Origin of the sequence: Luteimonas sp. TWI596 (genome assembly GCF_039674105.1) — a bacterium.
In the GTDB taxonomy this organism is placed as follows: Bacteria; Pseudomonadota; Gammaproteobacteria; order Xanthomonadales; family Xanthomonadaceae; genus Luteimonas.
The window spans coordinates 1-57,671 of sequence record NZ_JBDJMU010000007.1; the positions used below are offsets into that span (position 1 = coordinate 1).

At 68.6% G+C, this 57,671-nt stretch carries 44 protein-coding genes, 1 other RNA gene and 2 pseudogenes (1 of these 47 running past the window's edge); 33 read left to right on the forward strand and 14 right to left on the reverse strand.

Translation table 11 applies throughout. The features are described from left to right. A pseudogene (locus tag ABE487_RS06910) lies at positions 1-116 on the forward strand (IS481 family transposase); the annotation flags it as partial. Here the strand turns inward: ABE487_RS06910 and ABE487_RS06915 are convergent. The 3 genes from ABE487_RS06915 to mntP form a co-directional block, all read right to left on the reverse strand. Continuing rightward, the gene (locus ABE487_RS06915; RefSeq protein WP_346452324.1) at positions 105-2,321 is read right to left on the reverse strand and encodes a DUF6531 domain-containing protein; all 2,217 of its coding nucleotides are present in this window, start codon (positions 2,319-2,321) and stop codon (positions 105-107) included. The pseudogene ABE487_RS06910 and the gene ABE487_RS06915 sit on opposite strands and share 12 nt — an antisense overlap. A gap of 637 nt (positions 2,322-2,958) precedes the next feature. Beyond that, the gene (locus ABE487_RS06920; RefSeq protein WP_346452325.1) at positions 2,959-3,456 is read right to left on the reverse strand and encodes a hypothetical protein; all 498 of its coding nucleotides are present in this window, start codon (positions 3,454-3,456) and stop codon (positions 2,959-2,961) included. Between the two features lie 109 nt (positions 3,457-3,565). Next, complete coding sequence (gene mntP / locus ABE487_RS06925) at positions 3,566-4,156, reverse strand: manganese efflux pump MntP (RefSeq protein ID WP_346452347.1); 591 nt, start codon at positions 4,154-4,156, stop codon at positions 3,566-3,568. 375 nt (positions 4,157-4,531) lie between these two features. On the opposite strand from mntP, the gene ssrA reads away from it, so the two are divergent. Beyond that, positions 4,532-4,884, forward strand: a transfer-messenger RNA (tmRNA) gene (ssrA, locus tag ABE487_RS06930). Positions 4,885-5,125: 241 nt separating this feature from the next. Here ssrA and ABE487_RS06935 read toward each other — a convergent pair. Both ABE487_RS06935 and ABE487_RS06940 read right to left on the reverse strand, forming a co-directional pair. Next, entirely contained in the window at positions 5,126-5,386 is a 261-nt protein-coding gene (locus tag ABE487_RS06935; RefSeq protein WP_346452326.1) for a hypothetical protein, read from the reverse strand. 228 nt (positions 5,387-5,614) lie between these two features. Further along, positions 5,615-5,890 carry a hypothetical protein gene (locus ABE487_RS06940; protein ID WP_346452327.1) on the reverse strand — a complete coding sequence of 92 codons (276 nt, stop codon included), beginning with the start codon at positions 5,888-5,890 and terminating at the stop codon, positions 5,615-5,617. A 335-nt stretch (positions 5,891-6,225) separates the two neighbouring features. Here ABE487_RS06940 and ABE487_RS06945 point away from each other — a divergent pair, with 335 nt between their 5' ends. Next, the gene (locus ABE487_RS06945) at positions 6,226-8,337 is read left to right on the forward strand and encodes a CHASE domain-containing protein (protein ID WP_346452882.1); all 2,112 of its coding nucleotides are present in this window, start codon (positions 6,226-6,228) and stop codon (positions 8,335-8,337) included. A gap of 12 nt (positions 8,338-8,349) precedes the next feature. Here the strand turns inward: ABE487_RS06945 and smpB are convergent, their stop codons facing one another. Next, positions 8,350-8,850 carry an SsrA-binding protein SmpB gene (smpB, locus tag ABE487_RS06950; protein WP_047135116.1) on the reverse strand — a complete coding sequence of 167 codons (501 nt, stop codon included), beginning with the start codon at positions 8,848-8,850 and terminating at the stop codon, positions 8,350-8,352. A 38-nt stretch (positions 8,851-8,888) separates the two neighbouring features. On the opposite strand from smpB, the gene ABE487_RS06955 reads away from it, so the two are divergent. Both ABE487_RS06955 and ABE487_RS06960 read left to right on the forward strand, forming a co-directional pair. Beyond that, on the forward strand, positions 8,889-9,323 hold the full coding sequence (locus ABE487_RS06955) for an SRPBCC family protein (RefSeq protein WP_346452329.1): 435 nt from the start codon (positions 8,889-8,891) through the stop codon (positions 9,321-9,323). Continuing rightward, positions 9,320-9,598 carry an RnfH family protein gene (locus tag ABE487_RS06960; RefSeq protein WP_346444927.1) on the forward strand — a complete coding sequence of 93 codons (279 nt, stop codon included), beginning with the start codon at positions 9,320-9,322 and terminating at the stop codon, positions 9,596-9,598. The genes ABE487_RS06955 and ABE487_RS06960 overlap by 4 nt, the downstream gene beginning before the upstream one ends. 8 nt (positions 9,599-9,606) lie before the next feature. On the opposite strand, the gene bamE is transcribed toward ABE487_RS06960, so the two are convergent. After that, positions 9,607-9,990 (reverse strand): outer membrane protein assembly factor BamE, encoded by a 384-nt coding sequence (gene bamE / locus ABE487_RS06965; RefSeq protein ID WP_346444912.1) that lies wholly within the window; start codon positions 9,988-9,990, stop codon positions 9,607-9,609. Positions 9,991-10,116: 126 nt separating this feature from the next. On the opposite strand from bamE, the gene fur reads away from it, so the two are divergent. After that, entirely contained in the window at positions 10,117-10,521 is a 405-nt protein-coding gene (fur, locus tag ABE487_RS06970; protein ID WP_241946076.1) for a ferric iron uptake transcriptional regulator, read from the forward strand. Between the two features lie 124 nt (positions 10,522-10,645). On the opposite strand, the gene recN is transcribed toward fur, so the two are convergent. Then, complete coding sequence (gene recN / locus ABE487_RS06975) at positions 10,646-12,313, reverse strand: DNA repair protein RecN (protein ID WP_346452330.1); 1,668 nt, start codon at positions 12,311-12,313, stop codon at positions 10,646-10,648. Positions 12,314-12,430: 117 nt separating this feature from the next. On the opposite strand from recN, the gene hrcA reads away from it, so the two are divergent. From hrcA to ABE487_RS07055, 16 genes are all read left to right on the forward strand, one after another. Beyond that, positions 12,431-13,516 (forward strand): heat-inducible transcriptional repressor HrcA, encoded by a 1,086-nt coding sequence (gene hrcA, locus ABE487_RS06980; RefSeq protein WP_346444908.1) that lies wholly within the window; start codon positions 12,431-12,433, stop codon positions 13,514-13,516. A 106-nt stretch (positions 13,517-13,622) separates the two neighbouring features. After that, a complete protein-coding gene (gene grpE / locus ABE487_RS06985; protein WP_346444906.1) occupies positions 13,623-14,153 on the forward strand; it encodes a nucleotide exchange factor GrpE in 531 nt (176 codons plus the stop codon). A gap of 122 nt (positions 14,154-14,275) precedes the next feature. Beyond that, positions 14,276-16,201: a molecular chaperone DnaK gene (dnaK, locus tag ABE487_RS06990; RefSeq protein ID WP_346444904.1), complete on the forward strand. Its 1,926-nt coding sequence runs from the start codon at positions 14,276-14,278 to the stop codon at positions 16,199-16,201. Positions 16,202-16,315: 114 nt separating this feature from the next. Continuing rightward, on the forward strand, positions 16,316-17,443 hold the full coding sequence (dnaJ, locus tag ABE487_RS06995; RefSeq protein ID WP_346444902.1) for a molecular chaperone DnaJ: 1,128 nt from the start codon (positions 16,316-16,318) through the stop codon (positions 17,441-17,443). Between the two features lie 162 nt (positions 17,444-17,605). Beyond that, positions 17,606-18,169 (forward strand): hypothetical protein, encoded by a 564-nt coding sequence (locus tag ABE487_RS07000; RefSeq protein WP_346452331.1) that lies wholly within the window; start codon positions 17,606-17,608, stop codon positions 18,167-18,169. A gap of 1,180 nt (positions 18,170-19,349) precedes the next feature. Beyond that, positions 19,350-20,084 (forward strand): 4-hydroxy-tetrahydrodipicolinate reductase, encoded by a 735-nt coding sequence (gene dapB / locus ABE487_RS07005; protein WP_346444899.1) that lies wholly within the window; start codon positions 19,350-19,352, stop codon positions 20,082-20,084. 131 nt (positions 20,085-20,215) lie between these two features. Continuing rightward, positions 20,216-21,337, forward strand: a complete 1,122-nt coding sequence (carA, locus tag ABE487_RS07010; protein WP_346452332.1) for a glutamine-hydrolyzing carbamoyl-phosphate synthase small subunit — start codon at positions 20,216-20,218, stop codon at positions 21,335-21,337. Between the two features lies 1 nt (position 21,338). After that, positions 21,339-24,623, forward strand: a complete 3,285-nt coding sequence (gene carB, locus ABE487_RS07015; protein WP_346452333.1) for a carbamoyl-phosphate synthase large subunit — start codon at positions 21,339-21,341, stop codon at positions 24,621-24,623. Then, positions 24,620-25,096, forward strand: a complete 477-nt coding sequence (greA, locus tag ABE487_RS07020) for a transcription elongation factor GreA (protein ID WP_183426838.1) — start codon at positions 24,620-24,622, stop codon at positions 25,094-25,096. The genes carB and greA overlap by 4 nt, the downstream gene beginning before the upstream one ends. Positions 25,097-25,100: 4 nt before the next feature. Continuing rightward, positions 25,101-26,060: a phosphoglycerate mutase gene (locus ABE487_RS07025; protein ID WP_346449154.1), complete on the forward strand. Its 960-nt coding sequence runs from the start codon at positions 25,101-25,103 to the stop codon at positions 26,058-26,060. Continuing rightward, a complete protein-coding gene (gene recJ / locus ABE487_RS07030; protein WP_346452334.1) occupies positions 26,057-27,784 on the forward strand; it encodes a single-stranded-DNA-specific exonuclease RecJ in 1,728 nt (575 codons plus the stop codon). The genes ABE487_RS07025 and recJ overlap by 4 nt, the downstream gene beginning before the upstream one ends. 313 nt (positions 27,785-28,097) lie before the next feature. Next, a complete protein-coding gene (locus ABE487_RS07035; RefSeq protein ID WP_346452335.1) occupies positions 28,098-29,432 on the forward strand; it encodes a hypothetical protein in 1,335 nt (444 codons plus the stop codon). A 93-nt stretch (positions 29,433-29,525) separates the two neighbouring features. After that, positions 29,526-30,654, forward strand: a protein-coding gene (gene prfB, locus ABE487_RS07040) for a peptide chain release factor 2 (RefSeq protein WP_346452336.1) whose coding sequence is annotated in 2 segments (ribosomal slippage) — positions 29,526-29,600 and positions 29,602-30,654 — 1,128 coding nt in all. Because the reading frame shifts where the segments join, the coding sequence is not laid out codon by codon here. 229 nt (positions 30,655-30,883) lie between these two features. Continuing rightward, complete coding sequence (gene lysS / locus ABE487_RS07045; RefSeq protein ID WP_346452337.1) at positions 30,884-32,404, forward strand: lysine--tRNA ligase; 1,521 nt, start codon at positions 30,884-30,886, stop codon at positions 32,402-32,404. A 96-nt stretch (positions 32,405-32,500) separates the two neighbouring features. Continuing rightward, positions 32,501-33,592, forward strand: a complete 1,092-nt coding sequence (locus ABE487_RS07050; RefSeq protein WP_346444884.1) for a two-component system response regulator — start codon at positions 32,501-32,503, stop codon at positions 33,590-33,592. 1 nt (position 33,593) lies between these two features. Next, on the forward strand, positions 33,594-35,726 hold the full coding sequence (locus tag ABE487_RS07055; protein ID WP_346452338.1) for an ATP-binding protein: 2,133 nt from the start codon (positions 33,594-33,596) through the stop codon (positions 35,724-35,726). An 18-nt stretch (positions 35,727-35,744) separates the two neighbouring features. Here ABE487_RS07055 and ABE487_RS07060 read toward each other — a convergent pair whose 3' ends face one another. The 4 genes from ABE487_RS07060 to ABE487_RS07075 form a co-directional block, all read right to left on the reverse strand. Next, positions 35,745-36,662, reverse strand: a complete 918-nt coding sequence (locus tag ABE487_RS07060) for a crotonase/enoyl-CoA hydratase family protein (protein WP_346449166.1) — start codon at positions 36,660-36,662, stop codon at positions 35,745-35,747. A 168-nt stretch (positions 36,663-36,830) separates the two neighbouring features. Then, positions 36,831-38,510 carry a long-chain fatty acid--CoA ligase gene (locus ABE487_RS07065; RefSeq protein WP_346449168.1) on the reverse strand — a complete coding sequence of 560 codons (1,680 nt, stop codon included), beginning with the start codon at positions 38,508-38,510 and terminating at the stop codon, positions 36,831-36,833. A gap of 178 nt (positions 38,511-38,688) precedes the next feature. Continuing rightward, complete coding sequence (acnA, locus tag ABE487_RS07070) at positions 38,689-41,448, reverse strand: aconitate hydratase AcnA (RefSeq protein ID WP_346452339.1); 2,760 nt, start codon at positions 41,446-41,448, stop codon at positions 38,689-38,691. Positions 41,449-41,597: 149 nt separating this feature from the next. After that, positions 41,598-42,515 (reverse strand): LysR family transcriptional regulator, encoded by a 918-nt coding sequence (locus ABE487_RS07075; RefSeq protein ID WP_346444874.1) that lies wholly within the window; start codon positions 42,513-42,515, stop codon positions 41,598-41,600. Between the two features lie 108 nt (positions 42,516-42,623). On the opposite strand from ABE487_RS07075, the gene ABE487_RS07080 reads away from it, so the two are divergent. The 7 genes from ABE487_RS07080 (at position 42,624) to ABE487_RS07110 (ending at position 48,875) form a co-directional block, all read left to right on the forward strand. Continuing rightward, on the forward strand, positions 42,624-43,733 hold the full coding sequence (locus ABE487_RS07080) for a 4-oxalomesaconate tautomerase (protein WP_346444873.1): 1,110 nt from the start codon (positions 42,624-42,626) through the stop codon (positions 43,731-43,733). 55 nt (positions 43,734-43,788) lie between these two features. Then, entirely contained in the window at positions 43,789-44,814 is a 1,026-nt protein-coding gene (locus tag ABE487_RS07085; RefSeq protein WP_346444871.1) for an ABC transporter substrate-binding protein, read from the forward strand. A gap of 56 nt (positions 44,815-44,870) precedes the next feature. Then, positions 44,871-45,662 (forward strand): ABC transporter ATP-binding protein, encoded by a 792-nt coding sequence (locus tag ABE487_RS07090; protein ID WP_346444925.1) that lies wholly within the window; start codon positions 44,871-44,873, stop codon positions 45,660-45,662. Then, on the forward strand, positions 45,646-46,422 hold the full coding sequence (locus ABE487_RS07095; protein WP_346444869.1) for an ABC transporter permease: 777 nt from the start codon (positions 45,646-45,648) through the stop codon (positions 46,420-46,422). Before ABE487_RS07090 ends, ABE487_RS07095 begins: the two co-directional genes overlap by 17 nt. Positions 46,423-46,638: 216 nt before the next feature. Next, positions 46,639-48,075, forward strand: a complete 1,437-nt coding sequence (locus ABE487_RS07100; protein ID WP_346452340.1) for a porin — start codon at positions 46,639-46,641, stop codon at positions 48,073-48,075. A gap of 147 nt (positions 48,076-48,222) precedes the next feature. Then, positions 48,223-48,477: an AbrB/MazE/SpoVT family DNA-binding domain-containing protein gene (locus tag ABE487_RS07105; RefSeq protein WP_346449180.1), complete on the forward strand. Its 255-nt coding sequence runs from the start codon at positions 48,223-48,225 to the stop codon at positions 48,475-48,477. Next, complete coding sequence (locus ABE487_RS07110; RefSeq protein ID WP_346452341.1) at positions 48,474-48,875, forward strand: type II toxin-antitoxin system VapC family toxin; 402 nt, start codon at positions 48,474-48,476, stop codon at positions 48,873-48,875. Before ABE487_RS07105 ends, ABE487_RS07110 begins: the two co-directional genes overlap by 4 nt. A gap of 328 nt (positions 48,876-49,203) precedes the next feature. On the opposite strand, the gene ABE487_RS07115 is transcribed toward ABE487_RS07110, so the two are convergent. Next, a complete protein-coding gene (locus ABE487_RS07115) occupies positions 49,204-49,590 on the reverse strand; it encodes a hypothetical protein (protein ID WP_346452874.1) in 387 nt (128 codons plus the stop codon). 11 nt (positions 49,591-49,601) lie between these two features. On the opposite strand from ABE487_RS07115, the pseudogene ABE487_RS07120 reads away from it, so the two are divergent. The 4 genes and pseudogenes from ABE487_RS07120 to ABE487_RS07135 all read left to right on the forward strand — a co-directional run. Beyond that, positions 49,602-51,635: pseudogene (locus ABE487_RS07120) on the forward strand (bifunctional aconitate hydratase 2/2-methylisocitrate dehydratase); the annotation flags it as partial. A gap of 211 nt (positions 51,636-51,846) precedes the next feature. Continuing rightward, positions 51,847-53,025, forward strand: a complete 1,179-nt coding sequence (locus tag ABE487_RS07125; protein WP_346452343.1) for an OsmC family protein — start codon at positions 51,847-51,849, stop codon at positions 53,023-53,025. A 130-nt stretch (positions 53,026-53,155) separates the two neighbouring features. After that, positions 53,156-56,149: a TonB-dependent receptor plug domain-containing protein gene (locus ABE487_RS07130; protein ID WP_346452344.1), complete on the forward strand. Its 2,994-nt coding sequence runs from the start codon at positions 53,156-53,158 to the stop codon at positions 56,147-56,149. A 5-nt stretch (positions 56,150-56,154) separates the two neighbouring features. Then, complete coding sequence (locus tag ABE487_RS07135; RefSeq protein ID WP_346452345.1) at positions 56,155-57,123, forward strand: DUF1684 domain-containing protein; 969 nt, start codon at positions 56,155-56,157, stop codon at positions 57,121-57,123. A 104-nt stretch (positions 57,124-57,227) separates the two neighbouring features. Here the strand turns inward: ABE487_RS07135 and ABE487_RS07140 are convergent, their stop codons facing one another. Further along, positions 57,228-57,671: the end of a chemotaxis response regulator protein-glutamate methylesterase gene (locus ABE487_RS07140; protein ID WP_346449189.1), read on the reverse strand. Its footprint extends 636 nt past the window's final position; the window shows 444 of its 1,080 coding nt (coding positions 637-1,080); its start codon lies off the right edge, out of view; it ends in the stop codon at positions 57,228-57,230.

Here is a 57,671-nt window from a genome sequence, read left to right on the forward strand (position 1 = left end):
TGCCCCACTGGCTGCACACCTACAACTGGCATCGACCCCATGCCAGCCTCGGCTACAACCCGCCTATCTCCAGAATTCCGATAACTGTGAACAACGTGCTGGCTTTACACAGCTAGGCTGTGCCGCAAGGCGTCGGCGGCGTCGCGTGTCTCCTCGGCGACGCGGTTGCCGGCGTCGTCCAGGGTGTAGGCGATGTAGCCGCCGTCGTTGTCGGTGATCCGCACCAGCCGCTGCGCGGCGTCGTAGGTGAATTCGAGGTAGGCGCCGTCGGGCTGCGTGATGCGTTTCACCAGCCCGTTCGGCCAATACGCCATCAGGGTGATGCGGTCGTCCGTCTCCACGCCTTCGTTGGGGCCGCGGACCTTCGCCGCCGTCAACCAGCCGCGCGGATGGTACTCGTAGTCGGTGACGACGCCATTCGCGTCCGCGGCCGACAGCGGCCGCCCGGTGGCGTCGTAGCGCAGGAACTCGGTGATCCGCCCGAGCGCGTCGGTGATCTTCCACAGGTCGCCGCGGCGGTACTGGCAAGTAGCCGGCGACGAGACGCAGCCGACGTGGTCGGTCTGGTAATAGGTGTAGGTAGTAACGTCGCTGACGTCGGTTCGCGGGCCGTCAATGCTGATCGGCAGGCCGACGATGGGGCACGTCCCCGCGCCGACGCTGGCGGATTCGCAATAGGCAGTGGTGACGGTGCGGCTCACGGAGGCGACCGGATCGGTCGTGGTTCGGGTGAGGATCTGTCCGCGCCCGTTGTAGGCGAAGGTCTCCTGCGCGATCAGGGTGTTGGCGGCGTCGTAGACGCGGCGCTCGGTCGGCTCCCGGAACGTGCCGTGCCAATCGGTCTGCACCGTGCGCTTGGCGCCGGCGGTGTCGGTGGCGGCGTCCACACGCTCGGTTTCCAGGCCGCGCGCATCGTAGGTGTACTGGGTGACGTTGCCTTTGAAGTCCGTCTCGCTGGCCGGATAGCCGTTGGCATCGTAGGTTTTCGCGGCGGCGGCGTTGGCGCAGCCGTCGCACGGCTCGTCCAGGGAAGCCAGACGCGCCACGCGATGGCTGACGTCGAAGCCGTAGTTCCTGACCGCGCCGAGGGCGTCGGTGATGGTGGCGCTGCCGTCCTCGTTGAATTGCAGTTCCACTCGGTCGACGGTGCCGGTGGCATAGGGGCCGCGCACGCTCAGCACGGCGCGCCGGTCGGCGTCGTAGCCCCAACTGGCGATGCGGTTGCTGCTCTCGTCGGTGATGCCGGTCAAGACTTGCGGCTGCGAGACGCCGTCGGTCTGGCCGGATTCGTTGTAGTAGTAGGTGCGCGTGTCGGTGCCCAACAGGTCGTTCGGATAGCTCGCGCTCACCAGATCGTTGCCGCTGTAGGCGAAGGTGGCGACGGTGCCGGCGCTGTCGGTGAGCGAGGTCAGGAAGCCGCCGGTGTAGCCGAAGGCCAGCCAGCGGCCCTGCGGATCGGTCACGCGCTGGACGTGGGCCGAGACGCCGGAGCCGGCGGCGTAGCTCAGCGTCTGCACGAACCCCTCGCGCGTGGTGATCGTGGTCAGGCGGCCGAACTGGTCGTAGCTCTCGATCGTATAGTCCGCGCGCCGGTAGGTCGCCGACACGAGCGCGCCGCCGGAGACCGTGGCCGTGAGCGTTTCCGGTACGTCCGCATCGCCGACCCAGGTGCCGCCGACCAGGGTGAAGGTCTGGATGGCGCCGTTGGGCCGGTAGGCGCGGATGCGGGTGACGGCGCTGCCGTCGAGCAGCGGCACCACCTTCGCGGCGTAGCTGTGCGTCCAGCCGACGCCGACGGGCCGGGCCTGGTTGTCGGGCACGCGATGGCTGTTGTAGGTGCGGACGAACTGCAGCGGAAACACGCCGGCGCCGCGATAGTCCTGCTCGCGCTGAACCTTGTTGCCGGTGGCGCTGGCGATGGGATTGGTCTGGTTGCCGCCGTCCGCCGGGCACTCGCTACCGCTGTTGCATTTGGGGATGCCGCACTGGCCGGTTTCCGGGTCGGCCAAGCCGGCGAGCGCGCACGGCGGCGTCGACCCGAACGGGCCGTAGACCGGTGTGTCCACGATTCCCACGGGCAGCCACAGGCCAAACTGCTGTCGCTGCAGCTGGCCGCGGCAGATGCGCTCGCCGCCGAGGTCCGGCCCGATGTAGGAGGAGAGGATGCGATGCGGAAAGGTGCTGGTTGCCTGATAGCCGTCCAGGCGGCGCTGCAACTCGCCTGTGAGGCAGGCTTCCTCACCGTTGGGATAGTGCGTCTGGCTATGGTCCAGGCGCGAGTCGAGCCAGTAGTGTTCCGCATAGGCCGGCGCGGCGGCCAACAGCAGCGAACAGGCCACCAAGCGGACCGCGCGCAGGCGGTGTTTCAGAAAGTCCCACATTGCCATTCTCCTCCATGATGTAGGCACGCGCGACAAGAAAAACGACCGTGCTGCCATGCAAGTCGAATTCACTTTCGTCACAATAACGCGCGATTGGCGACGTACTCCCCGGGCGCGCAGCACCGCCGATCCCTAATAGCTCCTTTACTCCTGGCCGATGCGCAAGTCAATCGGTTGGCGACGAATGGAGATGCAAAAGAGAAACGTATTCTCAAAACTCGGATTTTTTCGACCCGGGGCTAGGAAAACTACGATTTGCGCCCTGGAAAAATGCCGGCCAGCGAAGCGATGTACAAACCCGTTTCTCCTGCCGATGTCATGCAGCCGCATATAGGGAGCGCGCCGGCGCTCCGAATCCTTTCTCCTCGAACTAGCTGCGGTGCACGCCGCTGTCCTCGGGATTTCGCGACCAGAGGCAGTGGCGGATCGCCATCGCTACGCTCAGAATCGGTTGGCCGCTCGGCGGAGTGCGTACCGTCGCGCCGCTCCTGCGAATCGACGCCGTCTTCGGCCGAGACGCTGTCGTCCTCGGGCGTGGCCTGCACCAAGGCGATATCGGATCGCATTTCTTCCCGCATCAACTCAACGCCGACGCATCCTCATACGGCAGATGCCGCGCACCCGCGGCCTGCAGCGCGGCCTCGGCACGCGCGAGTGCATCGCCTTCGCCGTCGATGACGATCAGGATGCGGCCCGATTCGATCTCGGCCTCGAACGTGCGCCGCACCGGATCGGGCAGGGAGGCGCCGACCAGCGACGACGCCCAGGTGCCTACAGCCGCACCACCCAACGTCGTCAAGGCGACGCCGGCAAGCGTGAGACCCAGCGGGGGCACGGCGACCGCCACCAGACCCGCGATCAGTCCCGTCGCGCCACCAAGGCCGGCGCCACGCATCGCGGCGTGCTTGAAGTCGGTGGGGGCTTCCTTCTGGTGTTCCGGCACGCTTTCGAGCTCGATGTCCGACCGGGCGATCACCGAAATCGCGTCGTCTTCGATACCCGCGTCGCGTACCTCGCGGATGGCGGTCTGCGCGGCGGGCAGGGCATCGGTGCTGTAGACGCGGCGGACTTTCATCGAGGACGCTCCGGCTGGCGATCATTCGAGCTTCGGGGAGCCGTCGTGTGGCTGCCGTGAACCGGACGCCCCGGGCTCGCTGCCCGCGCGCAGGGATGACGCGGCGGGCCTATAACGCAGGCAGGCCGCCGCCACCGCCGAGGTGCTCATAGAGGATGGCCGCACCGATGCCGATCAGGATCAATCCGCCAATGATCTCGGCGCGTTTGCCGGCAAGCGCGCCCAGGACGCGTCCGAGCATGATGCCGGTGGTCACCATGATCAGGGTGCAGATGCCGATGACGGTCGCCACGACGGCGATATTGACATCGAGGAAGGCCAGGCCCACGCCGACGGCCATCGCGTCGATGCTGGTGGCGAAGCCGGTCGTGGCGAGGTTCCAGAAGCCGTGCCGGGCAGGGGCCGCGTCGGGGGCATCTTCAGGCGTCTTGCGCAGACCCGCTTGGATCATGCGCGCGCCGAGCAGGCCCAGCAGCGCGAAGGCGATCCAGTGGTCCCAGGCGGTGACATAGGCGGCCGCAGCCAGGCCCAGAGCCCAGCCGATCACGGGCGTAAGCGCCTCGATCGTGCCGAAGATTACACCGGCGCGCAGCGCCTCGAGGAAGCGGGGGCGTCGCATCGCCGCACCCTTGCCGACAGCGGCGGCGAAGGCGTCGGTCGACATGGCGAAGCCGATCAGGAGGATAGAACCCAAGGACATCGTGAGTATCGATCGGGGCCGGGCAAGCGCGACGACGGCATGCCGGCACGCCCAACCCGCGTGATGCCGGTACACCGCTGGTCTCGCCAACCTGGACTGGTTGCACGCGCCACGATCGCAATGGACCGAGTGTGTTGACGCGGGCGCTTCCGCAGTGCGGAAGCCGGCTACTCCCCAAGGGGACGCGCATGCTAACAGCACAGATCGAACGATGCGACGTTATAGCCGATGACAATTCTCATAGTTGGAACGATTGCGTTGTGCGCGAGGCGGTCGGACTGGCCGATGAACTTGCCGTCGCGTATCGGCGCAGTGCGCTTGCATCGCAACACGGCGCCCCTATACTGCGTGCATCAGCGTAAGTTCTGATTTCCCGGGGGTGCCATGGCTTCGACGGGGGTCGCGAAATTACCTGGTGCATGCCGAGGGGGCAGCTTTCCTCGTAAATCCAGCGGCAAACTTTTAGTTGCCAACGACGACAACTACGCTCTCGCCGCTTAAGGCGTAAGCCCCGAACCCACTTGTGCCTGTGCTCGTGGATGTAGGGTCATCATCACAGGAACCAGCCGCGGCGGCCGCCTGTCTGCCGTGGTTGAACTGACAGGCTGGTCCCGGGATGCGCTTTGCGCACCGTGCTGTTCCGGGGCGAGATCCAACGGTGTGCTAAGCATGTAGTACCGGGGATGGAGTGCCTTCGGACGCGGGTTCGACTCCCGCCACCTCCACCAACAGTTGGTCCGTAAGACCCAGGCAGGCCGGAGATCGTGAAGTATCGCGATCTCCGGCCTTTTTGTTGGCTCCGGCTTGGACACGTACGCGTGGTTGCCATCCGGCGAGGTCTACAAATGCGCGCGACAATCCTTTCCAATGGGCAGCGAGGCGACGGGCGGGCAGGGTTTCGGTTGCCACGTCTTGGGGTGGCTCCGGATCTGGACCTGTCAGACACGCAAGATCAGGCTGGGCTTGGTGTCACGAGACGTTGCAGAGAACGTTGACCTTGGCCAACCAGGCCTGAGAAGACTGCTGTACGGACACGAGCTGATAACCGGACACGACGCCGCTGAAGTTGATCGTGCACTGGAGTTCGCCATCCGCAAGTGCTCGGTTTACTGCGGTCTGTTCGGTGTTGCCGACGCCAATGGCGTTGATCGACACCACGCTTGCCGCAGCGGCTGCGGCAGACAGCAGCGGCAACATCGCGCCGGCACACATCAAGTTGAACTTGCGCATCGTCGTCCCTAACGGCGCAGCGTCATTGCTGCCGCTCAGTTATAGCACCGCCAGCATCGCGTTCAAGTTGGGCTTGACAACGGCCGATTTGAGTTTTCATGCAGGCACGGTGGAGCGGGGCGGGAATGCCATGCGCGCTATCGGTGCCGACGCATCACTTAGGCATCGGAACACCGGCACCAATGACGGTGTGTTCTTGAGGCGTAATCGGGATTCGGTGGCGTAGGCTTAGCGGCCGTGCCGCCCACGCGCATCGAGCACGCCACGGGCTGCGCGGTCGGAGGAGACCCGCAGGTGGAGCGATTTGCAGCGATCGATGCCGGCCAGTGTCAACGCCAATTGGCCATTGGGCGCCCGATCGACCAGGCCGCTGTCGATGAGTCGGTCGACGAGCGATGACGCGTCGGGATCCAATGGCTGCTGCAGGTCGATCCGGGTCAGGCATTCGAGCAGATCCGACTCCTGATCGCCGATGGCATCGATTTCGATGGAGAAGCGGTGCATTGAGGGCTCTTGAAGCCAGGGGCAGCGTCCAGCGCCCCTTGGGGCTACCAGGCTAGCAGCCAGCGTGCGCCCGGTCGGTGCGGTTCCGCGCTCAGCGCGGTTGGGATCGGGGGGCCATGCAGCTGGCGTGTTCGGCAGGTCGAACAGCCCCGGGACCCCGGCCCCCCGGCCCCCCGGCAGTTTCCTGTCTACGCCGGGTTGTCTGGGCTAGGGGCGCTGCCTCCGCCTCGCCAGGCCGTTATCCTGTCGCGATGGCTGGATCTTCGCCTTTTCAACGCTTTAGCCCCGCGTCCCTGCGGGCGCGTCTGCGCCGTGGGTATGGGCTCGCGGGGTTGGTGCTGCTCGGCGCGCTGCTGATGGTGGCGCTGTATGCACGCAATGCGAGCGAGCGCGAGCGGCGCTTGGCCGAGGGCAGCTTCGTGGCCGAGGCCGAACGCCTGGCCGATGCGGTCCGCCAGCGCCTGCTGCAGTACGAACTGAGTATCCGGGGCGGGGTGGCGCTGCACAGTGCGGCGGCGGACATGCCGACCACGCGGCAGTGGCGCGGCTATGTCGAGGGCCTGGACATCGCCCGGCAGTTGCCGGGCATGGTGGGGCTGGGCTACGTCGCCTATGTGGACCCGCGTGGACTGGCCGAGCTGCAGCTGCGTCGCCGGGCGCAGGGCGAGGGCCTGTTCCTGGTCACGCCGCGCGGCGCACGCGATAAGTACGGCGCGATCGTCTATTTCGAACCCGAGAATCCGGGGTCGCGCACGATGATCGGCTATGACCAGTACAGTGAGCCGTTGCGTCGGGCGGCGATGGAGGCCGCCCGCGACAGCGGACAGGTCCGCCTGAGCGCGCCGATGCTGCTGCGTCCGATGGCCGCCGACGGCGGGCCGGGCGTGTTGATGTTCGGGCCGGTGTACCGGACCGCGCGGTTCCCGGAGACGCCGGCCGCGCGCGAGAACGCGCTGATCGGCTGGGTGTTCGCCTCCTTCCGGTCTGCGGATTTCATCGACCGGTCCGGCGTGAGCAGTGGTCTCCATACGGCGTTCCGCATCGTGGATGTGACCGATGGCGCAGAGGCGCCCGTGCTGCAGACGCGCAACTTCGACGCCGATCCCTCGGGGCGGGTGCTCCATTCACTGACCCAGACGGTGTATGGCCGTACCTGGCGTTACGACTTCCAGCACCTCGGGCCGTTGACGTCGGGCGGCATGCGCGAGCTCCAGACCACGCTGGTGACCGGGGTGCTGGCCTCGTTGCTGCTGTTCGCGGTGGTGCTGACGCTGGCCAGGACGCAGTCGCGTGCGGAATTCCTGGCACGTCGGCTCAGCGATTCCTACCGTCGCAGCGAGCAGCGATTCCGCAATGCGATGCGCTATTCGGCGATCGGCATGGTGTTGCTGGACCGCAATGGCACCATTGTCGAGACGAATCCGGCGATGGCGCAGATCGCGGGTCTGGAGCAGGCGGCGATGACCGGAACGCGGCTGAGTGAGTACTTTGTCGACGCGCAGGACCAGGTCACGCGGACCCAGGAGATGCAGGCGCTGCGCGAGGGGGTGCATCGCAGTACCCGGCGCCTGCGCCGGTGCGATGGCGATATCCGCCAGGTGCACCTGGCCTCGACATTGGTGCTGGGCGAGTCCGACAGCGAAGTCACGCGGTTGGTGCAGGTCGACGACGTGACCGAGCGTTTGCGCGCCGAGGCGCAGGTGCACGCGCTCAATCGCACGCTCGAATCGCGCGTGGAGCAGCGGACCCGGGAACTCACCCAGGCCAACCACGAACTCGAGTCGTTCGCCTATATCGTCTCGCACGACCTGCGCGCGCCGCTGCGCAGCATCGATGGCTTCGGCCGGATCCTGGCCGAGCGCTACGGCGGTGCGATCGATGCGCAGGGGCAGGACTACCTGGCGCGGGTGCGCAATGCGGCCGCGCGGATGGATGCGCTGATCGATGCGTTGCTGAAGATGTCGCGCATCAGCCGCGGCGAGTTCAAGCGCAGCCCGCTGGACTTGAGCCGTCTGGCGGAGGAGGTGGTGGCCGAATTGCGCCATGCCGAGCCGTCGCGCCAGGTCGAAGTCGTCATCGCGCCGGGGCTGACCGCCGAGGGCGATGTGGCATTGGTGCGCAACCTCTTGCAGAACCTGCTCGGCAACGCGTGGAAGTTCACCGCCGATACCGCCGATGCCAGGATCGAGTTCGGCCGCGGCGCCGACGGGGCGTTCTTCGTGCACGACAACGGCGCGGGGTTCAACGCGGACTACGCCGGCAAGCTATTCCGCCCGTTCCAGCGGCTGCACCGCGAGGACGAATACAAGGGGCACGGCGTGGGCCTGGCGTCGGTCAAGCGCATCGTCGAGCGCCATGGCGGCACGATCTCGGCCGAAGGCGCGCCGGGGCAGGGCGCGACGTTCCGTTTCACGCTGGCGCGCGCGACCGAGCCGTCACCGCGCTGAGGCATCGGCTGGTCAGGCGTCCTTGTTGTGCCGGCGCAGCAGCCGCTGCTTGTCGCGGGCCCAGTCACGCTCGCGCTCGGTCTCGCGCTTGTCGTGCTTCTGCTTGCCCTTGGCCAGCGCGATCTCGGCCTTGATCTTGTTGCCCTTCCAGTACAGCGCGGTCGGCACGACGGTGTAGCCGTCGCGTTGCACGCGGCCGACGAGCACATCGATCTCGCGCCGGTGCAACAGCAGCTTGCGCGTGCGATGGGCGTCGGCGACGACGTGCGTGGACGCCTGGATCAGTGGGGTGATCTGGGCGCCGAACAGGAACAGTTCGCCGTGGCGGATGACGGCGTAGCTCTCGCCGATGTTGGCGCGCCCGGCGCGGATGGCCTTGAGCTCCCAGCCCTGCAGCGCCAGGCCGGCCTCGTAGCGGTCCTCGAGGTGGTATTCGTGGCGCGCGCGCTTGTTCAGCGCGATGGTGCCGGTGCTGTTTGCTTTATCCTTGGCCTTGCCGCTTTTCTTGCTCATTCCCGCATTGTCCTCGAAGCACGTCCTCCAGGCGAGTCATGCCCAAGATCGAACGTAGCGCCCTTGTCGGGCAACCGGCCGAGCGCATGTTCGCGCTGGTCAACGATATTGCCGCCTATCCGCGCCGCTTCGCCTGGTGCGATTCGGCGCAGGTCATTGAATCGGGTGAGGACCGCATCGTCGCCCGGCTGGATCTGGGCCTGGGTGCGTTGCGGACCTGGTTCACGACCGAGAACACGCTCTCGCCGCCCGATGCCATCGACATGCAGTTGCAGGACGGCCCGTTCAAGTCGCTGCACGGGCGCTGGACGTTCCGGGCGCTGGATTCCAGCTCGTGCAAGGTGTCGCTGTCGCTGGAGTTCGAGCCGAGCAGCCGCTTGATGCTGCCGGCGCTCACGCTGGGTTTCCGCGGGCTCGCCGATCGCATGGTCAACGACTTCATCCGGGTCGCCGAGCGCGAGCCGGCCGGCTGAGCGCGACGATGCGGATCGAGGTCGTCGACGCGCAGCCCCGTGCGCACCGCAGTTGGACGCTCACGCTACCCGACGGCGCCGATGTCGCGATGGCGCTGTCCGCGCTGCCAGATCCCGCGGTGCTGGACGGCATTGCCGGCTATGCGGTGTACGGCGTGCGCGTGGACACCCGTGCGCGTCTGGCGGACGGCGATCGGCTGGAGCTGCTGCGTGCATTGCAAGTGGATCCGAAAGAGGCACGCAGGCGCCGCGCGGCGAAGCGCGACGCAGACTGAGGCGTCCGTCAGCGGCGCTTGCCGCGCTCCTTGGGCAGGTTGCCGAACTTGCGCATCTCCGCAGCGAGCTCCTGGTCGCGGTTGGGGAAGTAGTCGCCTTCCCAGCGCGCGAGCTGGTCGTTCTCGAAGTAGACCGTGAAGTTCTTCACTTCGGTCTGACCACTGCGGCCGACCCGCTGGGTGGCGGTGTAGTCCCAGCGTTGGTGGTGGAACGGGTCTGCGATCGCGGGCGAGCCCAACAGCGCCTCGACCTGTGGCTTGCCCATGCCCACCTGCAACTGTTCGACAGCGGACTGCTCGATCAGGCTGCCCTGGTAGATCGGCTGCTTGTAGACCAGGGCGCAGCCGCTGGTGGCCAGGACGAGGGCCGAGACGAGAATGACTTTCTGCATGGCGGAGGGCACGGGCCGGGGCTGCGGAGACCGGGCCGATGATACACTGCGCCCACGCCGCCACCGCGATTCAGGCAGCCGGCGTTCAACCGCCAGTGAATGCCGGCCTGTACTCGGAGACACTTCATGGAATCGCTCGACCTGCGCAAGGCAGGACTGAAAGTCACTCACCCGCGCATGCGGATCCTGGACCTGCTGGAGCAGCGCACGCCGCGCCAGCACCTGACCGCCGAGGACATCTACCGGCAGTTGCTCGAGCAGGGCGACGAGATCGGGCTGGCGACGGTGTATCGGGTGCTCACCCAGTTCGAGGCCGCCGGCCTGGTGCTCAAGCACAATTTCGAGGGCGGGCACGCGGTGTATGAACTCGACCGCGGCGGCCACCACGACCACATGGTGGACGTGGACACCGGCAAGATCATCGAGTTCGAAAGCGCCGAGATCGAGAAGCTGCAGCACGAGATCGCCGAGCGCTACGGCTACCATCTCGAGGACCACTCGCTGGTGCTGTACGTCCGCAAGAAGCGCTGAGACGTCCGAACCCGATCACCGCGCCACCGGCGATGGTCGGTGTTGGTGCCGCATGTCGCCGGTCGATGGCATGCCAGGGATGCATGCGTTCTTGGGGCGGGACTTGGGGCGCAGGTCCGTTCCGTCAGACCATGCCCTGCAGCAGCTTGCGGGCGGCGGCGCGGGCCTCGCTGCTGACCTCGACGCCGCCGAGCATGCGCGCCAGTTCCTCGGTCCGGGCGTCGGCCTCGAGCAGGCTGACGCGGCTTTCGGTCGCGCCGCCGCTGGTGACCTTGTGGACCCGATAGTGCGCATGCCCCTTGGAGGCGACCTGGGGCAGGTGGGTCACGCACAGCACCTGGCGGCTCGCGCCCAGGGCGCGCAGCTTGTGGCCGACGATGTCGGCGACTGCGCCGCCGATGCCCGAGTCGACCTCGTCGAAGACCATCGTCGGCACCGCGTCGTGGCCCAGCGCCGCGACCTCGATCGCCAGCGAGATCCGCGACAGCTCGCCGCCCGAGGCCACCCGGCGCAGTGGCCGTGGTGGCTGGCCCGCGTTGGCCGAGACCATGAATTCGATGCGCTCGGCGCCCTGGGGGTCGGGCCGGTCGTGCTCGACCGGCTCGAATGCAATGTCGAAGGTCCCGCCGCCCATGCCGAGCTCGTGGATCAGGGCGGTCGTCGCCTTCGATAGCGCCTTGCCGGCCTTGCGGCGGGCTGCGCCCAGGCGGTCGGCGGCGGTGCGCCAGCGCGCGAGTGCGGCGTCGATCTCGTCGTCCAGGCGCGCCAGGCGTTCGCCGGCGCCGTCGAGCTGCTCGAGTTCGCTGGCCAGCCGCTGCCGGACCTCGCCCAGCTCCTCGGGTGTGACCCGGTGCTTGCGCGCCAGGTCGTGCAGCCGGCCCAGACGTTGCTCGAGCAACTCGAGCTCGGCCGGGTCGATATCGAGGTCGTCGCGGACCTGCCCGAGCAGGCGGGTGGCCTCGTCGAGCTGGATCGAGGCGGCGTCGAGCATCGCATCGACCTCGCCCAGACGGGGCTCATGGGCGCGCATGCGGCCCAGGTCGTGGCGCAGCGCGTGCAGGGCCTGCGGCAGGCCGACCGCATCCTCGCCGCTCATCCGCGCCAGCGCCGCGTCGCAGGTCTGGATCAGGCCCGCCGCGTTCGCATGGCGGCGGTGGGCAGCGTGCAGGTCGGCGATCGCCTCGGGCTCGAGCCGCTCGCCTTCCAGTTCGTCGAGCTGATGGCGCAGCCAGTCGCGGCGCTCGCCGACATCGCCGATACCGATCAGCGCCTCGCGCTCGCCCTGCAACGCGCGCCAGTCTTGGGCGGCGCCGCGGACCGCGGCCAGCAGGGTGCCATTGCCGGCCTGGGCATCGAGCAGCGCCAACTGGCTGCCGCGCGCCAGCAGCGCCTGGTGTTCATGTTGGCCGTGGATCTCGACCAGACGTCCGGCGAGCTCGGAGAGCTGGGCGATCGTCGCCGGGCGGCCGTTGATCCAGGCCCGCGAGCCGCCGTCGGCGCGCAGCGTGCGGCGCAACTGGCAGGTGGCGCCTTCGTCGAGCTCGTTGTCGCGCAGCCAGCGCAGCGCCGGGGCGGCATCGTCCAGCGCGAACTCGGCGTGCAGCTCGGCGCGCTCGGCGCCGTGGCGGACGATGCCGCTGTCGGCGCGCTGGCCGGACAGGAAGCCCAGCGCATCGACCAGCAGCGACTTGCCGGCACCGGTCTCGCCGGAGATGACGGTCAACCCCGGTCCGAACTCAAGGTCGGTGGCGGTGGCGACGGCGAAGTTGCGGATGGCAAGGTGGGTGAGCATCGGTGGAATTGTGCCTTGGCGGCCTGCGGTCGTGTAGCGGCGGCTTGATAGCCCCTGCGCGTCTCATCGGCTAAGACCGCGCTTGCATCGGTGGCGGCGGCGCCGTATACCGCCCGCATGTCGTCCGATGTCCGCCATCCGCTGGATCCGCGCGCCCGCCAGCTGCTGCGCACGCTGATCGGGCGGCATATCCGCGACGGCGAGCCGGTCGGTTCGCAGACGCTCGCCCGGCATGCCGGGCTGGACGTGAGCCCGGCGACGATCCGCAACATCCTGGCCGACCTGGAGGAGGCCGGGCTGCTCAGCTCCCCGCACACCTCGGCCGGGCGCGTGCCCACCGCGCAGGGCTACCGGGTGTTCGTCGATTCGCTGCTGCAGGTCAAGCCGCTGCGCGAGCAGGAGCTGCTGCGCTTGCGCGGGGAGCTGACCGGGGCCGGCGGGCACCAGTCGCTGCTGGGCAGCGCCTCGGAACTGGTCTCGGCGATGACGCGCTTCGTCGGGGTGGTCTCGGTGCCGCGGCGCGAGCAACTGGCGTTCCGGCACATCGATTTCGTGCCGCTCGACGGTCAGCGGGTCATGGCGATCATCGTCTTCGCCGACCACGAAGTGCAGAACCGGATCTTCCAGACCCGGCGCAGCTTCGACGCCGCTGAGCTCGAGCGCGTGGCCAACTACCTCAACCAGCATTGCGCTGGCCGGCCGATGGCCGCGGTGCGGGCGACGCTGGTCGAAGAGCTGCGCCATGCCCGCGACGAGATGGAAGCGTTGCTCGCGCAGACGATGGAGCTGGCCGAGCAGGCCTTGGTGCCGGCCGACGAGGACATGGTGCTGGCCGGGCAGAACCGGCTGATCGGGGTGCAGGACCTCTCGGACCTGGACCGGCTACGCGAATTGTTCGAGGCGTTTTCCCGCAAGCGCGAGATCCTGCAGTTGCTCGAGCGCACCCTGCACGCGCCGGGCGTGCGCATCTTCATTGGCGAGGAAACCGGCCTGGCGCCGCTGGAGGGCGTGTCGCTGGTCACCGCGCCGTACGCGGCGGGCGGACGGACACTCGGCGTATTAGGGGTGATCGGCCCGACCCGCATGGCCTACGACCGGGTGATTCCGGTGGTGCAGGCGACCGCGGACTTGCTGGGCGCCGCGCTCGGCGCTCACCCGTCGGCGGGCGAGGGCGCCGCGGGCCGTACGCCCGACGCGGCCTGAGCCGCCAGGCGCGACGCGCCAAATTCCCCGGCCGTGGCTTGAAACCGCGGCGGCCAGCCCCATAGCTGGGCGGGTCGGCGGCCAGACGCCCGCCCCGGAACCGGACATGACCCAGGAACAGCACGAGACGCAGCACCCCGAAATCCACGAGTCCGACGACCAGGCCACGCCGGTCGAGGCCCAGCTGACCGAACAGGTCGAGCTGCTGAAGGCCGAACTCGAGCAGGTGCGCGCACAGAGCCTGCTCGAGCGCGCCGACCTGGAAAACCAACGCAAGCGCCTGGCGCGCGAGATCGAGACCGCACGCCGGTTCGCCAACGAGCGCTTGCTCTCGTCGCTGGTGCCGGTGTTCGATGCGCTCGAGGCCGGCTTGGCGAGTGCGCCGGAGAATGATCCGCTGCGCGCTGGCGTCGAACTCACCCTGCGCGAACTGGTCAAGGCGACCGAGAGCAATGGCCTGCGCGTGGTCGCCCCGGCGGCCGGCGACGCCTTCGACCCCGAGCAGCACCAGGCGATGAGCATCGTCGAGGTGCCGGGCGTGCCGCCGGGCGCGGTCGCCCAGGTCTTCCAGAAGGGCTACCTGCTCAACGAGCGCCTGCTGCGCCCGGCGATGGTGGTGGTCGCCAAGGCCGACTGAGCGCGCGCCGCGCCATCGCGCGTCACACCGCTTGAACGCTGTGTTGCGCGCCCCCAGATACCCCGCATCGACGGCCACGCCGCCGTCCCCGCACAACGACATTTCCTAGAGGAAGCATTGCAATGGCAAAGATCATCGGCATCGATCTCGGCACGACCAACTCGTGCGTGGCGATCATGGACGGCGGCAAGGCCAAGGTCATCGAAAACAGCGAAGGCGACCGCACCACGCCGTCGATCGTCGCCTACACCAAGGACGGCGAGGTGCTGGTCGGCGCCTCCGCCAAGCGCCAGGCCGTCACCAACCCCCACAACACGTTCTTCGCGGTCAAGCGCCTGATCGGCCGCAAGTTCAAGGACGCCGAGGTCCAGAAGGACATCGGCCTGGTCCCCTACAAGATCCTCGAGCACGACAACGGCGATGCCTGGGTCGCGACCAGCGACGACAGGAAGCTGTCGGCGCAGGAAGTCTCGGCGCGCATCCTCGAGAAGATGAAGAAGACCGCCGAGGACTACCTGGGCGAGAAGGTCACCGAGGCGGTGATCACGGTGCCGGCGTACTTCAACGACAGCCAGCGCCAGGCGACCAAGGACGCCGGCCGCATCGCCGGCCTCGACGTCAAGCGCATCATCAACGAGCCGACCGCGGCCGCGCTGGCCTATGGCCTGGACAAGAGCGGCGGCGACCGCAAGGTCGCGGTCTACGACCTGGGCGGCGGCACGTTCGACGTGTCGATCATCGAGATCGCGGAAGTCGACGGCGAGAAGCAGTTCGAGGTGCTGGCCACCAACGGCGACACGTTCCTCGGCGGTGAGGACTTCGATGCCCGCGTCATCGATTATCTGGTCGAGGAGTTCCAGAAGGATCAGGGGATCGATCTGCGCAAGGATCCGCTGGCGCTGCAGCGCCTGAAGGATGCGGCCGAGCGCGCCAAGATCGAGCTGTCGTCGTCGCAGCAGACCGAGGTCAACCTGCCCTACGTCACCGCCGACGCCTCGGGTCCGAAGCACCTGAACATCAAGCTGACCCGCGCCAAGCTCGAAGCGCTGGTCGAGGACCTGATCAAGCGTTCGATCGAGCCCTGCCGCATCGCGCTCAACGATGCCGGCCTGCGCGCGTCCGACGTCAACGAGGTCATCCTCGTCGGCGGCCAGACTCGCATGCCCAAGGTGCAGCAGGCCGTTGCCGACTTCTTCGGCAAGGAGCCGCGCAAGGACGTGAACCCCGACGAGGCGGTCGCGATCGGTGCGGCGGTGCAGGGTGGCGTGCTGGCCGGCGACGTCAAGGACGTGCTGCTGCTCGACGTGACCCCGCTGAGCCTGGGCATCGAGACCCTGGGCGGCGTGTTCACCAAGATCATCGAAAAGAACACCACGATCCCGACCAAGGCTTCGCAGACCTTCTCCACCGCCGACGACAACCAGTCGGCCGTGACCGTGCACGTGCTGCAGGGCGAGCGCGAGCAGGCCCGCTTCAACAAGTCGCTGGCGCGCTTCGACCTGACCGGCATCGACCCGGCGCCGCGCGGCATGCCGCAGGTGGAGGTGTCGTTCGACATCGATGCCAACGGCATCCTGCACGTGTCGGCCAAGGACAAGAAGACCGGCAAGGAGCAGAAGGTCGAGATCAAGGCCGGTTCGGGCCTGTCGGATGACGAGATCCAGCGGATGGTCGCCGATGCCGAGGCGCACCGCGAGGACGACCGCAAGTTCCAGGAGCTGGTCGCCGCGCGCAACCAGGCCGATGCGCTGGTGCACGCGACCCGCAGCGCGATCAAGGACAACGGCGACAAGGTGCCCGGCGATGTGATCGGCAATGCCGAGGCTGCGATCGCCGAGGTCGAGACCGCGATGAAGGGCGACGACAAGGCGCAGATCGAGGCCAAGTCCAAGAAGCTCGAGGAAGTCTCCCAGCAGCTGTTCGCCGCTGCTGCCGCGGCCGGCCAGCAGGGCGGTGGCGACGTCGGTGGGCAGGGCGATGCGCCCAAGTCCGACGACGTGGTCGATGCCGAGTTCACCGAGGTCAAGGACGACGAGAAGAAGGCGTAATCGCTGGCGTCGTGATGCGTGATCGAAAGAAGCGGAGCTCGGCCCCGCTTCTTTCTCACGCGCTCACGCACTGACGCTTCGCATCACCCATCACGCATTACGAATCACGGCCTCATGAGCAAACGCGACTACTACGACGTCCTTGGCGTCTCCCGCACCGCCAGCGAAGACGAGTTGAAGAAGGCGTATCGCCGCTGCGCGATGAAGCACCATCCCGACCGCAACCCGGGAGATGCCGCCGCCGAGGCTGCGTTCAAGGAGTGCAAGGAGGCCTACGAGGTGCTCTCGGACGGCGGCAAGCGCCGGATGTACGATCAGCACGGACATGCGGCGTTCGAGCACGGCATGGGCGGCGGCAATGCCGGGCCGGGGTTCGGCCCGGACATGGGCGATATCTTCGGCGACATCTTCGGCAACATCTTCGGCGGCGGCGGACGCAGCGGCCCGCGTCGCGGTGCCGACGTGGGCTATGTGATGGAGCTCGATCTCGAGGAGGCGGTCGCCGGTGTCGAGAAGCGCATCGAGCTGCCGACGTTGACCGGGTGCGAGGACTGCAACGGGAGCGGCTCGGAGGACGGCAAGCGCGAGACCTGCTCGACCTGCGCCGGTCGCGGTCAGGTGCGCATGCAGCGCGGGCCCTTCACGATGCAGCAGGCCTGTCCGCATTGCGGCGGGCACGGCCAGGTCATCGCCAATCCCTGCAAGACGTGTCGCGGTGCCGGTCGGGTCGAAGACGAGAAGGTGCTGTCGGTGAAGATCCCTGCCGGCGTCGATTCGGGCGATCGCATTCGGCTGTCGGGCGAAGGCGAGGCCGGTCCGGCCGGTGCGCCGCCCGGCGACCTGTATGTGGAAGTGCGGGTGCGGCCGCACGACATCTTCGTGCGCGACGGCGACGACCTGCACTGCGAGGTGCCGATCCGCATCTCGCAGGCCGCGCTCGGCGACACGGTCCGCGTGCCCACGCTCGGGGGCGAGGCCGAGATCCGCATTCCGGCCGAGACCCAGACCGGCAAGGTGTTCCGCCTGCGCGACAAGGGTGTCAAGTCGGTGCGCAGCCGCTCGGTCGGCGATCTGTATTGCAAGATCTTCGTCGAAACGCCGGTCAATCTCACCGCCGACCAGCGCGATCTGCTGCAACGCTTCGAGGCAACGTTCACCACGGAGAACGCACGCCGGCATTCGCCCAAGTCGAGCACCTTCATGGACGGCGTCAAGGGGTTCTGGGAGCGCATGACGTCCTGATCGCGTCGCGCGCGCAGGACCGCCGCGCAGGACGTTGTCGAGTTGCGCGCGCCCCGCGCCTGATGGCCAGGCACGCAGCGAGACGCGTTCGGGATTGAGGGCGCGCATCAGATCGAGATCGACGCGGTCTGCGAGCGGGCCGTTCTCCAGACTCGCGGCCATGTGTGCCAGGTCGGCATTGGCCGCCAGGACCTCGTCCGGGAATCGCGCATAGGCGATGGGTCTGCCGGCAGCGTGCGAGAACGCTGCCTCCAACGCCCGACCTGTCGCCCGATCGCTGGCGATCTTCAACGTCTTGCCGGCGAATCGTGTCCTATCGGCGAACAGGGCGGCGACGATCTTGCCGAGGTCCTGCCCCGCGATGAGCTGGATCGGATGCGCGCGGTGGATCAGCGACACCCCTCGCCCCTGGTCGAGCCCAGCGCCGTGGCGCACCAGCATGTCCAAGAGGGTCGCCGGCCGCACGATGGTGGCCGCAAGGGGCAATGCGCGGATGTGGGCCTCGATCCGCGGTTTGGCGTCGAAGCGCGCCACCCCGGTCGGTACGTCGCCGACGCTCGCACCCGACGAGTAGACGAAGTAAGCGACCTCGTGCGCTGCCGCCAGATCGGCAACCTGCGGCCCATGCCGCACCTCGTTCTCGGCCGACAGATCGGCCGGCATCACACTGAAGACGTCATGCGCGCCCGCCATCGCCGATGCCAGGACATCGGCATCGTCCAGTGATCCGGGCACGAGATCGGCGCCAGCGTCCCGCAGCGCGATGGCGGCGGGACGGGAGGGAGCGCGCGAACGGGCCATGGCGTCTTCAGCAAGGCGCGGGCCGCCGACCCGCCTTGCCGTCCGGTTGCCGAGACGCCGACCGCCGCTGACGGCGTATCGCTCGGCGGGTCCTGCCGGCCCCAGTCTTTGCTGGCAACAGGCCATCGGGTCGCCGCATGATGCTGGCCTCAAGCGGGAGGCCGCTTGACGGTTGGGTGCGCGCTGACTAGCCCGATCGGTATCCACAGCCGATGTGGATGGCATGACGACAAACATGTGGATAAGCCGCGCCGACCCGCTTGCGATCGCGTGTGTTGTTGGCTGGTCATTTAATCGCCACATGCTGATCCACGGCCCAACGCAGGGCTTGCTTCGCGCAATCGGATCTGTCTGCACACCACGCGCATCGCCTGCGCGCCGGACGGCGTGTCCGCAGCTGCGCGATATGACGATCCAACGCACCGATCGATGGCATTGCAGACACGGGGTTGCGATCGAACCGAAGGCGGGGCGTGTGCCCCTCGCCCTCTTGACGACACCGCGATCGCGGCATCCAGAGCGGTCATCCACAAGCGATGTGGATCGTCTGGTCACAAAGATGTGGATAAGCATCGCGCGGCCGCTTTGCAGGCGGGGGGATTTTGGTTGGTGAAATTTTCGCCACCCAGGCGGGCCGCCGAAAAATCCGGGCTTGACCCGCGCAGCCGCGGATGCATCGCCTGTTGTCGCCTCGGGGTGGGCGAGCGTGGCGACGTGTTCGCGACTTGACGACCGCGCCAGGTCGCCTCCGGTCGCGGTCGTCCACAGCCGGTGTGGATGGCCTGGTCACAAAGATGTGGATAAGCGGCGGCGGCCCTCGATTGGCGCGGCGCGATGATGGTGGCGAAAAAATCGCCATGCATCGCCTGGGCAGGGCAAGCTCGGACTTGACCTGCGCAGCGGTTTGCGTCGGCAGCGCCTCAGGCCCCGCGCGAGGTGCAGCACCTGGCTTGTTGGTGGAACGCTCAGTCCCGGAAACGGTGCGTGGCCGTTTCCTCCCGGGACGGCCGACCGCACTGCCACCTCGACGCTAGAATGCGGACATGAGAACGCGCCCCGATCGTCTTGCCGTTTCGACCCCGCTGCTGTGTATGGCGGTGGCCCGATGAGCGCGCCTGTCCGGGTGCTGGTGCATGGCGCATCCGGCCGGATGGGGCAGGCCGTGCTGCGCTTGGCCGCGTCGTGTGACGAAGTGGCCGTCGTGGCGGCGGTGTCGGGCAGCGCGCCGCGCCAGCGGGTGATCGGCGGTGTGCCGTATTTCGGCGCCGCCGAGCTCGGTGGGGCGCCGACCTTCGATGTCGCCATCGACTTCAGCCTGCCGGCAGGCTTCGATGCGTTGCTGGCGCTGTGCGAGCGACGTGGTGCGGCGCTGGTCTCGGGCACCACCGGGCTGTCGGAGGCGCAGCGCGCCGCTCTGGACGCCGCCGCGGCACGGATCCCGGTGCTGTGGGCGTCGAACTTCAGCCTCGGGGTCGCGGTCCTGCAGGACCTGGTCGCGCGCGCGGCGGCGATGCTGCCGGGCTGGGACTGCGACATCGTCGAGTCGCATCACACGCGCAAGCTCGATGCGCCGTCGGGGACCGCGTTGACGCTGGGCGCGGCCGCCGAAGGGCAGGGCGCCCGCCCGCGCTACGCCTCGATCCGGGCCGGTGACATCGTCGGCGAGCACCTGGTGCAGTTCACGACCCGCGGCGAGCGCATCGAGCTCGTCCACCGGGCCGGCGATCGCGACATCTTCGCGGCCGGCGCGTTGCATGTGGCGGCGCGGCTGGCCGGGCGCGCGCCGCGCCGTTATGCGATCGCCGAGCTCCTCGGGGCAGGCGAGACGACCGCGACGTGACCGGTCGCGTTCGCCGCGCTGGCGCAGCGGGGCCGGCGTCGGTACAATTCTCGCTCGCCTGAACCTCTCGCCTCCGGACCGGCTGCCGCCGCTCTGGCGGTTTCCTGCAACCTGACGTAGGCGAAGACCACGTGACAGATTCCGCAATTCTCGTCCTTGAAGACGGCACCGTGTTCGAGGGCGTTTCCGTGGGCGCTCCTGGCCTGTCGGTCGGCGAAACGGTGTTCAACACCGCAATGACCGGCTACCAGGAAGTGCTCACTGATCCGTCGTATGCGCGCCAGCTGGTGACGCTGACCTATCCGCACATCGGCAATACCGGCTGCACCGACCAGGACGATGAGGCCAATCGGGTGTGGGCCGCCGGGCTGATCGTGCGCGACGTGCCGCGCCGTCCGAGCAACTGGCGTAGCCAGGTGGCGCTGCCCGAGTGGCTGCGCGCACGCGGCATCGTCGCGATCGCCGGCATCGACACCCGCAAGCTGACGCGTCTGCTGCGCGACCGCGGCGCGATGAACGGCGCGCTGATGGCCGGCGAGGTGAACGTGGAGCAGGCGCTCGAGGCCGCGCGCAAGTTCCCGGGCCTGAAGGGCATGGACCTGGCGAAGGTGGTCAGTACGGTCGAACGCTACGCGTGGTCGGATGGCCAGCTCGACCTGGACGCGAACGTGTTCGTGTCGGCGCCGCCGAAGTTCAAGGTCGTGGCCTACGACTACGGCGTCAAGCACAACATTCTGCGCATGCTCGCCGAGCGCGGCTGCGCGTTGACGGTGGTGCCGGCGCAGACGCCGGCCAGCGAGGTGCTCGCGCTGGCGCCCGACGGCGTGTTCCTGTCCAACGGCCCGGGCGATCCGGCACCGTGCGACTACGCTATCGAGGCGATCCGCACCTTCGTCGAGAAGAAGGTGCCGACCTTCGGCATCTGTCTGGGCCACCAGCTGCTGGCGCTCGCGGCCGGCGCGCAGACCATGAAGATGCCGCACGGCCATCATGGTGCGAACCATCCGGTGCAGGCCGTCGATGGCGGCCGGGTGATGATCACCTCGCAGAACCACGGCTTCGCGGTCGACGAATCGACGCTGCCGGCCAACGTGCGCGTGACCCACCGCTCGCTGTTCGACGGCACCAACCAGGGCATCGCGCTGACCGATGCGCCGGCCTTCTCGTTCCAGGGACATCCCGAGGCGTCGCCGGGGCCGCACGACGTGGCGCCGCTCTTCGACCAGTTCGTAGCGCTGATGGAGGCGCGTTGACATGCCCAAGCGTTCCGACATCAAGACCATCCTGATCATCGGCGCCGGGCCGATCGTCATCGGCCAGGCCTGCGAGTTCGACTACTCCGGTGCCCAGGCCTGCAAGGCATTGCGCGAGGAGGGCTACCGCGTGGTGCTGGTGAACTCCAACCCGGCCACGATCATGACCGACCCGGAGACCGCGGACGCGGTCTACATCGAGCCGATCAACTGGCAGACGGTCGAGAAGATCATCGCCAAGGAAAAGCCCGACGCGCTGCTGCCGACGATGGGCGGGCAGACCGCGCTCAACTGCGCGCTCGACCTGGCCGACAACGGTGTGCTCGACAAGTACGGCGTGGAGCTGATCGGCGCCAAGCGCGAAGCCATCCGCATGGCCGAGGACCGCGAGCTGTTCCGGGTGGCGATGCAGGAGATCGGCCTGGAGTGCCCGAAGGCCGAGGTCGCGCGCACCTTCGAGCAGGCGATCGAGATCCAGGCCAAGGTCGGCTATCCGACGATCATCCGGCCCAGCTTCACGCTCGGCGGCTCGGGCGGCGGCATTGCCTACAACCGGGAGGAATTCGAGGAGATCATCAAGCGTGGCCTCGAACTGTCGCCGGTCGGCGAGGTGCTGGTCGAGGAATCGGTGCTGGGCTGGAAGGAGTTCGAGATGGAGGTGGTCCGCGACACCGCGGACAACTGCATCATCGTGTGCTCGATCGAGAACCTCGATCCGATGGGCGTGCACACCGGCGACAGCATCACCGTCGCGCCGGCGCAGACGCTCACCGACAAGGAGTACCAGCGCCTGCGCAACGCATCGATCGCAGTGCTGCGCAAGATCGGCGTCGACACCGGCGGCTCGAACGTGCAGTTCGGTATCAGCCCCACGACCGGTCGCGTGGTGGTGATCGAGATGAACCCGCGCGTGTCGCGCTCCTCGGCGCTCGCCTCCAAGGCGACCGGCTTCCCGATCGCCAAGGTCGCGGCCAAGCTGGCGGTCGGCTACACGCTCGACGAACTGAAGAACGAGATCACCGGCGGCAAGACGCCGGCCTCGTTTGAGCCGTCGATCGACTATGTCGTCACCAAGATCCCGCGTTTCGCGTTCGAGAAGTTTCCCACCGCCGATGCCCGGCTGACGACGCAGATGAAGTCGGTCGGCGAGGTCATGGCGATGGGCCGCACGTTCCAGGAGTCGATGCACAAGGCGCTGCGGGGTCTTGAGACCGGCAAGGTCGGCTTCGATCCGACCGGCCTGGACCTCAGTGACGAGGGCGACCTGGCGACGCTGCGCCGCGAAGTCCGCGAGCCGGGCCCCGAGCGCTTGTTCTACCTGGCCGACGCATTCCGCGCCGGCCTGTCGGTCGAGGACGTGCACGCGCTGTCGTACGTCGATCCGTGGTTCCTGGACCAGATCGAGGAGATCATCGCAACCGAACGCGAGGTCGCGGCGAACGGCATCGACGCGCTCGACCAGCGTCGGCTGCGCGCGCTCAAGCGCATGGGCTTTTCCGATGCGCGCCTGGCGCAGTTGCTGGGCACCGACGAGCAGGCCGTGCGCGCGCTGCGTCGCGCGTTCGGCGTGCGCCCGGTCTACAAGCGCGTCGACTCGTGCGCGGCCGAGTTCGCGACCGACACCGCCTATCTGTACTCCACCTACGAGGACGAGTGCGAGGCCAATCCCAGCGGCCGCGAGAAGATCATCGTGCTCGGCGGCGGGCCGAACCGGATCGGGCAGGGCATCGAGTTCGACTATTGCTGCGTCCATGCCGCCCTCGCACTGCGCGAGGACGGCTATGAGACGATCATGGTCAACTGCAATCCCGAGACCGTTTCCACCGACTACGACACCTCCGATCGTCTGTACTTCGAGCCGCTGACGCTCGAGGACGTGCTGGAGATCGTCGAGATCGAGAAGCCCAAGGGCGTGATCGTGCAGTACGGTGGGCAGACGCCGCTCAAGCTGGCGCGCGCGCTCGAGGCCAATGGCGTGCCGATCATCGGCACCTCGCCCGACTCGATCGACCTGGCCGAGGACCGCGAGCGGTTCCAGAAGCTGGTCGACGAGCTCGGCCTCAAGCAGCCGCCCAACCGCACCGCGCGCAATCCCGAGGAGGCGCTGGTGCTGGCGCGCGAGATCGGCTACCCGCTGGTCGTGCGGCCGAGCTACGTGCTCGGCGGCCGGGCGATGGAGGTCGTGCACGCCGATGCCGACCTGGCGCGCTACATGCGCGACGCGGTCAAGGTCTCGAACGATTCGCCGGTGCTGCTCGACCGCTTCCTCGACAATGCGGTCGAGGTCGACATCGATGTGATCGCCGATCGTGAAGGCAATGTGCTGATCGGCGGCGTCATGGAGCACATCGAGGAAGCTGGCGTGCACTCGGGCGACTCGTCGTGTTCACTGCCGCCGTACTCGCTGTCGAGCGACGTGCAGGCGCGCCTGCGCGAGCAGGTCGCGGCGCTGGCCCGCAAGCTGAAGGTCGTCGGCCTGATGAACACCCAGTTCGCGGTGCAGACCGACGATGCGGGCGTGGAGACGATCTTCCTGCTTGAGGTCAATCCGCGCGCCTCGCGCACGGTGCCGTTCGTGTCCAAGGCGATCGGGCTGCCGCTGGCCAAGATCTCGGCGCGCTGCATGGCCGGCAAGACATTGGCCGAGCAGGGGGCCACGACCGAGATCGTGCCGTCGTACTACTCGGTCAAGGAAGCGATCTTCCCGTTCGCCAAGTTCCAGAACGTCGACCCGATCCTCGGACCGGAGATGCGCTCGACCGGCGAGGTCATGGGCGTGGGCGAGAGCTTCGGCGCGGCGTTCGCGCGCGCGCAGGAGGCGGCCAGCATCCGCACCCCGCCCACCAGCGGCAAGGTCTTCGTCTCGGTGCGAGACCCGGACAAGAAGCGCGTACTGCCGGTCGCCCGTGATCTGGCGGCCAAGGGCTATGCGATCGTCGCCACCGCCGGCACCGCCAAGTGGCTGCGCGAGCACGACATCGCCTGCGAGCAGGTCAACAAAGTGGTCGAGGGCCGCCCGCACATCGTCGATCTGATCAAGAACGGCGAGATCGCGTACATCGTCAACACCACCGAAGGCAAGCAGGCGATCTCCGACTCGTTCTCGATCCGTCGCGAGGCGCTGCAGCACCGGGTCACGTACTCGACCACGGTGGCCGGCGCCCGCGCACTGCTGCACTCGCTGGACTATCGCGGCAGCGGCCCGGTGTGGGCCCTGCAGGACCTGCACGCGCGGCTCGACGGCGGCGCGTCGCCATCCAACCCAAGCACAGGAGGGACGCCATGAGGGCACCCATGACCACGCGCGGCGCGCAGCGCCTGCGCGAGGAACTCGAGGAGCTGAAGTCGGTCAAGCGGCCGGCGGTCATCGATGCGATCGCCGAGGCGCGCGCGCACGGCGACCTGAAGGAGAACGCCGAGTATCACGCCGCGCGCGAGCAGCAGAGCTTCATCGAGGGCCGGATCAAGCAGCTCGAGAGCGAGCTGTCGCATGCCGATGTCATCGATGTCGCCAAGCTCAATGCCGGCGACAAGGTGGTGTTCGGCGCGACGGTGGTGATCGCCGATGCGCAGACCGACGAAGAGAAGCGCTATCAGATCGTCGGCGACCTCGAAGCCGACATCAAGCAGGGCCTGATCGCGATTTCATCGCCGGTCGCACGTGCGTTGATCGGCAAGCACGAAGGCGACAGCATCAGTATCGACGCGCCTGGCGGTACCCGCGATTACGACATCGTCAGCGTCGAGTATCTCGGCTGACCCGATGACCTCGGCGACGTTCCTGCTGCCCGCCGCTGCGCGTTTCGGCGCGCAGCGCTGGCAGCCGGACATCGTGCGTGCGCTGGGCCGTGCCGATCGCAGCACGGCCGCGCCGGGCCGGCGGCCGCAGCTTGCGCGGCACGTCGATCTTCCCGGGGGCGGCTGGCCGCTGGCGGCGCTGTCGCGCCAGGTCGACGTCGGCGATGCGGGGGCGCCGGACAATGCCTGGCTGCGCGCTGACCCGGCCTGGCTGCAGCCCGACATCAACGGTGTGCGCCTGATGGGCCACGGCGATACGCTGGGGCTGGTGCAGGCCGATGTCGACGCGCTGCTGCCGGCACTGCAGCCGATATTCGCCGATGCTGGCTTCGCGCTCGACGCACCCGCACCGTCGCGCTGGTATCTGCGGCTGCCCCGGGAGACTGCGCTGCCGGTGTCCGTCGATCCGTCCGAGGCGCTGGGCACCGATCTGGCAGATCATGACGACGGCGGCGCCCAGGGGCGGCGCTGGCGGGCGTTGGCGAACGAGGCCCAGATCCTTCTGCACACCCATCCCTGGAATGCCGCGCGTGCGGCGGCCGGGCGACCGCCGGTCAATGCGCTGTGGTTCTGGGGCGGTGGCCCGCTGCCTGACGGCGCCGCAGTCGCCCGCAGCGCACAGGCCCGCGTGCTCACCGACGATGCGACGCTGTGCGCGCTCGCGGCGATCGCGACCGAGGTCGACCCACTGCCGTCCGCGTGGCCCGCGCTGCGCGAGGCCTTGCTGATCGACCTGGGCGGGCTGCGGGACCTGCGCCAGTTGCAGGCCGACTGGCTGCGGCCGGCACTCGCGGCGCTGGCCGGTGGCCGGCTGGACACGCTGGTCCTCGACCACGAGGACGGCTTGGTATTGACCTTGCGCCGCTGGCACCGCCTGCGCGTCTGGCGCCGTCCCCATGGGCCGGCCACGGCGGCGCAGCGATGACGCGTCCGCCACCGACGATCCGCCGTCGCGACAGCGCGCCTGGCGGCGACTGGCCGGAGACGGTGCCGGCGCTGCTGCGGCGCATCTACGCGGCGCGCGGCGCGCACGACCTGCAGGCCGCGCAGCCGCGTCTGGCCGGGCTGCTGCCGCCCGACGCGCTGTCGAACATCGATGCGGCGGCGGCGCTGCTCGCCGATGCGATCGCGCAGGGCAGGCGGATCCTGGTCGTTGGCGATTTCGATTGCGACGGTGCGACGGCGTGTGCGGTCGCGGTGCGCGGGCTGCGCATGCTCGGTGCGCGTGATGTCGTGCATGCTGTGCCCAACCGCATCGTCCACGGCTACGGGCTGTCGCCCGGGCTGGTCGATGCACTGGCGCCACTGGCGCCGGCGCTGCTGGTGACCGTCGACCATGGCATCGCCTGCCACGCCGGCGTCGCGGCAGCGAAAGCACGCGGCTGGCAGGTGCTGGTGACCGATCATCATCTGCCGGGCGAGGCGCTGCCGCCGGCCGATGCGATCGTCAATCCGAACCTGCCCGGCGACCGGTTCCAGAGCAAGGCACTGGCCGGCGTCGGGGTGATCTTCTATGTGCTGCTGGCGCTGCGTCGGCGCCTGCGCGAGGTTGGCGCCTTCGCAGGTGCGGCGCCGGACCTGTCGAGCCTGCTCGATCTGGTCGCGGTGGGCACGGTCGCCGATCTCGTGCCGTTGGACGTCAACAACCGGGCGCTGGTCGCAGCCGGGTTGCGCCGGCTGCGCAACGGCCAGGGCTGCCCCGGCCTGCAGGCCTTGATCGACGTGTCGGGGCGGCAGGCGGCGCGCCTGACCACCGGCGACATCGGCTTCGGCGTCGCGCCGCGGATCAATGCCGCCGGGCGCCTGGAGGACATGGCGATCGGCATCGAATGCCTGCTCACCGACGACGCGGCCCAGGCGCACACGCTGGCGGCGACGCTGCACGCGATCAACGCCGAGCGCCGCGCGGTGCAGCAGTCGATGCTCGATGATGCCGAGGCCGCGGTCGCCAGCCGGCCACCGGTCGATCCCGCGACGATCGGGGTCTGCCTGCACGATCCGCAGTGGCATCCGGGCGTCGTCGGCCTGGTGGCCTCGAAGATGAAGGATGCGCTGCACCGGCCGGTGATCGCGTTTGCGCCGGCCGAGCCGGGCAGCGACCAGTTGCGCGGCTCGGCGCGTTCGATCCGGGGCCTGCATATCCGCGACGTGCTGGCTGCGGTCGATGTGGCGCACCCCGGGCTGATCGAGCGCTTCGGCGGCCATGCGATGGCGGCGGGCCTGAGCCTGCGGCTGGAGGCGTTGCCGGCGTTCGAGCGCGCCTTCGGGCAGGCGGTCGCGGGGATGCTCGATCCGGCGCTGCTGCGGGCGGAGATCGTCACCGACGGTGCGCTCGGGCCCGGCGAATTCGACATCGTGCACGCCGCGCACCTGCGCGACGCCGGCCCCTGGGGGCAGGGCTTCCCCGAGCCGTTGTTCGACGGCGAGTTCGCGGTTGTGGACTGGCGGGTGGTCGGAGGGCGGCACCTCAAGCTCAGCCTGCGGCTCGATGGCCGCCCGGCCACCGTCGATGCGATCCATTTCGGCGCCTGGCGCGAGTTCGCACCGGCGCCGCGCGAGCGCATCGTCTACCGGCTCGCGCCCGATGACTACCGCGGCGGCGATGCGGTGCAGTTGCTGGTCGAGCACCGGGAGCCGATCGCGGGCTGAGGAGACGGCATCGGCGGCGGACGTGACCTGCGCACGTCGGAGCAGGCCTGTCGCCTCAAGCCCCCAAAAACCGGGGTCAGAGTGCAATTTCGCGGGACTAATTTGCACTCTGACCCCGGTTTTGGATCCCGGTTTTGGTTTGACGAGGGGCTGGATGGCCCCATCTTCACAGTCGAGCGTCCATCGGCTGCGTGGAATTGGCCGCCTTCCGCCCCAGGCGGATCCGTGATCCCTTTTTCCCTGAACGGGTGCGAGAATGCGCCGCCGCGTCCGCGATTGCGCAGGACGCCTCTATTGTCGAAGGGAGATTCGCTTGAAAACCGTCCATACGCTTTCGCTGGCGATCGCGCTCGCTATCGCGCCCGCCTGGGTGCAGGCCCAGGCCAACGACCCCGCGCCGCTGTCGATCGGCGGCGAAGTGCGCGGCGAGATCACCAGCCGCTCCAGTCTCAACCACCAGGATGGCTCGCGTAGCCAGCTCTACCGCGTGGACCTGCGCGAGGGCGAGGTCGCGACGTTCAAGGTCACCGGTGCGCTGCGCGCGCGGCTGGCGGCCTTCCTGGACAACGAGCTGATCGCGTCGTCGAACGACCGTGGCGAGACCTCGTCGCTGACGATCCGCGCCCGGCGTGCGGGCCGTTACACCATCGCCGTCAGCGGCACCGATGCCTCGTCGTATGGCCCCTACACGCTGATCTCCTCGCGTGTGGATACCTACAACGGCCAGGCGCTTCGCGTCGGTGCGACCATCGGCGACTGGACCGATGGCGAGCGCGAGTTGCCGCTGCAGATCGACCGCGACGGGATCTACACGATCGACATGATGTCCGACGACTTCGATGCGGTCCTGGCGCTGGATGGGCCAGGCGTCTCGGTCACCAACGACGACGGCGGCGAGGGCAGCAATGCGCGTCTGACGCTGCGCCTGGCGCCGGGTCGCTATCGCCTGACCGCCAAGCGGTACGGCAGCGACGGCGCCAGCGGCGCCTACCGCATCAGCGTCACCGCCTCGACCTTCGAGACCGGGGACCTGCGCGAAGGCGGTGAGCTTGCGGTCGGGTCGACGGTCACGGGGCTGTACGCCGGTCGCCCGCACACCTACCGCTTCACGCTGCCCGAGCGTCGGGTGGTCCGTCTGGACATGCGCAGCGACGAGATCGACCCGCTGATGCGGCTGTCCGGCCAGGGCGTGCAAAAGGAAGACGACGACGGTGGCGAGCGCCTCAATGCGCGCATCGGCATGCTGCTCGAAGCCGGTACCTACACGCTCCAGGCCGACAGCGCGACGCCTGGCGCAGGCCCCTACACCCTGTCGCTCACCGCGACCGCGGTGCCTGAGGGGGCTGGCGGTGGCACGCTGACGATCGGCCGCCCGGCCGAGACCGCGCTGCTGCCCGGCATGACCGACCGCTGGTCGTTCGAGGTCCGCAGCGCCGGCGACTACGCGATCGAGATGCGTTCCAGCCAGATCGACAGCTACCTGTCGCTGACCAAGGACGGCAACGAGGTGGCGAGCGACGACGACGGTGCCGGTGGGCTCGATGCCCGGATCGTCCAGCGGCTCCAGCCCGGCCGCTACGTGGTCGAGGCCTCGGCGATCGATGGCGACGCCGGTGGTCCGTATCGCATCCTGCTCGAGCGCCGTTGAGGCGACATCCCGGCCGGCGCAGTGCGCCGGCCGGGACTGCCGGGTGCGCGGCTTGCTAGAATCCCCGGCTCTTTACGCGAGTCCCACCGCACCATGATCGAACTCAATCCTGTTCGCCAGCGCATCGCCGACCTTCGCGGTCGGCTGGATGCGCTGAGGGGGTATCTTTGACTACGACGCCCGCCGCGAGCGTCTAGAAGAAGTCGAGCGCGAGCTCGAAGACCCGAGTGTCTGGAACGATCCCGAGCGCGCGCAGGCCCTGGGCCGCGAGCGCGCCATGCTCGACAAGACCGTCAACGGCATCCGTGACCTGACCGAGGGCCTGGACGGGGCGGCCGAATTGCTGGAACTGGCCGAGTCGGAGAACGACGAGGACACCGCGCAGGCGGTCGTCGCCGATATCGAAGGGTACGCCGGCCAGGTCGACAAGCTGGAGTTCCAGCGCATGTTCTCCGGCGAGATGGACTCGGCCGCCGCGTTCGTCGACATCCAGGCAGGTGCCGGCGGCACCGAAGCCCAGGACTGGGCCGAGATGCTGCTGCGCATGTACCTGCGCTGGGCCGAGAGCCGCGGCTGGAAAGCCGAGCTGATGGAAGTCTCGGGCGGCGAAGTGGCGGGCATCAAGTCGGCGACGTTCCGGGTCGAGGGCGACTTCGCCTACGGCTGGCTCAAGACCGAGATCGGCGTGCACCGGCTGGTGCGCAAATCGCCGTTCGACTCCGACAACCGCCGGCACACCTCGTTCACCTCGGTGTTCGTGTCCCCGGAGGTCGACGACAAGATCGACATCGAGATCAACCCGGCTGACCTGCGGACGGATGTCTACCGTTCGTCCGGTGCCGGCGGCCAGCACGTCAACAAGACCGAGTCGGCGGTGCGCATCACCCACGTGCCGACCAATACCGTCGTCGCTTGCCAGACCGAACGCAGTCAGCACGCCAACCGTGACCGCGCGATGAAGATGCTCGCCGCCAAGCTCTACGAGCTGGAGCTGCAGAAGCGCAACGCCGAGAAGGATGCGCTGGAAGCGACCAAGTCCGACATCGGCTGGGGCAGCCAGATCCGCAACTACGTGCTCGATCAGAGCCGCATCAAGGATCTGCGCACGGGCGTGGAGCGCAGCGACACCCAGAAGGTGCTCGATGGCGACCTGGACGAGTTCGTCGAGGCGGCGCTCAAGTCCGGCCTGGAGGCGGGGGCCAAGCGCGTGGATGCCAACTGAGTGCTTTGGCCTGCTGCGGATCGGCGCCGATCACCGCCGGTCCGGCCGCAGGTGCGCTGCAACGCGGGCGTGTGCCCGGCGCAGCGAGGCGCCGACGCCGCGTCCAGGCGGTCCACGTGCAGAGCGTCCCGCGTCTGCGGACATGACCCCACCCCGCCGGGCGCCGTCCTGTCCTGATCCGTTCCTGCCGCGCTGACCCGCGGCCTACATCTGATTTTCCGAGACCCTCATGAGCCAGCAGCCCGACAGCCCCCAGCCCGCCGACGACAACGCCCTGATCGCCGAGCGTCGCGGCAAACTGGCCGCGCTGCGCGGGCAGGGCGTGGCGTTTCCCAATGACTTCCGCCGCCGCGATGAGGCCGGCGCGCTGCAGGCGCGGTATGCCGATGCCGAGCGGTGGACGGGCGAGGCACTGGACGCCGAAGGCGCACCGGTCGCGGTGGCCGGCCGCCTGATGGCCAAGCGGGTCATGGGCAAGGCCGCGTTCGCGCAGATCCAGGACGTGAGCGGCCGGATCCAGCTGTTCCTGCAATCGACGACGCTGGGCGAGCGCTATGACGCGTTCAAGGGCTGGGACGTGGGCGACATCGTCGCGGCCGAAGGCACGCTGATGCGCACCAAGACCGGCGAGCTGTCGATCAAGGCCGACAGCTTGCGCCTGCTGACCAAGTCGCTGCGGCCGTTGCCCGACAAGTGGCACGGATTGTCGGATGTCGAGCAGCGCTATCGCCAGCGCTACGTCGATCTGATCGTCTCGCCCGAGGCGCGCGCGGTGTTCGTCAAGCGTTCGCGCATCGTCGCGGCGATCCGCCAGTGGCTCGATGCGCGCGACTTTCTCGAGGTCGAGACGCCGATGATGCATTACCTGGCCGGCGGCGCGGCGGCCAAGCCGTTCACGACGCATCACAATGCGCTGGACCTGGACCTCTACCTGCGCGTGGCGCCCGAGCTCTACCTCAAGCGCCTGGTCGTGGGCGGATTCGAGCGCGTCTACGAGATCAACCGCAACTTCCGCAACGAGGGCGTGTCCACGCGGCACAACCCCGAGTTCACGATGCTCGAGCTCTACGAGGCCTATGTCGCCTACGAGGAGGTCATGGATCTGACCGAGGCGTTGATCCGCGACGTGGCAGTGCAGGCGGTCGGCACGACCGCGCTGGAATGGGACGGTCATGCGATCGACGTCGGCCCGGCCTTCCGCCGCTGGAAGCTCGAGGAGGCGGTGCGCGAACTCAATCCGCAGATCAGTGTTGCCGACTGCCGCGACCGCGAGGCGCTGGCCGCGCATTGCGTGCGCCTGGGCGTGCACGTCAAGCCGGGCTATGGCTGGGGCAAGCTGCTGCTGGAGATCTTCGAAAAGACCGTCGAGACCGGCCTGATCCAGCCGACCTTCATCACCCATTACCCGGTCGAGGTCTCGCCGCTGGCGCGCGAATCGGACACCGAAGCCGGCATCACCGACCGCTTCGAGCTGTTCATCGGCGGCAAGGAGATCGCCAACGGCTTTTCCGAGCTGAACGATCCCGAGGACCAGGCCGCGCGCTTCCGGGCCCAGGTCGATGCCCGCGAGGGCGGCGACGACGAGGCGATGCACTTTGATGCCGACTACATCCGCGCGCTCGAGGTCGGCCTGCCGCCGACCGGCGGCCTGGGGATCGGCATCGACCGGCTGGTCATGCTGTTGACCGGGTCGTCGTCGATCCGGGACGTGCTGTTGTTCCCGTACATGCGCCCGCAGACCGAGGCCTGAGGCCGGCCCGGATGCCTCCGCCGGCGGCGCCTCGATGCGTCGCTGAATAGGATTCCCCCCGTTCCTGGCAGGGCGCGCTAAGATCGCTCAAGCGCGATGCCACCGGTATCTGCGCACCGCCAGAAGGGGCCTGCGTTGAACATCGTGATCGTCGACGACCAGACGTCCGCGCGAACCATGTTGCGGCATATCCTCGAGGACATCAGCCCGGAGCTCGATGTCTTCGACTTCGAGGATCCGGAGCAGGCGCTGGGCTGGTGCGACAGCCACCGCGCCGATCTGCTGCTGCTCGACTACCGGATGCCGGGCATGGACGGGCTGGAGTTCGCCCGCCGCTTCCGCAAGCTGCCCCCGCACCGGGATGTGCCGGTCGTGCTGGTCACCGTGGTCGGTGACGAGCCGATCCGCCAGGCGGCGCTCGATGCCGGCGTCATCGATTTCCTGGTCAAGCCGGTGCGCCCGCGCGAACTGCGCGCCCGCTGCCGCAACCTGCTGCAGTTGCGCCAGCAGGCCGAGTCGGTCAAGCAGCGGGCCTTGTCGCTTGAGCAGCGCCTGCTGCGCAGCATGCACGAGGTCGAGGAGCGCGAGCGCGAGACGCTGACCCGGCTGGCGCGCGCGATCGCCTATCGCGATGCCAGCACCAGCGCCAATCTCGAGCGCGTGGCCGCGGTCGCCGGCATGGTCGCCGAGGCGATGGGGCTGTTCGAGGACGAGGTGCGGATGATCGAACTGGCCGCGCCGCTGCACGATATCGGCAAGATCGCGATGCCCGATGCGATCTTGATGAAGCCCGGGCCGCTGGACGAGGCCGAACTGGAGGTGATGCGCCAGCATCCGCGCATCGGTTACGAGCTGCTGAGCGACAGCCACAACCGGTTCGTCCAGCTCAGCGCGACCATCGCGTTGCGCCATCAGGAGCGTTTCGACGGCAGCGGCTACCCGGATGGGCTGTCGGGCGAGCAGATCCCGCTGGAGGCGCGGATCGTCGCGGTGGCCGATGTGTTCGACGCGCTGGTGTCGCGTCGCCCGTACAAGCGCGCCTGGTCGATGGACGAGGCGCTCGAGTACATCGGGCACAACAGTGGACGCGCGTTCGATCCGCGCTGCGTGGAGGCGCTGCTGTCGAACCGGGCGCGGCTGGAGGAGATCTGCGCACGCCTGGACCGGACCGCCACCCGGCTGCAATGACGTGAGGCGCGTCGTCCGCTGGATCGGCAGCCGCCTGGCAGGGCGGCCCGACAGCGAGCATGGCCAGGCGGCCGTGCGCTTGGTCATGCTCTGCGTGATCTATGCCTACCTGCAGCTGGTGGTGGGTCGCCATGCCGATGTCGAGCGCGAGCTGCGCCTGTCGGAGGCCTACCTGGCGGTCGAGGTCGCGGTCGCGTTGGGCATCGCCGGTTGGCTGCTGTGGCGCCCCGGTGTCTCGCACCCGCGCCGGGTGCTCGGCATGCTGGCCGACTACAGCCTGATGGGGGTGGGCCTGTACCTGCTCGGCGACCTGCTGGCCTGGCTGTACGTGGTGATCATGTGGGTCACGGTCGGCAACGGCCTGCGATTCGGGCCGCGTTACCTGTACGCAGCGATCGGCTTTGCGGTGACCACGTTCGCGATCGCGATCGCGTCCACCCCGTACTGGTACCAGCACAACCTGCCGTTGGCGCTGGGCCTGCTCGCCGGGCTGGTCGCCGTACCGCTCTATCTGAGCTCGCTGCTGCGCGCGCTCACCGACGCCACGGCCGCCGCGCGGGCCGCGAGCGAAGCCAAGAGCCGGTTCCTGGCCAACATGAGCCACGAGTTCCGCACGCCGCTCAACGGCATCGTGGGCATGTCGGAACTGCTGGTCACGACCCCGCTGAGCGAGGAGCAGCGCGAGAGCGCGCTGGTCATCCAGACTTCGGCCAAGGCCTTGCAGGCGCTGGTCGACGACGTGCTGGACCTGTTCAAGATCGAAGCCGGCAAGTTCCAGCGCAACGACGCCGCGTTCGCGCTCTCCGACCTGGTGCACGGCATCGAGGTTATGCTGGGGCCGAGCGCGCAGTCCAAGGGGCTGGCGCTGACCTCGTCGATCGCCGTCGACGTGCCGGCCACGCTGCATGGCGACAGTAACCGCCTGCGGCAGATCCTGGTCAATCTGCTGTCGAACGCGATCAAGTTCACCGAGCGCGGCGAGGTCACACTCGCGATCTCCATGGTCGAGGCCGGTCCGGAGCGGGTGCGGGTCCGGTTCTCGGTCCGCGACACCGGCATCGGCATCGCGCCCGATGCGCTGATCCGCATCTTCGATGCCTTCGAGCAGGTCGATTCCGGGCTCGGGCGACGCTACGGGGGCACGGGCCTGGGGACCACGATCGCCAAGGGCCTCGCCGAGCAGATGGACGGCAGCATCCAGGCCGAAAGCCAGCCGGGGCAGGGCTCGCATTTCTGGGTGGAGCTGCCGTTCGGCCGCGTCGCCGGCCAAGCGCCGTCGCGCAGGGTGGGCGACGGCAACGTGATCGCGTTCGCCGATCCTTTCGTGCGCCATCGGGCCCGGGTCGCGCCGCTGCGTGTGCTGGTCGCCGACGACCAGTCGGCCAATCTGATGGTGCTGCGCCGCCTGCTCGAGCGCGCGGGCCATCGCCCGCTGCTGGTGGACGATGGCGAAGCGGTGCTCGATGCGCTCGAGCGCGAGCGTTTCGACGCGGTGATCACCGATCTGCACATGCCCGGTGCTGATGGCCTGGATATCCTCCGGCAGACCCGCGTCATCGAGGCGGGCAGCGGCCGGCGCACACCGTTCATCGTGCTGACCGCCGATGCCACCGCCGAGGCGCAGGAGAACTGTCGACGCGCGGGCGCGTTCGCCTACCTCACCAAGCCGGTGGTCATCGAGCGGCTGCTCGAAACGCTGGCCGAGATCGCGCCGGGCGTGGAGGCGGGACGACGCACGTCCGACCTGCGGCCGCGGGTGGATCGGTTGTCGACGCCGGTCATCGACGAGATGCGGGAGATGGGGTTCGACGAGGCATTCATTCGGCGCTTCGTGTCCGAATGCGCGCGCGACGCGCGCAAATGCCTGGTCGACCTGGCGGACGCATCGAATGCGGGGCGATGGGACGAGGTCCGCGACCTGTGCCATGCGCTCAAGGGCACGGCCGCCAACCTCGGCGCCGCCGAGCTCGAGGCGCAGGCGGCGCGCGGCATGCGGATGCCGTCCGACCGTCTGGCCATCGAATGGCGGCTGCTGCTACAAGGGCTGGACCGGGCGCTCGACCAGGCGCTGGAGGCGCTGCGGGTGCGCGGCGACCTGCCGCGGGCCGACCTGCCCGGGTCAGACGCCGTCTGACCCGGGGGGCGGAGGCGCTCAGCCGCCGACGGCGGTGCGTTCGACCTCGGCCGAAGCGGGCTGCAGGCGTTGCTGCGCGCGGACCAGGCGCTCCATCGTCCGCAGGTGCCGCACCTCGAGTTGCAGAGCGGTATCGACCCAGATGTCGGTGATGCGGACCAGTTCGGCGAGCGGGATCGGATGGGCGCCGTCGCGGACGCGGTGCAACGCCAGCCGCGCAGTGGCGATCCGTCGCTGCTTGCGGATCTGCTCGTGGACCGCATGCACGCCTTCCCCAGGCTCGACCAGCACATCGACCAGGCCGAGCCGGTGCAGGTCCTCGCTGCTGTACATGGTGCCGCCGAGCATCATCGCCTCGGCGACCTGCGGGCTCACCCGCTGGACCAGCAGCGAGTAGGCGCCCATGCCCGGGAACAGGCCGAACAACACCTCCGGAAAGCCCATCTGAACGCCGCGCTCGGCGACGATGGTGCGGCAGGCCAGGGCGAGCTCCAGGCCGCCGCCCAGCGCATCGCCCTGGACGAGCGCGATGGTGTGGGCGTTGGGATGCAACCGGGTCTGCAGCAGGTGGATATTGTCCACGCACTGGCGGGCGTAGCGGGTCAGCGCCGCGCGGTCGCGCTGTCGGATCAGTTCGACGAACAACTGCAGGTCGCCGCCGAGGTTGTACACGGGGGCATCGGAGGCCACAACGATGTGCGACAGGTGCGCCGGGGCGAGCCTGGCGCGCTCGGAGATCTGCTCGATGCTCGCCTGGGCGAACAGCCGCAGTTCGCGCAGCAGGCCGAGCGAGAAGCAGGGCCGGTAGTCAGGCTGGGGACTGGCCGGCTGCGCATGCATGAAGCACCAGTGCGCGTCGTTGGAGGCGTCGTGGTGCTGGCGGAGGAAGGACGGCGCAGCAGCGCCTTCGCGACGAATGGACTCGATGGTTTGCATTGAAAAATCCCCTGAAACGGGGTCCGAACCGTCGGGCGCCGGCGCAGACCCGCGTGGATGCTGAATCGCCCGATCCGCGCTCTATGCGCGCATCGGGCCGTCAGGGCAATGGCTTCAATGGCTTGCAGACACTTTGCGACGAATATCGTGTCGAAAGTGTGATCGCGGTCACGCCTCGGGGGCAGCTTCGCGCAGTTCGCGGCGCAGGATCTTGCCCACGTTGGTCTTCGGCAGCTCGTTGCGGAATTCGACGATCCGCGGGTGCTTGTAGCCGGTCAGGTGCTCGCGGGCGTGGGCCTTGACCTGGTCGGCGGTGAGGCTGGGGTCCTTGCGCACGATGACGACCTTGACCACCTCGCCCGAGCGCTCGTCGGGCACACCGATCGCCGCGACCTCGAGCACGCCCGGCATCATCGCGATCACGTCCTCGATCTCGTTGGGATAGACGTTGAACCCCGAGACCAGAATCATGTCCTTCTTGCGGTCGACGATGTAGAAGTAGCCGCCGGCATCCATCCGCGCCATGTCGCCGGTGTGCAACCAGCCTTCGCCATCGATGGCCTCGGTGGTGTCGTCCGGGCGTTGCCAGTAGCCTTTCATCACCTGGGGACCGCGGATGCACAGCTCACCGACCTCGTCGACCGGCAACTGCGCGCCGTTCTCGTCCTTGATGCAGGCCTCGGTGGAGGGCACCGGCAGGCCGATCGAGCCGTTGTAGTCGGCCAGCGTCATCGGGTTGATACAGGCTGCCGGCGAGGTCTCGGTCAGGCCGTAGGCTTCCACCAGCGTGGTCCCGGTCACGGCCTTCCAGCGCTCGGCCACCGCGCGCTGGACGGCCATGCCGCCGCCCAGGCTCAGGTGCAGCCGCGAGAAGTCGACCTGGTCGAAACCGGGGGTGTTGAGCAGGCCGTTGAACAGCGTATTGACGCCGGTGATGGCGGTCATGCGGATGCCCTTGAGCTCCTTGACGAAGCCGGGCATGTCGCGCGGATTGGTGATCAGGTGGTTGTGGCCGCCGAACTCCATGAACACCAGGCAGTTCGCGGTCAGTGCGAAGATGTGATAGAGCGGCAACGCGGTGACGATCAGTTCCTCGCCGCGCTTGGCGTCGGTGCCCAGCCAGGCCGCCGCCTGCTGCATGTTGGCGACCATGTTGCGATGGGTGAGCATCGCCCCCTTGGCCACGCCGGTCGTGCCGCCGGTGTACTGCAGAAACGCGATGTCCTCGTGCGCGATCGCGACTTCGGGCAGCGTGTGCTTGCGGCCGCGGGCGAGGGCCTCGCGGAAGCGGATCGCGCCGTGGATGGTGTAGTCGGGCACCATCTTCTTGACGTGCTTGACCACCAGATTGACGATCGCACCCTTCGGAAAGCCGAGCAGGTCGCCCAGGCCCGTGGTCACGACCTGCTGGATGCGGGTATCGGCGATGACGTCCTGGACCGTCTTGCCGAAGTTGTCCATGACCAGGATCGCCGCGGCGCCGGAGTCGACCAACTGGTGGCGCAGCTCGCGGGCGGTGTACATCGGATTGGTATTCACCACCGTCAGCCCGGCGCGCAGAATGCCGAAGATGGCGATCGGGTACTGCAGGCAGTTGGGCATCATGACCGCGACACGGTCGCCCTTCTTGAGCTTGAGCTCGCCCAGCAGGTAGGCCGCGAACTGCTGACTGTAGGTGTCGAGTTCGCCGTAGGTGAGCGTCTTGCCCATGTTGGAGAACGCAGGCTTGTCGCGGTACTTCGCGATCGCCTCGTCGAGGACCGCCGGAACGGAGGGGTACTCGTTGGGATCGATTTCGGCGGGGATGCCCGCAGGGTAGTTCGCCAGCCACGGGCGTTGGTCGGTCATTCGGTCTTCTCCCTGATGAAGGCCGTCACTCGAAGCGGTGAGCGTACCTGCGCAATCGCGTTCGATTGGAGCACAGGCTTTCTGGGGGAGGCAAGGCGCGGCGCGGCAGCTGCGCCGCGCAGGCGCACGCGCAACGCCCGCCGCGTTGCGGCGGGCGGGGCTTGGGCCGGGGCCGGACTCAGGCGGCCTTCTTCGCGGCGAGTTGGCGCAGCACGTAGTGCAGCAGGCCACCGTGGCGGAAGTACTCCACTTCCTTCGGGGTCAGCAGCAGCACGTGGACCTGGAAACGGACCTCGCGCCCGTCGGCCTTGGTCGCCACCACCTGGGCGCGCTTGGCGCGGCCATCGTCGAGGCCGGTGATGTCGATCGTCTCGGTGCCGTCCAGTCCCAGCGTCTGCGCATTCTCGCCGTCCTGGAACCGGCACGGCAGCACGCCCATGCCGACGAGGTTGGAGCGGTGGATGCGCTCGAAGCTTTCGGCGATCACCGCCTTGACGCCGAGCAGGTTGGTGCCCTTGGCCGCCCAGTCGCGCGACGAACCGGTGCCGTACTCCTTGCCGGCGAACACCACCAGCGGGACGCCGTCGGCGCGGTACTTCATCGCCGCGTCGTAGATCGCCAGCTTCTCCGGCTCGCCCTTGCCGAAGTACAGCGTGTTGCCGCCTTCCTCGCCACCGAAGAACAGGTTCTTGATGCGGATGTTGGCGAAGGTGCCGCGGACCATCACGTCGTCATTGCCGCGGCGTGAGCCGTAGCTGTTGAAGTCCGCGGGCTGGACGCCGCGCGACTGCAGGAAGCGGCCGGCAGGCGAGTCCTTCTTGATGTTGCCGGCAGGCGAGATGTGGTCGGTGGTGATCGAGTCGCCGAACAGGCCCATCACGCGCGCGCCGTGGATGTCGTCGATGCTGCCCACGTCCATGGTCATGCCCGCGAAGTAGGGCGGGTTCTTGATGTACGTCGAGCCCTCGTCCCAGGCATAGAGCTCGCCGTCGGGCGACTCGATGGTGTTCCAGCGGGTGTCGCCCTTGAACACGTCGGCATAGTTCTTGGCGAACATCTCCGGACCGATCGTGCGTGCGATGAAATCGCCGATCTCCTTGTTCGACGGCCAGATGTCGCGCAGGTAGACCGGATTGCCGTCCGGGTCCTTGCCCAGCGGATCGTGGGCCAGGTCGATGTCGACGGTGCCGGCGATTGCGTAGGCGACCACCAGCGGCGGCGAGGCGAGGTAGTTCATCTTGACCTCGCCGTGAATGCGGCCCTCGAAGTTGCGGTTGCCCGACAGCACCGCCGCGACTGCGAGGTCGTTCTCGGCGATACCCTTGGACACCGCATCGGGCAGCGGGCCCGAGTTGCCGATGCAGGTCGTGCAGCCGTAGCCGACGACGTAGAAGCCGAGCGTCTGCAGGTCGTCCATCAAGCCGGCCTTTTCGAGGTAGTCGGTGACCACCAGCGAGCCGGGGCCCAACGAGGTCTTGACCCACGGGGCCGCCTTCAGGCCCTTGGCCGCCGCATTGCGCGCGAGCAGGCCGGCACCGAGCATCACCGCCGGGTTGGAGGTGTTGGTGCAGGAGGTGATCGCGGCGATGACCACCGAGCCGTCGGTGAGCTCGTGCTCGCCGTCGTCGAGGGTGATTTTCGAGACCGGCCGGGCGGCCAGGCGCTCGGCCTGTGGCTGGCCGCCGCCTTCCTTCTCGAAGCGGTCGATCTGCGCGTCGTTGGCGGCATCGCGGCGCGCGGTCAGCGCACCGACGTTGTCGGCGAAGTTCTGCTGCACATCCTCCAGCAGCACACGGTCCTGCGGACGCTTGGGGCCGGCGAGCGACGGCCGCACGTCGCCCATGTCCAGCGTCAGCACGCTGCTGTACTCGGCTTCGGGCGCGCCCGGCTCGTGCCAGAGCTGCTGCGCCTTGGCGTAGGCCTCGACCAGGGCGATCTGCGCTTCGCTGCGGCCCGACAGCCGCAGGTAGCTCAGCGATTCGGCGTCGATCGGGAAGATGCCGCAGGTCGCGCCGTACTCGGGCGCCATGTTGCCGATCGTGGCGCGGTCGGCCAGCGGCAGATGCTGCAGCCCGTCGCCGAAGAACTCGACGAACTTGCCGACCACGCCGTGCTTGCGCAGCATCTGGGTGACGGTCAACACCAGGTCGGTCGCGGTCGCACCCTCGGGCAGCCGGCCGGTCAGCTTGAAGCCCACGACCTGCGGAATCAGCATCGACGAGGGCTGGCCGAGCATCGCGGCCTCGGCCTCGATGCCGCCCACGCCCCAGCCCAGCACGCCGATGCCGTTGATCATCGTGGTGTGCGAGTCGGTGCCGAACACGGTATCGGGGTAGGCCCACAGGGTGCCGTCCTCGCGCTCGGCGGTCATGACCACGCGGGCCAGGTGCTCGAGGTTGACCTGGTGGACGATGCCGGTGTTGGGCGGCACGACCTTGAAGTTGTCGAACGCCTTCTGGCCCCAGCGCAGGAACCCGTAGCGCTCCTTGTTGCGCTCGAACTCGATCTTGCCATTGAGATCGAGCGCGTCGGGCCGGCCGAACACGTCGACCTGCACCGAGTGGTCGATGACCAGTTCGGACGGGATCAGCGGGTTGATCTGTTCGGGGCGCCCGCCCAGACGCACGACTGCATCGCGCATCGCCGCCAGGTCGACCACGCACGGCACGCCGGTGAAGTCCTGCAGCACCACGCGCGCGGGCATGAAGGCGATCTCGGTGTCGGGCTCGGCCTTGGCCTGCCAGTTCGCGACCGCTTCGATATGCCGCGCGGTCACCGTCTCGCCGTCCTCGTGGCGCAACAGGTTCTCGAGCAGGATCTTCATCGAATAGGGCAGGCGGGCAATGTCGAACTTCGCCGCCAGCGCCGGGAGGCTGGCATAGGCGTAGCGCCGGCCGCCGACGTCGAGATCGGCGCGCGTGGAAAAGGAATCGGTCATGCGGAAGGCTCCTGTCGCGGTTGCTGGCGGTGACCCAGCCGGGCTGGTCGTGGCGTGCTGACGTGCGGTTCGGCGCCGGGGCCGGTGCCTTTGATGGAACGTCACCGTGTCGATCCGGTCAGTCTAGACCGCACGGCGTGGCGGGCGTGTCATCGCCGCGGGGCCGTGGCCGGGTCCTGCCAGGTGCTCTTGAGCATCTGCAGGAACCGTTCGGCCGCCGGCGACAGCATCGCGCCGCGCCGCCGCACGATACCGATCGTACGTGACACCACGGGGGGCGCGATCTCGCGGGTCACCAGGATGGAGTGTTCCTCCTGCGGCGTGGCCATTCGTGGCAGGACCGAGATCCCGACACCGGCTTCCACCAAACCCAGAGAGGTGGACAGGTGGGTCACTTCGTAGAACCAGCTCAACTTGAGGTTCTCACGCGCGAGCGCGCCATCGAGCAGCGTGCGATTGCCGCTGGTGCGATGCACGGTGATCAGCGGGTGGTGGGCGATATCGTGCCAACTCACGCGGCGCTTCTTCGCCAGCGGATGGTCGCGGCGGCAGGCGAGTACGAAGGGATCCTCGACCAGCACGTCGAATTCCAGTTCCGGGTCGGACGCGCCCATGAAGTTCACCCCGAACTCGACCTCGCCGCGCTCGACCGCCTGCAGGCCCTCGGTGGCGGGAATGTCGAGGATCCGGAAGCGGACGTTGGGGTGGTCCTCGTGGAAGCGGGCGATGACGCTGGGCAGGAAGTAGAACGCGGCGGTCGGCAGGCAGGCGATCGTGACCTGGCTGCCGCGGCCGTCGTCGACGCCGCGCGAGGAGAACAGCGAGCCGTCGAACTCTTCGATCATCCGGCGCACCAGCGGCAGCAGGTTCTGCCCGACTGCGGTCGGGGCCACGCTGCGCGTGGTGCGCTCGAGCAGCGGTGCGCCGACGGCATGCTCGAGCTTCTGGATGCGCCGGCTCAGCGCCGGCTGCGAGACGTGGAGCGCCTCGGCGGCGCGATGGAAGCTGCGGGTATCGGCCACGAGCAGGAAGGCGCGCAGGTCGAGGATTTCGCAATTGATGCTCATATCGGATCAATCTTCCAAAAGAAAGCAATTCACAGATCAATTCGGCCCATGACAAGATCGGAACGAATCGAATTATTGATTCGATATAGATATCAATCTGGCCGACCCATGTCCAACGATCTCTACAGCCTGCCGTGCGTCCTGATGCGGGGTGGTACCTCCAAGGGGCCGTTCTTCCTGGCCTCCGACCTGCCGGGCGATCCGGCCCAGCGCGACCGGCTGCTGCTGGACCTGATGGGCGCCGGGCATCCGCTGCAGATCGATGGTATCGGCGGCGGCAACGCGCTGAGCAGCAAGGTCGCGATCGTCGGCCCGGCCAGTCGCGCCGATGCGGACATCGACTACCTGTTCGCGCAGGTCCGGCCGGACCAGATGGTGGTCGACACCACGCCCAACTGCGGCAACATGCTGGCCGCGGTCGGTCCGTTCGCGATCGAATCGGGCATGGTCGCCGCCTCCGATCCCCAGACGCTGGTGCGTATCCACAACGTCAACACCGGCAAGGTGGTGCTGGCGACGGTGCAGACGCCCCATGGCCGGGTTAGTTACCGCGGCGACACCGCGATCGCCGGCGCACCGGGCACCGCGGCGCCGATCTCGCTGGCGTTCCTCGATGCGGCCGGCGCGCGGACTGGCAAACTGCTGCCCACCGGCGAGGCCAGCGAATGGATCGATGGTGTCGAGGTGAGCTGCATCGACTGCGCCATGCCGATGGTGATGCTGGCCGGATCGGCGCTTGGCGTGACCGGTGAGGAGAGCGTGTCCGCACTCAACGCCGACACCGCGATGCTGGCGCGCCTGGAGCGGATCCGGATCGAAGCGGGGCGCCGGATGGGCATCGCCGATGCCGCCGACCGGGTGATCCCCAAGCCGGTCCTGCTGCTGCCGCCGCGCGCCGGGGGCACGCTCCAGGTGCGGTACTTCATGCCGCACCAGTGCCACAGCGCGCTTGCGATCACCGGCGCGGTCGGGATCTCGACGGCGTGCGTGACGCCGGGCACCCTGGCACAACGCATGGCCGGCCCGCTGGCGCTGCCCGCCGACGTTGCGCTCGAACATCCCAGCGGCCGGCTGGACGTGGCGCTGCACAGACCCGGCACGGATGCCCCGATCGTCGCCAGTGTCGTCAGGACGGCACGACGCCTGTTCGAAGGCCGCGTGTTCGCCAGTGCGGACCCGCGGAAGGACGCTGTTGCGCCATGGAGTTCGGCTGCATGACCTGAACCTGCCGGGCGCCGCCCGGACCGCACCATCACCATCCTGGGAGGGATCGATGTACAAGCGTTTCATTCTCGCCGCATGCGCGGCGGCGCTCGTCTGCCTGGCCGGCTGTACCGGCCGCGGCGGCGAGGGCACCGAGTCCGTCCGCATCAGCGTCGGCTCCTACAACCTCAACAACCTGCCGTTCTTCATCGCCGACGCCAATGGCTATTTCGATGAGGTCGGGCTGGACGTACGCACCGAGAACTTCGCCCAGGGCGGATCCAAGGTCCTGCAGGCGCTGGTCGCCGGGTCCACCGATGTCGCGGTGGGCTTCTACGACCACACGATCCAGATGCAGGCCAAGCACAAGAACGTGGTCGGTTTCGTGCTGCTGTCGCGCAACTCCGGGCTGGTGCTGGCGGGCCGTCCGGACAGCACGTTCGATCCGGCCAATCCGGCTTCGATCCGCGGCATGAACGTGGGGATCACTGCGCCCGGGTCGTCGTCGGACTTCTTCGTCCGGCACTTCCTGGCCCAGCACGGCATCCCGGTCGACGACATCTCGATCATCGGCGTCGGCTCGGGCGCCGCCGCGGTCGCCGCGCTCGACCAGGGCAAGGTGGACCTGCTGGTCAACTACGATCCGGCGGCGACGCTGATCGCCGAACGGGGCGTGGGCAAGATCATCCTCGACGCGCGCAGCGACGCGGGCGCCCGCGCGGTCTACGGCGGCATCTACCCCACATCGGTGATGTATGCCGACCAGGCGTTCCTCGACAAGCGCCCCGAGGTGGCCGAGAAGATCGTCCGCGCGCAGCAGAAGGCGCTGGCGTTCATCGCCGACCATTCGGCCGAAGAGATCGTCGCCGCACTGCCTGACAAGTACGTGTCGGGCGACCGCGAGATCTACGCCAAGGCGGTCGAGGCCGCGCGTGCGATCTTCACCCGCGACGGTCGTTTCAATCCCGAGGATCTGCAGACGCCGCTGACGGTGCTGCGCGAGTTCAACACCGATGTCGCCAATGCCGACATCGATCTCGAAAAGACCTACACCAACGCCTTCGTCGACCGCGCTCTCGCGGATCCGGCCCAGTAACGCCAGGAGGTTCCATGGCTGTCGCCAGTGTTGCCCGACTGCGGGAAGTCGATCCGATGCCGATCCAGAGCCGCCCGACCGTGGCGATCGACAACATCACCATGTCCTTCGGCGAGTTCACCGCCGTGCGCGATGTCGACGTGCAGGTCGCCGACGGCGAGTTTCTCGCCATCGTTGGCCCGACCGGCTGCGGCAAGAGCACGATCCTCAACGCGGTCGCCGGCCTGCTGACACCGTCGGCGGGCACCATCCACATCGATGGCAAGCCGGTGCGCGGTGTGCAGGAGAGCGTGGGCTACCTGTTCCAGCAGGACGCCCTGCTGCCCTGGAAGACCGCGCTGCAGAACGTCGAGCTGGGCTTGCGTTTTCGCGGCGTGGCCCAGGACGAGCGCGAGCACAAGGCCCGCGCCTGGCTGGCCAAGGTCGGTCTGTCGGGATTCGAGCACCGCTACCCGCATCAGCTCTCGGGCGGCCAGCGCAAGCGCGTGCAGATGGCGCAGGCGCTGATCGTCGAGCCGAAGGTCATCCTGATGGACGAGCCGTTCTCCGCGCTCGACATCCACACCCGGCATCTGATGCAGAACGAGCTGCTGCGGCTGTGGCAGGAGGACCGGCGCGCGGTGATGCTGATCACCCACGACCTGGAAGAGGCGATCGCGCTGGGCGACCGTGTGGTGGTGCTGTCCTCGGGCCCGTCGAGCCGCGTGGTCGAGAGTTTTCCGGTGCAACTGGAGCGACCGCGCAACGTGGCCGAGATCAAGCTCGACCAGCGTTTCACCGACCTGTACCGCGATATCTGGGCCTGCCTGCGCGGCGAAGTGGAGAAGAGCTATGCACGCCAAGACTGACCGTTTGATCCAGGTGATGCTCGTCGTCGTCGTCTTCGGCGGCTGGCAGGCCGGCGTGTCGGCGAAGGTCATCGACCCGTTCTTTTTTCCCGCGCCGTTCGACATTGCGCGGCAGATGTTCACCTGGCTGGCCGATACCAGCTTCTACACCCATGTCTACATCACCCTGACCGAGACTGCGCTGGGCTACATCATCGGCACCGCCCTCGGTGTCGCCGGCGGCGTGTGGCTGGGCCTGAGCCGGCGTGCAGCGCGGATCCTCGACCCGTTCATCAAGGGTTTCAACGCCATCCCCCGCGTGGTGCTGGCGCCGATCTTCGTGCTGTGGCTGGGCCTGGGGCTGTGGTCGAAGGTCGCACTCGCGGTCACGCTGGTGTTCTTCATCACGTTCTTCAACGCAATGCAGGGCGTGCGCGAGGTCAACCCGGTGGTGCTGGCCAATGCCCGGATCCTGGGCGCCAGCCGTGGCGCGCTGCTGCGTCATGTGTACTTCCCGGCCGCGGCGAGCTGGATCCTGTCGTCGTTGCGCACTTCGGTGGGCTTTGCGGTGGTCGGTGCGATCATCGGCGAGTATCTCGGCGCGTCGGCCGGCCTGGGCTACCTGATCGCGCAGGCCGAGGGCAACTTCAATGCCGTCGGTGTGTTCGCGGGCATCATTCTGCTGGCCGCGTTCGTGCTGATCATCGACGCGGTGCTCGACGTCGCCGAGAACCGCCTGATCACCTGGCGTCCGAACGCCTCGCGCGAAGCCACCAGCTGAGCCTCGCCGCCTGGCGCGACGCGCCGGGCGGCCCATCGACACCCGTTCCCCACGTCCGGGTGCGCCGCGCCGGTCGCCGCGTTCGCGGCACCGGCGCCTCTTCCCATCCGTCCTGTCTGCCGCCGTCGCGGCAGGCCCGCCTGCGGCCGTCCGCCGGCGCCGGTCGGCACTCGCCGTCCGGTCGCCGTCTGGCCCGCCGCGCCCGGAGATCGCCCGATGCCTTCCATGTTCCGCCCCCGTCCCACGCTGCTGGCCACGGCCGTCGGCCTGCTGCTCGCCACCTCGGCCGCGTCCGCGCAGACGGCGCCGGCCGCGCTGGAGGATCTCGTCCGCCAGCAGGCCGAGCAGATCCGCCGGCTCGAGGCGCGTTTGTCCGCGTTGGAAGCGGGCCCCGCGTCCGGCGTGGCCGCCGCGCCGCCCGCGGTCGACGTCAGGGCCACGTCCGACACCGAGGCCGTGCTGGCCGAACGCGTGGCGAAGATCGAAGCCGCGCAGGCCAAGGCGCCGGCGGTGAGCTGGTCGAAGGGCGCGCCGCAGTTCGCCAGCGCCGACGGCCAGATCACGTTCCGGCCGCGCGGTCGGGTGTTCGTCGACACCTCCAGCACACACGGCTCCGGTTTCGATGCCCGCAACATCACCGGCACCGAGATCCGGTCGGTCCGCATGGGCTTTGAGGGCAGCTACGGTGCGCTCGGTTATGCGGTCGAGGGCGACTTCGCCGACAACAGCGTGGCCTGGAAGTCGGCGTACGTGACCATCGGCCATACGCTGTTCGGTCGGCAGGCCGAGCTGACGGTCGGCAACCGCCTCAACGACCGCGGCATCGACGGCGCCAGCGGCACCGGCAATACCCCGTTCCCGGACCGCAACGTCGTCGGCACGCAGATCGTGCCGCAACGCGGGCTGTTCGGTGTGGGATTGACCGAGCGCGTCTACGGCGAGGACTGGCACGCAAGCCTGTCGATCGCCGGCAACGACCTCAACAACGTCGGCAACAGCAACGACTCGATGACGCTGGCTGGCCGCGCGCACTGGAATCCGGTGAAGGGGACGGGCGGGCTGCTGCATCTGGGAGCGTGGGGGTTCTACGAGGACATCGCGCCGGGCAGCAGTGGGGTGTTCCGCAGCTCGGCGATCGCCGGGCATCTCAACGATCTGGTCAAGATCGCGCCCGGCGCATTGGCCGGCGCCGATCACGGGCAAGGCTACGGGCTGGAACTGCTCGGGGTGCGCGGGCCGTTCTGGGGGTACGGCGAGTGGGGACGGCGCGAGGTCGCGGGATTCGGTGGGGCGGGGCGCTTCGACGTGGCGCACGAGGCCTGGGCGCTGTCGGCCGGCTGGTTCCTGTCGGGCGCCAGCCCGGCGTTCGCGGCCCGCACCGGCACCTGGAGCCGCGTCAAGGTCGCACAGCCGGTGACCGCCGGTGGGCCGGGCGCGTGGGAGCTCAAGGCGCGCTACGAGAACGTCGACTACCGCGAGTTGCCGGCCGGCGGCACCGGCGACGCGCTGACGGTCGGCGTGAATTGGTACCTCAACGATTTCAGCCGGGTCATGCTCGACGCGATCCGCTGGGAGACCGACAACCGCAGCGGCGAGTACCAGGGCCAGGACCGCGGCACGACGCTCAACGCCCGCTTCCAGCTGGCGTTCTGAGGCGTCCCCCGCAAGATGCCGAACGGGCCGGGGGCGTGTGCACCCGGCCCGTTTGCGTTGGGGCGATGCATGCGCCCGGGCCGGGCATCGCTGGAGTATGCGCAGTCAGGTATGTATAATTCGCGCATACTTTCCAGGAGGCCCGCCATGGAAGCCACTGTCGCCGAGCGCGGCCAGATCACCTTGCCCAAGCCGGTGCGCGATGCGCTGGGCCTGAGCAAGGGCACGATCCTGAAGGTCGAGCTGGAAGGCAGCCGGATCGTGCTGCGCAAGAGCGTCGACGATGCCGTGTCGCGCGCGCGCGGCCGCTTCAAGCTCGAAGGCTTCGGCGACACCGATGCGGCGATGCGTGCGGTCCGCGGCCAGGACGCCGACACCGCCGATGGAGACGCCACGCCGTGATCGCCGTCGACGCCCCGGTGCTGGTGGACCTGCTGGCCGACGGCCCGCATGCCGATGCGGCTGAGGCCTGTCTGCGCCAGTACCTGAGCGCCGGTCCAGTGGTGGTCTGCGACGTGGCGCTGGCCGAAATCTGCGGCGCGTTGCGCGACGGCGCCGAGACCATGGCCGTGCTCGAGGACATGGGTGTGCGCTTCTCGGCGATCGAGGCCAAGTCGGCGCTGCGTGCCGGCGAGATGCAGCGTCGTTCCTGGCAGCGCGGCGACACGAGCGGCCGCGCGGCGCGCGACTTCCTGGTCGGGGCGCACGCACTGCTGCAATGCAATGGCCTGATCACGCGCGATGACGCGTTTTTCCGCACGTATTTCAAGGGTCTCAAGCTGATCGTACCGTCGGCCTGAGACCGGTTATCCCGGTACCGCAAGACTCTGGAGTTGCCCGCATGTTGGAAGCCTACCGCCACCACGTTGCCGAGCGCGAAGCGCTGGGCATCCCGCCGCTGCCGCTCAATGCGCAGCAGACCGCCGAGGTCATCGAGCTGCTCAAGGACCCGCCGGCCGGCGAGGCCGAGTTCCTGTTGGACCTGCTCACGCACCGCGTGCCGGCCGGCGTCGACGATGCCGCCAAGGTCAAGGCTTCGTACCTGGCCGCAATTGCGCTGGGCACCGAGCACAACCCGCTGATCGACCGCGCACGCGCGACCGAGCTCTTGGGCACCATGCTCGGCGGCTACAACGTGCATCCACTGGTCGAACTGCTCGACGACGACACCGTTGGCACGATCGCTGCCGATGGCCTCAAGCACACGTTGCTGGTGTTCGATGCCTTCCACGATGTCGAGGAGAAGGCCAAGGCCGGCAACGCCAACGCCCAGGCCGTGCTGCGCAGCTGGGCCGAGGCCGAGTGGTTCACCAGCCGGCCCGAAGTGCCGGCGTCGATGACGCTGACGGTGTTCAAGGTGCCGGGCGAGACCAACACCGACGACCTGTCGCCGGCCCCCGACGCGACCACGCGTCCCGACATCCCGATGCACGCGCTGGCGATGCTCAAGAACAAGCGCGACGACGCGCCGTTCGTGCCGGAAGAAGACGGCAAGCGCGGTCCGATCCAGGTCATTGCCGACCTCCGACGCGACCACGCGTCCCGACATCCCGATGCACGCGCTGGCGATGCTCAAGAACAAGCGCGACGACGCGCCGTTCGTGCCGGAAGAAGACGGCAAGCGCGGTCCGATCCAGGTCATTGCCGACCTCAAGCACAAGGGCCACCTGGTCGCCTACGTGGGCGACGTGGTCGGCACCGGGTCCTCGCGCAAGTCGGCGACCAACAGCGTGCTGTGGTGGACCGGCGACGACATCCCCTATATCCCCAACAAGCGCGCCGGCGGCGTGTGCCTGGGCGCGAAGATCGCGCCGATCTTCTACAACACCATGGAAGACGCCGGTGCGCTGCCGATCGAGCTCGACGTCTCGCAGATGGAGATGGGGGATGTGATCGAGCTGCGCCCCTACGAGGGCCGTGCGCTGAAGAACGGCGAGACGATCGCCGAGTTCGAGGTCAAGTCCCAGGTGCTGTTCGACGAGGTGCGCGCCGGCGGCCGCATTCCGCTGATCGTCGGCCGCGGGCTGACCGCGAAGGCGCGCGAATCGCTGGGCTTAGCCCCGACCGATCTGTTCCGTCTGCCGCAGCAGCCGGCCGACAACGGCAAGGGCTTTTCGTTGGCGCAGAAGATGGTCGGCCGCGCGATCGGCCTGCCCGAAGGGCAGGGCGTGCGTCCGGGCACGTACTGCGAACCGAAGATGACCTCGGTCGGCTCGCAGGACACCACCGGTCCGATGACCCGCGACGAGCTCAAGGACCTGGCGTGCCTGGGCTTCTCGGCCGACCTGGTGATGCAGTCGTTCTGCCACACCGCGGCATACCCGAAGCCGGTCGACGTCAAGACCCATCACACGCTGCCGGAGTTCATCTCCACCCGCGGCGGCATCTCGCTGCGTCCCGGCGACGGCGTGATCCACAGCTGGCTCAACCGCATGCTGCTGCCCGATACCGTCGGTACCGGTGGTGACTCGCACACGCGCTTCCCGGTCGGCATCTCGTTCCCGGCCGGCAGCGGCCTGGTCGCGTTCGCCGCGGCCACCGGCGTGATGCCGCTGGACATGCCCGAGTCGGTGCTGGTGCGCTTCAAGGGCGCGATGCAGCCGGGCGTGACGCTGCGCGACCTGGTCAATGCGATTCCGCTCTACGCGATCAAGGCCGGACTGCTGACGGTGGCCAAGCAGGGCAAGAAGAACATTTTCTCCGGTCGCATTCTCGAGATCGAAGGCCTGCCCGATCTCAAGGTCGAGCAGGCGTTCGAGCTGTCGGACGCGTCCGCCGAGCGGTCGGCCGCCGGGTGCACGGTGCACCTCAACAAGGAACCGATCATCGAGTACATCAACAGCAACATCGCGTTGCTGCGCTGGATGATCAGCGAGGGCTACCAGGATCCGCGTTCGATCCAGCGCCGCATCGAGAAGATGGAGGCGTGGCTGGCCGACCCGCAACTGCTCAAGGGCGACGACGATGCCGAGTACGCAGCGGTCATCGAGATCGACCTGGCCGATATCCAAGAGCCGATCCTGGCCTGCCCGAACGATCCGGACGACGTGAAGTTCCTGTCGGAGGTCGCCGGGGTCGAGATCGACGAGGTGTTCATCGGTTCGTGCATGACCAACATCGGCCACTTCCGCGCGGCGTCGAAGCTGCTGGAAGGCAAGCGCGATATCCCGACCAAGCTGTGGGTGGCGCCGCCGACCAAGATGGACGCCGCCGAGCTGACCAAGGAAGGCCACTACGGCACCTTCGGCGCGGCGGGTGCGCGCATGGAGATGCCGGGCTGCTCGCTGTGCATGGGCAACCAGGCGCAGGTGCGCGAGGGCGCAACCGTGTTCTCGACCTCGACCCGCAACTTCCCCAACCGCCTGGGCCGCAACTCGAACGTGTATCTGGGCTCGGCGGAGCTGGCGGCGATCTGCTCGCGCCTGGGCCGGATCCCGACCCGTGCCGAGTACATGGCCGAGGTCGGTGTGCTGGACGCGTCGGCCACCGAGATCTACCGGTACATGAACTTCGACCGGATCACCGAGTACGTCGACGCCGGCCGCAAGACCGCCGCCTGATTCCCAACCTCGGCCCGTTCCTCCAGCGCCGCGCCCGTGTACACGGGCGCGGCGTTTTTTCATGCGCGCGCCATCCCCTGGGCGCCGCGGCGCAGCAGCGCGGTCGCGGTCAATCGCAGGCCGGACTCAGGACATGCCGAATCGTTGTTTTCGTGCGGCGCAGCATCGTGAAAGAGTGCAAGCCACTTCGTTGCCGCAGGAACGCTTGCCCATGTCCATCGCGCGTCTCGTCTCTCCGTCCTGGGCCGTCGCCGCGGGCCTGTGCATCGTGCTGCTGGCGGCGGCGCCGCGCGCCTGGGCAAGTGATGCGAGCGGCTCGCCGCTGCGCGCGTACCTGAGCGCCAAGCGTGCGGCGATCCAGGCCCTGCAGGCGCAGGACGCCGCGCCCACCGCGCTGCATGGCAAGGTCGTCGCCGAGAGCCGGTCGGGCGTCCGCCGCCTGCGCCTGGGGCCGACCGGTGAGTATCAGTCCATCAGCGACAGCGGTCGCGACTATGCCGGCTACGACCTGGGCGCGGGATCCTGGGATTCCCTGGTCGGCACGCTGGCCAGTGCGGTGGCCGATGAGTACATCGTGCAGGCCGCGGCGCAGAACGTTCCGATCGATGCGCTGGACGTGGTGTTCACGAGCGTGCCCGAGCGCAAGAGCGAGACTCTGGCCTATCCGAACAACCTGTCCTACGTGGCCTACATCGACTCGCCGGCCGACGCCGCGCAGCTCGAATCGCTCCGCCAGGCCGTCCATGCGCAGTCGGCGGCGATCGACCTGGTGACCCGCCCGCAGCAGGTCGGCCATGCCGAGGTGCGCTACACGCGCTCGCCGGCGCAGCGCGAAGCCGGGCTGCCGCCCGGCCTGCGCGATTTCATCACCGAAGAGAAGCGGCCCGCCGTGCTGGGCAAGCGTGCCCAGGCGGACCGCACCGCGCCGCCGCGCGCCCTGGTCGCACGTGCGCACGTCGAGCCGCATACCGGCCTGCGCCGGGTGTTCCTGGGCGAGGACGGCGACCACCAGCAACTGCACGACAGCGCGCCGGACCTGCTGGGGTACGGGCTTGCGCCGACCGTGGAGGAACACCTGCTGGGCGTGACCGCGACCTGCCTGACGCACATCTTCGAAGTGCAGGCCGCCACCCGCAATGTGCTGCTCGACACCCTGGAACTGACCGTGGACGGCGAGCTCGGGCCGCGTTTCGGTGCGAACGTCAGCACGCCGGCGCGGTTTCGCAACCTCCGCTACACCGCGACCATCGCATCGCCTGCATCCGCGCAGGACATCGACGCCCTGCGCCAGGCGGTCGAGGCGACCTGTCCGCTCTACAACCTGGTCAAGGATGCGCAGACGCTGGACGGCCGCATCGTGCGCGGCGCGTTCGTGCACACGCCGCGCTAGCTAGCGTTCCCGAGCGGCGTGCGCCGCGCGCCATCAGAACCAGAGCATTCGACGCGCCCGGATCGCGCACGCATGAGCGTGTGTGATCCGCCGAGCGGCGTCGTCCTTCCATCGAACCACGGGGTCCCCGATGCACCGTTGCGCCCGCGCCCATCCTGTCCCGACAGCCGCCGCCCGCGGCGCGCGCGTGCCCGCGCCGACGCGCGGCCGCCTGGCACTGGCGTTGTGCGTGCTGCTGTCGACGAGCGTGCAGGCCGACGACGCGGCGTCCGCACCTACTGCGCGCTTGCTCGACAAGGTCTCGGTGCTCGGCTCGCGGATCGTCGGTGGCGGCGCCGCCGCGGCGCTGCCGGTGGCGACGGTGGACCGGGCCCAGATCCAGGCCACGGGCGCGACCAACGGCAACGAACTGTTCCGCAGCCTCCCGCAGTTCGGCGACGTCGCCGTGACCGAGAAGGGCACCACCAACGCCGGGCGCAATTCCAATGTCGCGCGTGGCGACGTAGGGGCCATCAATCTGCGCAACCTCGGCGCCAAGTACACCTTGCTGCTGATCAACGGCCGCCGCACCGTGCAGCATCCGATCAGCAACAGCGGGGACAACACCACCTACAACGCCAATGCGATCCCGACCTTCGGCCTGGAGCGCATCGATCTGCTGCTCGACGGGGCGGCGTCCATCTATGGCGCCGATGCGATCGCCGGCGTCACCGACCTGATCACGCCGACCAACCTGGAGGACGGCGGCGGCATCACGCTGCGCTACGGCGCGGTCCAGGACGGCCACCGCGAGGACGTGTCGCTCGAGGGCTACATCGGCCGCGATTTCGCCGGCGGCCGCGGCAATGTATCGGTGCTCTATGGGGTGTCCACCCGCACCGCGCAGCACAATTCAGACGCCTGGTTCACCGCGACCGACGGCCGCCGCGTGCTGGCCGACGGCACGCGCGTCCCCGATCCCGACGGCACCACCGGCTTCACCACCCGCACGCCTTGGGGCCATTTCGACACCTACGTCGATGGGCGGCGGACCGGCAGCTGGCACATCGACCCGGCCACCGGCGCCCTGGCGCCGGGTCAGGTGCCGACCCGCTACCACTACGACGCCGGCGCCGAGCCGGGCATCACGACCGCGCCTGCGATCGACAAGGGCAACGTCTTCGCCACGGCGCGGTTCGACCTGGATGACCGCCGTCAGCTGTTCGGCGAACTCGGCTACTACCGCGCGCAATCGCAATCCTGGGTCAGCAGCGAGGCGGGGTTCGGCGGCGACGGCTTCGTGCTGCACATCCGGCCCGATGCCTACTGGGTGCCCGACGCCCTGCGGGGGGCGGACGCGATCCGGCTGCTCAACTACCAGTTCGCCGATTCGGGCATCCGCCGGGTCCGGGTCGACAACTCGCAATCGCGAGCGCTGCTCGGCCTGCGCGGCTGGACCGATTCGGGCTGGAACTGGGAAACCGCGCTGCTGTATTCCCGGGCGCGCAGCACCGATCGACAGCAGGGCGGGTTCACCGATGCCTTTATCGACGCGGTGAACCGCACCGATGCCAGCGCCTACAACCCGTTCAGCGGTGGCGACCCGGCCAGCATCCGGGTCGGGGATGCCACGCCCTCCGACACCGCCGCGTTCATCGGCGAGGCGACCCGCGAGGGAACGGCCGAATTGGCGTTGTGGGACTTCAAACTCGACCGGCCCGACCTGCTGTCCTGGTATGCCGGCGACATCGGCCTGGCGGCGGGTGTGGAGTACCGCTACGAAAGTCGCTTCGACGATCGCGACCGGAACATCGATGGGACCACGCCCTACGTGGACTGGTATACCGGGACCGTTGCCCAGAGCAACTTCTTCACCCACAGTCCCCGGCCCGACGTGCGCGGCAGCCGCAATGTGACGTCGGCGCTGATCGAACTGGCGGTGCCGCTGGTCGCACCGGTCCATGATGTCCCGCTCGTGCGCTCGCTGGACCTGCAGATCGCGGCGCGTTACGAGGACTACAGCGATGCCGGCGATGTGGCCAAACCGAAGATCGCCGCGGCGTGGGGCGTCAACGACAGCCTGCTGCTGCGCGGCTCGATCAGCGGCGGCTTCCGCGCCCCCGGCCTGGAACTGGTGAACGCGCCGCCGACCTACGGTTTCGGCTTCAACAACGACGCCGTGCGTTGCCACGCGCTGGTGGTCAAGGGCGCGCATCCCGGCTACACCGCCTGCCTGAACGCCTACAGCAACGGATCGCAGGTCAAGCCGTCGGTCAGCGCCGTCACGGCCTACGGCGACGATGTCGCACCGGAGACGACCCGGCAATCGTCGTGGGGCGCAGTGTTCGAGCCGCGGTTCCTGCGGCAGGGGCTGGGCCATCTGCGTCTGAGCGTGGACGCCTGGCGGATCGAAGTCGAGAATCCGATCGGCACCATGGGCGAGGAGGTGCTCTACGACGCGTATCTGCGCGTCGTCGAGGGCCGCAGCAACCCGAACGTGGTCCGCGCCCCGGTGACCGCCGAGGACATCGCGCTGTTCGAGGGCTCGGGCATCGCGCCGGCCGGTGTCGTGACCCATGTGTACGACACCTATCGCAACCGGCAACCGCTGACCGCGTCCGGGGTGGACTACCGCCTGGCCTGGCGGTTGCGCGAGACGGCGTGGGGCGACTTCGCGTTGCTGCTCGACGTCAGCCGCCTCAAGGCCTACACCCAGCACAAGCCAATCGAAGTGCAGCAGGTGGCCGAGGCCATCGACAGCGGCGCGCTCGACATCGTCGCCGCGAACCTGGGCGCGGCCAACGAAGTGGGCATCAACGGCGCGAAGCCGGAATGGCGCGGCAGCGCGACGCTGCTGTGGCAGCGCGCCGGCTGGACGGTGCGGCTGCGCGACGACTACATCGGCAGCGTGACCGCCGGTGCGTATGCCGATCGCAGCCCGTTCGTCGTACCGTCCACCCAGCGCTGGGCTTTGTCGGTGGCGCATGCCTTCACCCGCGGGCCGCTCGCCGGCACGACGGTGGACGTGGGCGCACGCAATCTGTTCGACACGTCGCCGCCGCTGAACGCCGCCGGCCACTATCTGACGGCCCTGCACGAATCCTACGGCCGCTATCTGCATCTGGGCATTTCAAGGACCTGGTGACCACCATGAGAACGCGTCCGCTCGCACTCGCGGCCCTGCTGCTCCCGGCGCTCGTCGCCTGCGACCGCCCGGACGATCCTGGCATGGCGCCGACCGCCTCGGTGGACACCGCGCCCGAGTTTCGCCAGGCGCATGCGGCGTGGGTGCGCGAGCGCGCCGATGCGTTGAACAAGCCCGATGGCTGGACGAGCCTCATCGGCCTGCATTGGGTCGAAGCCGACAGACAGCGTGTCGGCGGCGGCGCGCAGGACGACATCCGCCTGGCCATCGCTCCGCCGCACCTGGGCGAATTGGAACGGCGGGCCGATAGCATCTACTTCACCGCTGACCAGGACGCGGTGGTCACCGTCGATGGCCGCCCCCTGCAGGGCGAGGTGGCGCTGCAGCCCGAAGGCCGGGACGGCGGGACCCAGCTGGGATACGACGAGGGCAAGGGCCGGATCTCGCTGATCCGCCGCGGCGATCGGCTCGGCCTGCGGGTGCGGCACGCCGATGCGCCGGCGCGCCTGCAGTTTGCAGGCCTCGACTTCTTCGAGCCCGATCCGGCCTGGCGGATGCAGGCCCGGTTCGTCGCCCACCCGCCGGGCACGACCCTGCCGATCGCCAACATCATCGGCGACATCCACGACACGCCCAATCCGGGCTATGTGGAATTCGACAAGGATGGACACCGTTGGCGGCTGGAGGCGCTGGGCGATCCACAGCAGGGCCTGAGCCTCAACTTCCAGGATCGGACCAGTGGGCGGGACACCTACGCGGTCGGCCGCTTTCTGCAGACCGGCCCCGTCGCCGACGATGCGACCGTCGTCGTCGACTTCAACCGCGCCTACAACCCGCCGTGCGCGTACACCGCCTACGCCACCTGTCCCTTGCCGCCGCCGGGCAATCGCCTCGCGCAGCGCGATGCCGACGGCCAGATGGTCCGGCTGGCGGTGCTGGCCGGCGAAAAGGCCTATGCCGGCGCGCCGCATTGAGCCGGCGTTGATCCCGCGCCGGAGGGCGCGCAGCGATCTTGGGCGCATTGCGGCGTGGGGCCGGGCGTCATGCCCGCAGGGCGAGCGCTGCGGTGCCGGCGGTGTCAGTCGACCGTCTCGTGCCGGGTCAATGCGAGCAGGCGCTGGGCGATGCGGTCCAGGGGCAGGCATTCCTGCGCGGCGCCCAGCTTCCAGGCAGCGCCCGGCATGCCCCAGACGACGCTGCTGGCTTCGTCCTGCACCAGCGTCGCAGCACCGGCTTCACGCAGTTCGAGCAGCCCGCGGGCGCCATCATCGCCCATGCCGGTGAGGATCGCCGCAACCGCATTGGCGCCCGCGGCCTGCGCGACCGAGCGGAACAGCACGTCGACCGCCGGCCGGTGTCGGTTGACCGGCGGGCCGGGGTCGAGCCGGCAGCGCCAGCGGGCGCCATCGCGCAGCACCCGCAGGTGGTGGTCGCCCGGCGGCAGGTAGACATGCCCGGGCAGGATCGTCTCACCGTCGCGTGCCTCGCGCACCAGCATTGCGCAATGGCGGTCCAGGCGCTC

Bases quoted from the DNA above. Each gene is read 5' to 3' on its own strand.
- greA (WP_183426838.1), top strand. From the start codon at position 24,620: ATGAGGGCACCCATGACCACGCGCGGCGCGCAGCGCCTGCGCGAGGAA.
- bamE (WP_346444912.1), bottom strand. From the start codon at position 9,990: ATGCAGAAAGTCATTCTCGTCTCGGCCCTCGTCCTGGCCACCAGCGGC.
- ABE487_RS07095 (WP_346444869.1), top strand. From the start codon at position 45,646: ATGCACGCCAAGACTGACCGTTTGATCCAGGTGATGCTCGTCGTCGTC.
- fur (WP_241946076.1), top strand. From the start codon at position 10,117: ATGGAATCGCTCGACCTGCGCAAGGCAGGACTGAAAGTCACTCACCCG.
- ABE487_RS07125 (WP_346452343.1), top strand. From the start codon at position 51,847: ATGTCCATCGCGCGTCTCGTCTCTCCGTCCTGGGCCGTCGCCGCGGGC.
- grpE (WP_346444906.1), top strand. From the start codon at position 13,623: ATGACCCAGGAACAGCACGAGACGCAGCACCCCGAAATCCACGAGTCC.
- ABE487_RS07075 (WP_346444874.1), bottom strand. From the start codon at position 42,515: ATGAGCATCAATTGCGAAATCCTCGACCTGCGCGCCTTCCTGCTCGTG.
- recJ (WP_346452334.1), top strand. From the start codon at position 26,057: ATGACGCGTCCGCCACCGACGATCCGCCGTCGCGACAGCGCGCCTGGC.
- hrcA (WP_346444908.1), top strand. From the start codon at position 12,431: ATGTCGTCCGATGTCCGCCATCCGCTGGATCCGCGCGCCCGCCAGCTG.
- acnA (WP_346452339.1), bottom strand. From the start codon at position 41,448: ATGACCGATTCCTTTTCCACGCGCGCCGATCTCGACGTCGGCGGCCGG.
- ABE487_RS07105 (WP_346449180.1), top strand. From the start codon at position 48,223: ATGGAAGCCACTGTCGCCGAGCGCGGCCAGATCACCTTGCCCAAGCCG.
- ABE487_RS07085 (WP_346444871.1), top strand. From the start codon at position 43,789: ATGTACAAGCGTTTCATTCTCGCCGCATGCGCGGCGGCGCTCGTCTGC.
- ABE487_RS07100 (WP_346452340.1), top strand. From the start codon at position 46,639: ATGCCTTCCATGTTCCGCCCCCGTCCCACGCTGCTGGCCACGGCCGTC.
- lysS (WP_346452337.1), top strand. From the start codon at position 30,884: ATGAGCCAGCAGCCCGACAGCCCCCAGCCCGCCGACGACAACGCCCTG.
- carB (WP_346452333.1), top strand. From the start codon at position 21,339: ATGCCCAAGCGTTCCGACATCAAGACCATCCTGATCATCGGCGCCGGG.
- ABE487_RS07080 (WP_346444873.1), top strand. From the start codon at position 42,624: ATGTCCAACGATCTCTACAGCCTGCCGTGCGTCCTGATGCGGGGTGGT.
- ABE487_RS07025 (WP_346449154.1), top strand. From the start codon at position 25,101: ATGACCTCGGCGACGTTCCTGCTGCCCGCCGCTGCGCGTTTCGGCGCG.
- recN (WP_346452330.1), bottom strand. From the start codon at position 12,313: ATGCTCACCCACCTTGCCATCCGCAACTTCGCCGTCGCCACCGCCACC.
- ABE487_RS07135 (WP_346452345.1), top strand. From the start codon at position 56,155: ATGAGAACGCGTCCGCTCGCACTCGCGGCCCTGCTGCTCCCGGCGCTC.
- dapB (WP_346444899.1), top strand. From the start codon at position 19,350: ATGAGCGCGCCTGTCCGGGTGCTGGTGCATGGCGCATCCGGCCGGATG.
- ABE487_RS07050 (WP_346444884.1), top strand. From the start codon at position 32,501: ATGCCACCGGTATCTGCGCACCGCCAGAAGGGGCCTGCGTTGAACATC.
- ABE487_RS07060 (WP_346449166.1), bottom strand. From the start codon at position 36,662: ATGCAAACCATCGAGTCCATTCGTCGCGAAGGCGCTGCTGCGCCGTCC.
- ABE487_RS06940 (WP_346452327.1), bottom strand. From the start codon at position 5,890: ATGCACCGCTTCTCCATCGAAATCGATGCCATCGGCGATCAGGAGTCG.
- ABE487_RS07115 (WP_346452874.1), bottom strand. From the start codon at position 49,590: ATGACCTGGATCGGACCGCGCTTGCCGTCTTCTTCCGGCACGAACGGC.
- ABE487_RS07090 (WP_346444925.1), top strand. From the start codon at position 44,871: ATGCCGATCCAGAGCCGCCCGACCGTGGCGATCGACAACATCACCATG.
- dnaJ (WP_346444902.1), top strand. From the start codon at position 16,316: ATGAGCAAACGCGACTACTACGACGTCCTTGGCGTCTCCCGCACCGCC.
- ABE487_RS07065 (WP_346449168.1), bottom strand. From the start codon at position 38,510: ATGACCGACCAACGCCCGTGGCTGGCGAACTACCCTGCGGGCATCCCC.
- dnaK (WP_346444904.1), top strand. From the start codon at position 14,276: ATGGCAAAGATCATCGGCATCGATCTCGGCACGACCAACTCGTGCGTG.
- ABE487_RS06920 (WP_346452325.1), bottom strand. From the start codon at position 3,456: ATGAAAGTCCGCCGCGTCTACAGCACCGATGCCCTGCCCGCCGCGCAG.
- mntP (WP_346452347.1), bottom strand. From the start codon at position 4,156: ATGTCCTTGGGTTCTATCCTCCTGATCGGCTTCGCCATGTCGACCGAC.
- smpB (WP_047135116.1), bottom strand. From the start codon at position 8,850: ATGAGCAAGAAAAGCGGCAAGGCCAAGGATAAAGCAAACAGCACCGGC.
- ABE487_RS07130 (WP_346452344.1), top strand. From the start codon at position 53,156: ATGCACCGTTGCGCCCGCGCCCATCCTGTCCCGACAGCCGCCGCCCGC.
- ABE487_RS06935 (WP_346452326.1), bottom strand. From the start codon at position 5,386: ATGCGCAAGTTCAACTTGATGTGTGCCGGCGCGATGTTGCCGCTGCTG.
- ABE487_RS06955 (WP_346452329.1), top strand. From the start codon at position 8,889: ATGCCCAAGATCGAACGTAGCGCCCTTGTCGGGCAACCGGCCGAGCGC.